This window comes from Haloferax marinum, from assembly GCF_009674625.1.
Lineage (GTDB): Archaea > Halobacteriota > Halobacteria > Halobacteriales > Haloferacaceae > Haloferax > Haloferax marinum.
In genome coordinates, this window is record NZ_WKJQ01000001.1 from 1,511,070 (window position 1) to 1,566,964 (window position 55,895).

The 55,895-nt window shown below is 62.3% G+C and carries 55 protein-coding genes, 2 tRNA genes and 1 pseudogene (2 of these 58 cut by a window edge); 25 read left to right on the forward strand and 33 right to left on the reverse strand.

The annotated features are described in order from the left end of the window. A protein-coding gene (locus tag GJR99_RS07740) for an NAD-dependent epimerase/dehydratase family protein (protein WP_151110872.1) crosses the window boundary here: on the forward strand, positions 1-478 show its 3' portion. 413 nt of this gene lie to the left of the window's left edge; 478 of the gene's 891 nt are visible here — the last part of the coding sequence; the start codon falls outside the window, past its left edge; it ends in the stop codon at positions 476-478. A gap of 124 nt (positions 479-602) precedes the next feature. Here the strand turns inward: GJR99_RS07740 and ribB are convergent, their stop codons facing one another. From ribB to GJR99_RS17955, 3 genes are all read right to left on the reverse strand, one after another. Then, entirely contained in the window at positions 603-1,286 is a 684-nt protein-coding gene (gene ribB, locus GJR99_RS07745; RefSeq protein ID WP_151110874.1) for a 3,4-dihydroxy-2-butanone-4-phosphate synthase, read from the reverse strand. Continuing rightward, positions 1,283-2,023, reverse strand: coding sequence for a DUF120 domain-containing protein (locus tag GJR99_RS07750; protein ID WP_191967089.1), 741 nt, complete (start codon positions 2,021-2,023; stop codon positions 1,283-1,285). The genes ribB and GJR99_RS07750 overlap by 4 nt, the downstream gene beginning before the upstream one ends. Before the next feature lie 325 nt (positions 2,024-2,348). Next, positions 2,349-2,504: a DUF7563 family protein gene (locus tag GJR99_RS17955; protein ID WP_449405215.1), complete on the reverse strand. Its 156-nt coding sequence runs from the start codon at positions 2,502-2,504 to the stop codon at positions 2,349-2,351. Between the two features lie 217 nt (positions 2,505-2,721). Here GJR99_RS17955 and argS point away from each other — a divergent pair, with 217 nt between their 5' ends. Then, on the forward strand, positions 2,722-4,485 hold the full coding sequence (gene argS / locus GJR99_RS07755) for an arginine--tRNA ligase (RefSeq protein WP_151110878.1): 1,764 nt from the start codon (positions 2,722-2,724) through the stop codon (positions 4,483-4,485). 24 nt (positions 4,486-4,509) lie between these two features. Here argS and GJR99_RS17420 read toward each other — a convergent pair whose 3' ends face one another. Both GJR99_RS17420 and minD read right to left on the reverse strand, forming a co-directional pair. Then, positions 4,510-4,647 (reverse strand): hypothetical protein, encoded by a 138-nt coding sequence (locus GJR99_RS17420; protein ID WP_191967090.1) that lies wholly within the window; start codon positions 4,645-4,647, stop codon positions 4,510-4,512. 39 nt (positions 4,648-4,686) lie between these two features. Further along, positions 4,687-6,492, reverse strand: a complete 1,806-nt coding sequence (gene minD / locus GJR99_RS07760) for a cell division ATPase MinD (protein ID WP_151110880.1) — start codon at positions 6,490-6,492, stop codon at positions 4,687-4,689. 167 nt (positions 6,493-6,659) lie between these two features. Here minD and prf1 point away from each other — a divergent pair, with 167 nt between their 5' ends. Beyond that, positions 6,660-7,904, forward strand: a complete 1,245-nt coding sequence (gene prf1, locus GJR99_RS07765) for a peptide chain release factor aRF-1 (RefSeq protein WP_151110882.1) — start codon at positions 6,660-6,662, stop codon at positions 7,902-7,904. 62 nt (positions 7,905-7,966) lie between these two features. Here the strand turns inward: prf1 and GJR99_RS07770 are convergent, their stop codons facing one another. The 12 genes from GJR99_RS07770 to ahaH all read right to left on the reverse strand — a co-directional run bounded on the left by GJR99_RS07770 (position 7,967) and on the right by ahaH (position 20,845). Further along, positions 7,967-9,145, reverse strand: coding sequence for an MFS transporter (locus GJR99_RS07770; protein ID WP_225317655.1), 1,179 nt, complete (start codon positions 9,143-9,145; stop codon positions 7,967-7,969). A gap of 216 nt (positions 9,146-9,361) precedes the next feature. Further along, positions 9,362-9,745, reverse strand: coding sequence for a DUF6276 family protein (locus GJR99_RS07775; RefSeq protein WP_151110886.1), 384 nt, complete (start codon positions 9,743-9,745; stop codon positions 9,362-9,364). Between the two features lie 75 nt (positions 9,746-9,820). Beyond that, on the reverse strand, positions 9,821-10,510 hold the full coding sequence (locus GJR99_RS07780) for a V-type ATP synthase subunit D (protein WP_151110888.1): 690 nt from the start codon (positions 10,508-10,510) through the stop codon (positions 9,821-9,823). A gap of 122 nt (positions 10,511-10,632) precedes the next feature. Beyond that, on the reverse strand, positions 10,633-12,624 hold the full coding sequence (locus GJR99_RS07785) for a bacterio-opsin activator domain-containing protein (protein ID WP_151110890.1): 1,992 nt from the start codon (positions 12,622-12,624) through the stop codon (positions 10,633-10,635). Positions 12,625-12,778: 154 nt separating this feature from the next. Continuing rightward, positions 12,779-14,182 carry an ATP synthase subunit B gene (locus tag GJR99_RS07790; RefSeq protein WP_151110892.1) on the reverse strand — a complete coding sequence of 468 codons (1,404 nt, stop codon included), beginning with the start codon at positions 14,180-14,182 and terminating at the stop codon, positions 12,779-12,781. A gap of 4 nt (positions 14,183-14,186) precedes the next feature. After that, complete coding sequence (locus tag GJR99_RS07795) at positions 14,187-15,947, reverse strand: ATP synthase subunit A (RefSeq protein ID WP_151110894.1); 1,761 nt, start codon at positions 15,945-15,947, stop codon at positions 14,187-14,189. A gap of 6 nt (positions 15,948-15,953) precedes the next feature. After that, entirely contained in the window at positions 15,954-16,274 is a 321-nt protein-coding gene (locus tag GJR99_RS07800) for a V-type ATP synthase subunit F (protein WP_151110895.1), read from the reverse strand. Then, positions 16,271-17,317 carry a V-type ATP synthase subunit C gene (locus GJR99_RS07805; RefSeq protein ID WP_151110897.1) on the reverse strand — a complete coding sequence of 349 codons (1,047 nt, stop codon included), beginning with the start codon at positions 17,315-17,317 and terminating at the stop codon, positions 16,271-16,273. The genes GJR99_RS07800 and GJR99_RS07805 overlap by 4 nt, the downstream gene beginning before the upstream one ends. Further along, a complete protein-coding gene (locus GJR99_RS07810; RefSeq protein WP_151110899.1) occupies positions 17,314-17,898 on the reverse strand; it encodes a V-type ATP synthase subunit E in 585 nt (194 codons plus the stop codon). Before GJR99_RS07810 ends, GJR99_RS07805 begins: the two co-directional genes overlap by 4 nt. Before the next feature lie 21 nt (positions 17,899-17,919). Further along, positions 17,920-18,177 carry a F0F1 ATP synthase subunit C gene (locus GJR99_RS07815; RefSeq protein ID WP_151110901.1) on the reverse strand — a complete coding sequence of 86 codons (258 nt, stop codon included), beginning with the start codon at positions 18,175-18,177 and terminating at the stop codon, positions 17,920-17,922. A gap of 177 nt (positions 18,178-18,354) precedes the next feature. Continuing rightward, positions 18,355-20,526 carry a V-type ATP synthase subunit I gene (locus GJR99_RS07820; RefSeq protein ID WP_151110903.1) on the reverse strand — a complete coding sequence of 724 codons (2,172 nt, stop codon included), beginning with the start codon at positions 20,524-20,526 and terminating at the stop codon, positions 18,355-18,357. Further along, positions 20,513-20,845 (reverse strand): ATP synthase archaeal subunit H, encoded by a 333-nt coding sequence (gene ahaH, locus GJR99_RS07825; RefSeq protein ID WP_151110905.1) that lies wholly within the window; start codon positions 20,843-20,845, stop codon positions 20,513-20,515. The genes GJR99_RS07820 and ahaH overlap by 14 nt, the downstream gene beginning before the upstream one ends. Positions 20,846-21,001: 156 nt before the next feature. Between ahaH and GJR99_RS07830 the strand changes: the two genes are divergently transcribed. Then, entirely contained in the window at positions 21,002-21,628 is a 627-nt protein-coding gene (locus tag GJR99_RS07830; protein ID WP_151110907.1) for a methyltransferase domain-containing protein, read from the forward strand. Between the two features lie 68 nt (positions 21,629-21,696). Here GJR99_RS07830 and GJR99_RS07835 read toward each other — a convergent pair whose 3' ends face one another. Both GJR99_RS07835 and GJR99_RS07840 read right to left on the reverse strand, forming a co-directional pair. After that, entirely contained in the window at positions 21,697-22,179 is a 483-nt protein-coding gene (locus GJR99_RS07835) for a type IV pilin (protein ID WP_151110909.1), read from the reverse strand. A gap of 111 nt (positions 22,180-22,290) precedes the next feature. Next, the gene (locus tag GJR99_RS07840) at positions 22,291-23,616 is read right to left on the reverse strand and encodes a DUF7094 domain-containing protein (protein WP_151110911.1); all 1,326 of its coding nucleotides are present in this window, start codon (positions 23,614-23,616) and stop codon (positions 22,291-22,293) included. Positions 23,617-23,744: 128 nt separating this feature from the next. Here GJR99_RS07840 and GJR99_RS07845 point away from each other — a divergent pair, with 128 nt between their 5' ends. The 3 genes from GJR99_RS07845 (at position 23,745) to GJR99_RS07855 (ending at position 26,711) form a co-directional block, all read left to right on the forward strand. Beyond that, complete coding sequence (locus tag GJR99_RS07845; RefSeq protein ID WP_151110913.1) at positions 23,745-24,899, forward strand: helix-turn-helix transcriptional regulator; 1,155 nt, start codon at positions 23,745-23,747, stop codon at positions 24,897-24,899. Between the two features lie 73 nt (positions 24,900-24,972). Continuing rightward, positions 24,973-25,767: an electron transfer flavoprotein subunit beta/FixA family protein gene (locus GJR99_RS07850; protein ID WP_151110915.1), complete on the forward strand. Its 795-nt coding sequence runs from the start codon at positions 24,973-24,975 to the stop codon at positions 25,765-25,767. Then, positions 25,764-26,711 (forward strand): electron transfer flavoprotein subunit alpha/FixB family protein, encoded by a 948-nt coding sequence (locus GJR99_RS07855; RefSeq protein WP_151110917.1) that lies wholly within the window; start codon positions 25,764-25,766, stop codon positions 26,709-26,711. The genes GJR99_RS07850 and GJR99_RS07855 overlap by 4 nt, the downstream gene beginning before the upstream one ends. A gap of 221 nt (positions 26,712-26,932) precedes the next feature. Here the strand turns inward: GJR99_RS07855 and GJR99_RS07860 are convergent, their stop codons facing one another. Then, entirely contained in the window at positions 26,933-27,517 is a 585-nt protein-coding gene (locus tag GJR99_RS07860) for a DUF4175 domain-containing protein (protein ID WP_151110919.1), read from the reverse strand. 356 nt (positions 27,518-27,873) lie between these two features. Between GJR99_RS07860 and GJR99_RS07865 the strand changes: the two genes are divergently transcribed. Further along, positions 27,874-28,716: a polyprenyl synthetase family protein gene (locus GJR99_RS07865; RefSeq protein WP_151110921.1), complete on the forward strand. Its 843-nt coding sequence runs from the start codon at positions 27,874-27,876 to the stop codon at positions 28,714-28,716. Here the strand turns inward: GJR99_RS07865 and GJR99_RS07870 are convergent. Together GJR99_RS07870 and GJR99_RS07875 are read right to left on the reverse strand one after the other, a co-directional pair. Further along, positions 28,713-29,855 (reverse strand): DUF373 family protein, encoded by a 1,143-nt coding sequence (locus GJR99_RS07870; protein ID WP_151110923.1) that lies wholly within the window; start codon positions 29,853-29,855, stop codon positions 28,713-28,715. The two genes, GJR99_RS07865 and GJR99_RS07870, sit on opposite strands and share 4 nt — an antisense overlap. Positions 29,856-29,955: 100 nt before the next feature. Further along, positions 29,956-31,869: a PAS domain S-box protein gene (locus GJR99_RS07875; protein WP_151110925.1), complete on the reverse strand. Its 1,914-nt coding sequence runs from the start codon at positions 31,867-31,869 to the stop codon at positions 29,956-29,958. 153 nt (positions 31,870-32,022) lie between these two features. On the opposite strand from GJR99_RS07875, the gene GJR99_RS07880 reads away from it, so the two are divergent. The 3 genes and pseudogenes from GJR99_RS07880 to GJR99_RS07885 all read left to right on the forward strand — a co-directional run bounded on the left by GJR99_RS07880 (position 32,023) and on the right by GJR99_RS07885 (position 35,182). After that, positions 32,023-33,018, forward strand: coding sequence for a radical SAM protein (locus GJR99_RS07880; RefSeq protein ID WP_151110927.1), 996 nt, complete (start codon positions 32,023-32,025; stop codon positions 33,016-33,018). A 242-nt stretch (positions 33,019-33,260) separates the two neighbouring features. After that, positions 33,261-33,805: pseudogene (locus tag GJR99_RS17605) on the forward strand (aldehyde ferredoxin oxidoreductase N-terminal domain-containing protein); the annotation flags it as partial. A gap of 18 nt (positions 33,806-33,823) precedes the next feature. After that, positions 33,824-35,182: an aldehyde ferredoxin oxidoreductase C-terminal domain-containing protein gene (locus GJR99_RS07885; RefSeq protein ID WP_255518311.1), complete on the forward strand. Its 1,359-nt coding sequence runs from the start codon at positions 33,824-33,826 to the stop codon at positions 35,180-35,182. Positions 35,183-35,236: 54 nt separating this feature from the next. On the opposite strand, the gene GJR99_RS07890 is transcribed toward GJR99_RS07885, so the two are convergent. Then, positions 35,237-35,905, reverse strand: coding sequence for a hypothetical protein (locus GJR99_RS07890; RefSeq protein WP_151110929.1), 669 nt, complete (start codon positions 35,903-35,905; stop codon positions 35,237-35,239). An 89-nt stretch (positions 35,906-35,994) separates the two neighbouring features. On the opposite strand from GJR99_RS07890, the gene GJR99_RS07895 reads away from it, so the two are divergent. The 3 genes from GJR99_RS07895 (at position 35,995) to GJR99_RS07905 (ending at position 37,866) form a co-directional block, all read left to right on the forward strand. Next, the gene (locus tag GJR99_RS07895; protein ID WP_151110931.1) at positions 35,995-36,462 is read left to right on the forward strand and encodes a TRAM domain-containing protein; all 468 of its coding nucleotides are present in this window, start codon (positions 35,995-35,997) and stop codon (positions 36,460-36,462) included. 76 nt (positions 36,463-36,538) lie between these two features. Beyond that, positions 36,539-37,033 carry a Tfx family DNA-binding protein gene (locus tag GJR99_RS07900; RefSeq protein ID WP_151110933.1) on the forward strand — a complete coding sequence of 165 codons (495 nt, stop codon included), beginning with the start codon at positions 36,539-36,541 and terminating at the stop codon, positions 37,031-37,033. A gap of 47 nt (positions 37,034-37,080) precedes the next feature. Further along, positions 37,081-37,866, forward strand: a complete 786-nt coding sequence (locus tag GJR99_RS07905; protein WP_151110935.1) for an SDR family oxidoreductase — start codon at positions 37,081-37,083, stop codon at positions 37,864-37,866. 37 nt (positions 37,867-37,903) lie between these two features. Here GJR99_RS07905 and GJR99_RS07910 read toward each other — a convergent pair whose 3' ends face one another. Together GJR99_RS07910 and GJR99_RS07915 are read right to left on the reverse strand one after the other, a co-directional pair. Beyond that, positions 37,904-38,908 (reverse strand): mannose-1-phosphate guanylyltransferase, encoded by a 1,005-nt coding sequence (locus tag GJR99_RS07910; RefSeq protein WP_151110937.1) that lies wholly within the window; start codon positions 38,906-38,908, stop codon positions 37,904-37,906. Between the two features lie 45 nt (positions 38,909-38,953). Beyond that, positions 38,954-39,238 (reverse strand): DUF7091 family protein, encoded by a 285-nt coding sequence (locus tag GJR99_RS07915; protein WP_151110939.1) that lies wholly within the window; start codon positions 39,236-39,238, stop codon positions 38,954-38,956. Between the two features lie 147 nt (positions 39,239-39,385). Between GJR99_RS07915 and GJR99_RS07920 the strand changes: the two genes are divergently transcribed. The 3 genes from GJR99_RS07920 (at position 39,386) to GJR99_RS07930 (ending at position 41,479) form a co-directional block, all read left to right on the forward strand. Beyond that, entirely contained in the window at positions 39,386-40,321 is a 936-nt protein-coding gene (locus GJR99_RS07920; RefSeq protein ID WP_151110941.1) for a replication factor A, read from the forward strand. Then, on the forward strand, positions 40,322-40,912 hold the full coding sequence (locus tag GJR99_RS07925) for an RPA family protein (RefSeq protein ID WP_151110943.1): 591 nt from the start codon (positions 40,322-40,324) through the stop codon (positions 40,910-40,912). A gap of 150 nt (positions 40,913-41,062) precedes the next feature. Then, positions 41,063-41,479 (forward strand): ribbon-helix-helix protein, CopG family, encoded by a 417-nt coding sequence (locus tag GJR99_RS07930; protein ID WP_151110945.1) that lies wholly within the window; start codon positions 41,063-41,065, stop codon positions 41,477-41,479. A gap of 47 nt (positions 41,480-41,526) precedes the next feature. Here the strand turns inward: GJR99_RS07930 and GJR99_RS07935 are convergent, their stop codons facing one another. Continuing rightward, entirely contained in the window at positions 41,527-41,988 is a 462-nt protein-coding gene (locus GJR99_RS07935) for a DUF5814 domain-containing protein (protein WP_151110946.1), read from the reverse strand. 96 nt (positions 41,989-42,084) lie between these two features. Between GJR99_RS07935 and GJR99_RS07940 the strand changes: the two genes are divergently transcribed. Continuing rightward, entirely contained in the window at positions 42,085-42,726 is a 642-nt protein-coding gene (locus GJR99_RS07940) for an NADPH-dependent F420 reductase (RefSeq protein WP_151110948.1), read from the forward strand. A gap of 83 nt (positions 42,727-42,809) precedes the next feature. Further along, positions 42,810-42,882 (forward strand) — tRNA-His (locus tag GJR99_RS07945). Positions 42,883-43,105: 223 nt separating this feature from the next. On the opposite strand, the gene GJR99_RS07950 is transcribed toward GJR99_RS07945, so the two are convergent. After that, a complete protein-coding gene (locus tag GJR99_RS07950) occupies positions 43,106-43,537 on the reverse strand; it encodes a hypothetical protein (RefSeq protein WP_151110950.1) in 432 nt (143 codons plus the stop codon). A 512-nt stretch (positions 43,538-44,049) separates the two neighbouring features. Between GJR99_RS07950 and GJR99_RS07955 the strand changes: the two genes are divergently transcribed. Beyond that, the gene (locus tag GJR99_RS07955; RefSeq protein WP_151110952.1) at positions 44,050-44,823 is read left to right on the forward strand and encodes a competence/damage-inducible protein A; all 774 of its coding nucleotides are present in this window, start codon (positions 44,050-44,052) and stop codon (positions 44,821-44,823) included. Here the strand turns inward: GJR99_RS07955 and GJR99_RS07960 are convergent. After that, positions 44,820-45,992: a CBS domain-containing protein gene (locus GJR99_RS07960; protein ID WP_151110954.1), complete on the reverse strand. Its 1,173-nt coding sequence runs from the start codon at positions 45,990-45,992 to the stop codon at positions 44,820-44,822. The genes GJR99_RS07955 and GJR99_RS07960 overlap by 4 nt on opposite strands. 86 nt (positions 45,993-46,078) lie before the next feature. On the opposite strand from GJR99_RS07960, the gene GJR99_RS07965 reads away from it, so the two are divergent. The 5 genes from GJR99_RS07965 to GJR99_RS07985 all read left to right on the forward strand — a co-directional run bounded on the left by GJR99_RS07965 (position 46,079) and on the right by GJR99_RS07985 (position 51,291). Continuing rightward, on the forward strand, positions 46,079-46,459 hold the full coding sequence (locus tag GJR99_RS07965) for a cupin domain-containing protein (RefSeq protein ID WP_151110956.1): 381 nt from the start codon (positions 46,079-46,081) through the stop codon (positions 46,457-46,459). A gap of 86 nt (positions 46,460-46,545) precedes the next feature. Further along, on the forward strand, positions 46,546-48,600 hold the full coding sequence (locus GJR99_RS07970; protein ID WP_151110958.1) for a DEAD/DEAH box helicase: 2,055 nt from the start codon (positions 46,546-46,548) through the stop codon (positions 48,598-48,600). Positions 48,601-48,718: 118 nt separating this feature from the next. Then, on the forward strand, positions 48,719-50,575 hold the full coding sequence (locus tag GJR99_RS07975; RefSeq protein WP_151110959.1) for an SLC13 family permease: 1,857 nt from the start codon (positions 48,719-48,721) through the stop codon (positions 50,573-50,575). Between the two features lie 49 nt (positions 50,576-50,624). Continuing rightward, positions 50,625-50,697 (forward strand) — tRNA-Pro (locus GJR99_RS07980). 390 nt (positions 50,698-51,087) lie between these two features. Beyond that, positions 51,088-51,291 (forward strand): HVO_0649 family zinc finger protein, encoded by a 204-nt coding sequence (locus tag GJR99_RS07985; protein ID WP_151110961.1) that lies wholly within the window; start codon positions 51,088-51,090, stop codon positions 51,289-51,291. 147 nt (positions 51,292-51,438) lie between these two features. Here GJR99_RS07985 and GJR99_RS07990 read toward each other — a convergent pair whose 3' ends face one another. From GJR99_RS07990 to GJR99_RS08010, 5 genes are all read right to left on the reverse strand, one after another. Beyond that, a complete protein-coding gene (locus GJR99_RS07990; RefSeq protein WP_151110963.1) occupies positions 51,439-51,780 on the reverse strand; it encodes a hypothetical protein in 342 nt (113 codons plus the stop codon). Between the two features lie 73 nt (positions 51,781-51,853). Further along, on the reverse strand, positions 51,854-52,441 hold the full coding sequence (locus GJR99_RS07995) for a TorD/DmsD family molecular chaperone (RefSeq protein WP_151110965.1): 588 nt from the start codon (positions 52,439-52,441) through the stop codon (positions 51,854-51,856). Beyond that, positions 52,438-53,745, reverse strand: coding sequence for an NrfD/PsrC family molybdoenzyme membrane anchor subunit (nrfD, locus tag GJR99_RS08000; RefSeq protein ID WP_151110967.1), 1,308 nt, complete (start codon positions 53,743-53,745; stop codon positions 52,438-52,440). Before nrfD ends, GJR99_RS07995 begins: the two co-directional genes overlap by 4 nt. After that, positions 53,745-54,578, reverse strand: coding sequence for a 4Fe-4S dicluster domain-containing protein (locus tag GJR99_RS08005; RefSeq protein ID WP_151110969.1), 834 nt, complete (start codon positions 54,576-54,578; stop codon positions 53,745-53,747). Before GJR99_RS08005 ends, nrfD begins: the two co-directional genes overlap by 1 nt. Before the next feature lie 2 nt (positions 54,579-54,580). Next, positions 54,581-55,895, reverse strand: partial view of a molybdopterin-dependent oxidoreductase gene (locus tag GJR99_RS08010; protein ID WP_151110971.1) — the 3' portion only. It continues 1,175 nt past the right edge of the window; 1,315 of the gene's 2,490 nt are visible here — the last part of the coding sequence; its start codon lies beyond the right edge, outside the window; the stop codon is at positions 54,581-54,583.

Genomic DNA, 55,895 nt, shown 5'->3' on the forward strand with positions numbered 1-55,895 from the left:
GGCGACGCCGTCGAATCCGTACGGTCTCGGAAAGTACATCGCCGAGGAGACGGCGACGGGGTTCGCGCGTCGAGAGGACGCACCGACGACTATCGCCAGTCTCCGGTTCCCGTGGATGCCGAGCAGAGACGAGGCACGGACGGCGTTCGTCGAGTCCGACCGAACACCCGCCGGACTCCGTGCGTCGGAGACGTTCCACACAGTCCGGAACACCCTGTTCGCGTATCTCGGTCGGGAAGACGCCGCACGACTGGTTCGGCGCGCCATCGAGGCCGAGTTCGAGGGACACGAGGTGTTCTGGGCGGCCGCGAGCGACACGTCTACGACCGTCGAATCGGCCACGATTGCACGCGAGGTGTATCCCGACGCAGAGGTTCGAGAGCAACTCACCGGTCACCAGTCGCTCGTCTCGACGGAGAAAGCACAGCGCCTCCTCGGATGGGAACCCGAATGGTCGTGGCGCGACGACCGCGTCTGAAAACGGAGGCTGAGACGAAGACGAAGACGAAGGAAGACGAAGACGAAGACGAAGACGAAGGAAGACGAAGACGAAGACGAAGACGAAGACGAAGGAAGACGAAGGAAGACGAAGACGAAAACAGTCAGCGAAGGACGTCGAGCAGTCGGTCGCCGTCGACGAACGCGAGGTCGTTGCGAGCTGCGTAGTCGCGGGCCGCCGACTTCGGCAGTGCCGCACCGGTTTCGTCGTCGAGCATCTCGCAGACGACGACTGCGGGAGCGACGTCCGCCTCGTCGGCGAGCGCGAGGCCGAGTTCGGTGTGGCCCTGTCGGTCGTCGAGGAGGTTCGGCGCACCGCGAAGCAGGTGGACGTGTCCGGGGGCACGGAACTCGCCGCCGAAGTCGTCGGCGTCGTACTCGCCCGCGCGAGTCAACTCGGCGACGGGGGCGAGTCGCGAGATGGTCATCGCTCGGTCACGGTCGGTGATGCCGGTGAACGACTCACGGTGGTTCACGGTAAAGGAAAACGACGACCGAGAGTCGTACTCGAGGTCGTGCGAACTCGCCGCCGGGTGGGTGAGGACTTCGTCCATGAACGGCAACGAGAGCGACTCGGCCACGTCGTCCGGAAGGGCGACACAGACGAGGCCACCGGCGTCGTTACGCATGCGAGCGACGTCGATGGGGGCGACCGACCCCGCGGGGTAGACGAGGTCGACTTCGCCTTCGCGGTCGTCGAAGTCGTGGATGAGGACCGGGTCACCCGCGCTGAACGCGTCGAGGACGCGTTCGACGCTGTCGTAGTCGCTCTCGGCAGAGCGACTCATTCGAAATCGGCCTCCTCGACGCGGACGGTGATTCTATCGCCATCGGCGAGGTCCAACACGTCGCGGAGTTTGTCCGGTGCGATAATCTCGAGTTGCGATTCGTCGTGGTGGGTCCGCTCGGGGACGATGATGTGGACCGGGTCGTACGTCTCACCGCTCGCCTCGATGACGGCGGCGTAGCACGTGGCCGGACCGAACGTCCGTTCGTCGTCTTCCCAACCATCGATTGGAACCGCGTCGAGCGAGGACATCCCCGCGCGGGCACGGACTGCGTCGTCGTCGAGCCGAACGTTCAGCGTTCCTGGGAACGGTTCGTAACCCAGACGCTCGGTGAACTGTTCCATGTAGCCCGGAAGCGAGATATAGTGCCGACCTTCGCCCATTCCACCGGTCACTTCGCCGTCGAGGACGACGACAGCAGGTGTCTCGAAGATGCGGCGATAGTCGGCGTACTCACGCCGCAAGGCGGACTCACCAGTGTCGGAGATGGTTATCCACTGGCCGTCGGAGACGACTTCGCGCTCGACGTAGTCGACCTCTTCGAGTCGCTGAAGGCGGCGGGACGCCGTCTGGTTGGAGACGCCCAGTCTGTCTGCCAGGCCCGAACAGGAGACTTTGACTGGGCCGGAGCGGCCGCCATCGAGGGCGACGAGTTTCAACGTGGCCAACTCGTCGTACCCGACCGCGGCGGCGACTACCGATTCTGACATATTTAGAGATTCGAACGCCCCGCCCATAAGCGTATCGTATATGTTATGCGTTCCAGAATTGAGATGGGTGTCGGGGGCGGTCAACCCCATACCGTATACGGATGGTATCGGGCCACTGTTGGTAAGTCCGTCGGTCAGTACAACGAATCGAGAACGGGCTCGGTCGCTCGGTCTCTCACGAATGGGAGAGAAGGAGAAGAAGATGGAGACGGGATGAGGGTATGTCGGAGGGAGATTGGCAGGGGGTACGTCCGAGGGAGATTGGCAGGGGGTACGTCCAAGGGGGATTGGCAGGGAGTACGTCCAAGGGGGCAGAGAGTTGGCGTCGGCGGGAGGCGTTATGTGGGGTGTCTCAGGATTCTGCGGCCCTCCGTTCGGCACTCACCTGTGAGATGCCCGCGTTCGCAGAACAGCTCGGACACGCGTAGACGTGTCCGCTCTCGTCGCCGAACACGCGGACGAAGTTCCTCGACACGAACGCTTCACAGTGATTGCATTTGTTCGTCATGGTTGTGGGGGTGGCAGGCCGTCCTGCCTCGATACGTGGAGATGATTGCTCGTGATATACCACTATTACCTAACTAGTAAGGTATCGCGTGGGCCTGCCGTCCGCCCGCCCGACACGCTCTCGACCGGGAGACGATTCGAACGACCGACACGACGGGGGTGGAGGCTGCTCGGACGGTTCGGAAAGGCCTTTAGCCGCCTGCCGAGAATCCGCGTACATGTTCAGACAGTTCCGTGAGGAGGTCGAGACGGCGCTCTCTGCGGCGCTCTCGTCGCTCGACCTCCCCACCGACGACCTCGGGGTCGAGGAACCGCCGGAGGACGTACCTGCGACACTCGCCTCCAGCGTCGCCTTCCGACTGGCCGGCGTCGTCGGCGCCGCACCGCCGAAGGTCGCTGCCGACATCGCAGCCGAACTCTCCGTCGAGGGCTACGACTACCTCGACGCAGTCGACACGCAAGGGCCGTACGTGAACTTCCACGTGACCGACGCCTACTACGACGACACAGTCGACGCTGCTGCCGACGACACCGACTACGGCCACCTCCCATCGACCGGCGACAGCGTCGTCGTCGAACACACGAGTGCGAACCCAACGGGACCGGTTCACGTCGGTCGCACCCGCAACCCCGTCATCGGTGACGCCGTCGCCAACCTGCTGGACTTCGCCGGCAACGACGTCGAACGCCACTACTACGTGAACGACGCCGGCCGCCAGATGGCCGTCTTCACGTGGGCCTACGAGACGTTCGACGAGGAAGACCTGGACGGCGAACCCGAGCGCGAACGTATCGAGTACGACCTCGTCCGGTACTACCGCAAGGGCAACGCCTACCTCGAAGACGCCGACCCCGACAAAGTCGAGGCCGCAGAAGCGAAGATTACCGAGATTCTGCAAGGCATCGAAGAAGGCGACGAAGAAACCTACGCCCGCGTCGAAGAAGTCGTCGACCAGGTGCTCGGCGGCATGCGCGAGTGTCTCGAACGCCTCCCCGCCGAGTTCGACGAGTTCGTCAAAGAGACGCGCTTCATGTTCGACGGGAGCACCCGTGACCTCGCAGACCGCCTCAAAGAGACCGAATACGCCGTCTACGAGGAAGACGCGTGGCAACTCGAACTCGACGACTACGGCTTCGAGAAGAACCTCGTCTTCCTGCGGTCGGACGACACCTCGCTGTACACGACGCGTGACCTCGCCCACCACGAGTGGAAGTTCGACAACTACGACCGCGCCGTGACCGTCCTCGGCGAGGACCACAAACTGCAGGCCGGCCAACTCCGTGCCGCCCTCGACATCCTCGGTAACGACGTGGACAAACTCGAGAACGTCATCTACTCGTGGGTCAACCTCCCCGGCGGCGAGACGATGTCCACCCGAAAGGGGACCGGCGTCATGCTCGACGACCTGCTCGACGAGGCCATCTCGCGTGCGCGCGAAGAAGTCGAAACGCGTCTCGAAGGCCGCGTCCGCGACGACGACTTAGACGAAGACGATATCGACCGCATCGCCCGACAGGTCGGTATCGGCGCGGTTCGCTACGACATCGTCTCGAAGCAACCGACGAAGACCATCACCTTCGAGTGGGACCAGGCGCTCAACTTCGAGGCCCAGTCCGCACCGTACATCCAGTACGTCCACGCTCGCTGTTGTGGTATCGTCGGCGAGGCGGCCAACGCCGGCCTCGACGCCACCGAAGTCGACCCATCCGTACTCACGACCGAGGCCGAACGCGACCTCGTTCGCACGATTGCGCGGTTCCCCGCCGTCATCGAAGCGGCGGCAGACGACCTCGAACCACACGCAATCGCCACGTACGCCCGCGAAATCGCGGAAGTGTTCAACACGTTCTACCGCGAGTGCCCGGTGCTCGACGCCGACGAAGACGTCGGCGCTGCGCGTCTCGCACTCGTCAAAGCCGCGCGTAACACCGTCGCGAACGCGCTCGCTATTGTCGGTGTCGAAGCGCCCGACTCGATGTGAACACGGGCTGAAACGGATTTTTTCTTAGAAGAACAGTGGCAGTCCAGCCATCGCGGAGATGAGCGACCCGCCGACTGCGAGGACGACGGCGGCGCCACTGCCGAGTGCGAGAAGGATGAACAACAGTACCCACCAGAAGGGGACGGACTCAGATTCTACCATACGGGGCTTTCAGCGGACCTGCCTAAAAGAATTTCCCGTTTAGCCGAGGAATCGACTGAGGAATCCTTTCTTCTGGTCGTCCTCGTCGTCGTCTTCGAGCGACTCGACTTCCTCGACGAGCGAGGTGGTGTAGACGCCCTCTTCGTCCTCACCGTCGCCAGCAGGTTCCCCTTCGTCCTCAGCGACGGCGTCCGGTTCAGCCTCGGCGACGAGTGGTTCGTCCGCTGCGTCCGCCGGGGCCTCCTCGACGACTGCCGACGCTTCACTGGAGGTAGTCGCCTCCTCGTCGTCGGTGTCGGTCTCGGGAGCACCCTTCGATTCCGCGGCCTCACCACTCGGGGCGTCGACGACTGCGTCGCCAGCCAACGGGTCTGGCCCCATCGACTCCGCGTCGTCGAGATTGGCAGTGACCGGGTCTTCGACACCGTCTGCCAGTTGGTCGGTGCCGTCTCTCGAAGCGTCACCGTCACTATCGGCGCCGCCCCCGAACGGGATTGCACCGTCTAACGATTCGTCCTCTGCTTCGAGTGTGTCGACAGTCTCCTCGTCGGGTGTGTCGACAGTCTCTGCTTCGAGTGTCGCCTCGGCCTCGGCTTCGAGTGTGGCTTCGACAGAGGAATCCGAAGGCGTGTTTTCGTCCACGTCGGCAGACTGCTCCGGTTCGGTCTCGGCGGCCCCGTGCGTGGAAGACTGTTCCACCTCGGGCGAGTGTTCCGAGGCCGACTCGGCGTCAGACGACTCATCTTCTGCCGGGGGAGCGGCCACCGGTTCGTCGGACGGTGGTTCGGGGGCGGCCGTCTGGTCCGGCGCGGAATTGGATTCTGAGTTTGGTTCGGAATCGGCTTCTGGGTTTGGTTCGGAGTCGGGTTCCAGGTCGGACTCAGACTCGGGTTTGGTTTCAGGTTCGGGTTCAGAGTCAGGTTCTGGCGACGTATCTTCGTCAGATTCGGCCGACGGCGCAGACTCCTCGTCCGTCTGGACGACGGTTACGTCGTCGTCGCTGTCGACGGTGGCCGAGGGTGCAGACGCCTGTTCGGTCACGTCTTCTGCCTCGTCCGACTCTTCCGCCTCGTTCGGCCCCTCTGTCTCGTTCGACTCCTCTGCCTCGTCCGCATCGTCTGTCTCACTTTCCGGGACCGGAACCGGTTCGCCGGTGAGTGCTTCTGCGAGTGCGCGATAGCCTGCGGCGGCGATGCTCTCGGGTGACCGAGCGACGACTGGAGTCTGCGTGCTGAGCGCCTCACGAATCGCAGCGTCTTCGGGAACGACGGCGATGACGCCCGCGTCGAGGAGCGAGGCGACCTCGTCCGCGTTCGGATTCGACTGGTTGACTCGAGTGAGGACGACGCCGACGACGTCCGCACCGATTCGCTCACCGAGTTGGCGCGTCTTCTCGGTGTCACCGAGGGCTTCGCGCTCCGTCGTCGAGACCAAGAGTACCTCGTCTGCGAGTTTCAGCGGGACGAACGTGTCGTCGCTGAGACCCGCGCCCGTATCGACGAGGACGATGTCGTGGGTCTCTTTGAGCGTCTCGATGACCGGGTGGAGTTCCTTCGCGTTCGCACTCGCGAACGCCTCCAACGCGGTCGAACCGGGAAGGACCGAGAGTCCACTTGGCCCGTCGTACGTGGCTGATTCGACCGTCGTCTCACCGGTGAGCACGTCGTGAAGCGTCTCCCCATCGGGGGCGACACCGAGAGCCCCAGCGAGATTCGGCATCCCAAGGTCACCGTCGACGACGACGACATCGTGGCCGGCCATAGAGAGGACCGTCCCGAGGTTGGCTGTCGTCGTCGTCTTTCCAACCCCGCCTTTTGCGCTGGCAACTGCGTACACCCGAGACATAAATTCCAACTGTCGAAAGCCACCCATGACAGCAACATAAATGTTCTCCGACGGCTCCCCCCGATTTTCACACCGAATCTCGGCCCGAGACGGTCCACGTGTGAGTGGGTATCGTGTAGCGTTCCCAGTCAAAGGTTACTTAGCCGCTGGATAGACTAGAGGTAGTGATGAGTAGCGACGCCGAGGAGGCGAGCGAAGACCGCCGAAAGTACGAATTCAAGAAGGTCATCGAGGACCTCAAGGAGTACGAAGGCTCAGGAACTCAGCTCGTCACCATCTACATTCCCGAAGACAAGCAGATATCTGACGTCGTAGAGCACGTCATCACAGAGCACAGCGAAGCGTCGAACATCAAGTCCAAGCAGACGCGGACGAACGTGCAGGACGCGCTGACGAGCATCAAAGACCGCCTCCGATACTACGATACGTTCCCGCCGGACCGCGGTATCGTCATGTTCTCCGGCGCGGTCAACTCCGGCGGTGGCCAGACGACGATGGTTACGAAGGTCTTAGAGAGTCCGCCGGACCCGATTCAGTCGTTCCGGTACCACTGTGACTCGAACTTCCTCACCAGCCCCCTCGAGGACATGCTCATGGACAAGGGCCTCTTCGGCCTCGTCGTCCTCGACCGACGCGAAGCCAACGTCGGGTGGCTGAAAGGCAAACGCGTCGAACCGGTCAAGAGCGCCTCGTCGCTCGTCCCCGGCAAGCAGCGGAAAGGTGGCCAGTCCGCCCAGCGTTTCGCTCGCCTCCGCCTCGAAGCCATCGACAACTTCTATCAGGAAGTCGCTGGCATGGCCAACGACCTGTTCGTCCCGAAGCGCCACGAGATGGACGGCGTCCTCGTCGGCGGTCCGTCGCCGACGAAAGACGAGTTCCTCGACGGTGACTACCTCCACCACGAACTCCAAGACATCGTCGTCGGCAAGTTCGACGTGGCCTACACCGACGAGTCCGGCCTCTACGACCTCGTCGACGCCGCACAGGACGTGCTGGCCGACCAGGAGGTAATGAAGGACAAAAAGCAGATGGAGGAGTTCTTCGAGAAACTCCACCGCGGCAACGAGTCCACCTACGGGTTCGAAGCGACTCGCAAGAACCTCGTCATGGGCTCTGTCGACCGTCTCCTCATCTCCGAGGACCTGCGAAAAGACGTCGCCATCTACGACTGCGACGGCCAAGAGGAGTTCGAACTCGTCGACCACCGTCACAACACCCCATCGCACGACTGCGATGGCGGCGGCGAGGCCGAACTCAAAGAGCGCGAGGACGTCATCGAGTATCTGATGGACCTCGCAGACCAGCGCGGTACCGAGACGAAGTTCATCAGCACCGACTTCGAGAAAGGCGAACAGCTCTACGACGCGTTCGGTGGCATCGCCGGCATCCTCCGGTACTCCACCGGCATCTAAGCGACTCCTCCTCCTCGGCGTCTCTCTTCGACCCGGTCAGCGACCGACACCCTACCGGTTCGTCACGGTCGGACGCGCGGGACGAAGTGACCGGTCTCCCGACGCACACCGACGAGAAGCGTCACCGCCGCGACGAGCGGTAAGGCCGCACAGGAGAGATAAATCGGCTCGAAGCCGACGACGTCTATCAACGGCAGGGTGACGATTGGGCCGAACCCACCCCCGACGTCACCGAACACGTTGCTCGTCCCGACGGCGCGGCCCATCTCGTCGTCGGGGACGAGGTCACCCAACAGTGCCATCAGCGGTCCGCTCGTCCCACCCTGTCCGACGCCGACGAACAGACAGGCGAGAGCCAACGACAGGTTCGAGTCCGCGAACGTCAGCAGAACGAATCCGAGCGACGTCGCTCCCAAAAAGAAGAGTAGCGTCGGGATACGGGACTGACGCCGGTCACTCACGGACCCGCCGACGTACATCGAGACTCCCGCAGCGACGACGGTGAGACCCATGAAGATACCCGACGACCCCTGAGCGTCGAATCCGAAGACACTGAGGTCGTTCTGCCCGAGAAACAACACGAGCGTCGCGAACAGCGCGCCGATGTAGACGAAGAGGACGGAGAAGTTGACCAACCCGACCGTGAGCGCGGGGAGGTCAGTGTTGACGTCCCACGGCTTGGCCGACGTGTTTCGCTCCGCTTCGACGTGCGTCTCGGGGACCGACCAGTATGCGATGGCGCTGGCGAAGAATGCGAAGACGGTGGCGACGCCGAACGCCGTCAGCGTCCCCGTGAGTTCACTCAGGACACCGCCGATGACCACGCCCGTCGGGAATCCGAAGAGGACGCCCCCTCTGATGAGTCCCATGTTCGCCCCACGGGAGCGGCCATCGCTCACGTCGGCAGCGATGGTGTACGCCGTCGCGAAGACGAGGGCGCTTCCGACACCCCACAACAAGCGCGCCAGCAAGAACCACGCCTCGGGGAGCGGCGCGACCATGGCGACGACGTAGCCGAACGTCGCCACACCCTGGACGAACATCCCGACGACGAACGGCGTTCGCGTCCCGATTCGGTCGACGAGGCTCCCTGCCGGTGCGTTCGCCAAGAGTCGAGAGAACCGGTTCGCACTCAGGATGATTCCGACGAGGACGGGCGAGATACCGAGAACGGCGCCGAGGTTCGGCAGAATCGGGAATATCACACCGCCACCGAATCCGATGAAGAACGTACTGACGATGACTGCGCCGACGACGAGGTCGCCGTCGTCGGCGAGACTCCGAACGCGACTGGCGACTCGGGCGGCGACCCCTCCAGACGACTGCTCGGATTCCTTCACTGCCGCACCCCGAACGGGACCCGGTCGACTCGACTCATCTCGTTCGCTGTTGTGCGAAATAGAGTAAAAGGGGTTCGAAGAGCACCCACGCGACACCGGGTGGTGGGGATACCGAACTTACAGGAACATCTCTAACTGCGAGTGTCGCCGCCCGACGTCGAAGTGCGGCTCGGGGGCCGACTGTTCGAGTCTGTCGAGGACGAGATGTACGTCTACACCCGCTCGTTCGGCGTACTCGGCGCTCTCGACGATAGCCTCGCGGTTGAGCGCCAGCGAGTCGAGGAATCCGAGCATCAGTGCGACGGCCGCGCCACCGTCACCGTCGGGGACGATGTCTGCCAACGGTCGCGTCTCTCCGTCTGTCAGACGGTCGTCACTCGGGTGGACGCGAAGGCAGTCGGCACACAACCCAATCGTCAGCGACCCTTCGGGAGCGAACTCTTCGAGAGCTTCGGGAACGGGGAACACAGCCTGTTCCCCGCCGCAATCAGGACACGGCATATCCGAGGCTACGCAGTCGAGTGGGGAAAATCGGTCGGTGAGGCGACCAAGAGAGCGTCTGTGAGAGAACTGCGATTAGTTCGCGGCGGCGGCTTCTTCGGCGGCGGCCTCTTCGGCGGCCTTCCGCTCTTGCTTTTCTTCTTCTTCCTTCTTCGCCTTGATCTTCTTCAGACGGAAGATCTCCTCGCGCTCTTGTTCTTCGAGTTTCTGCTCGATGTACTCCTTGTTCTCGTAGAGTTCCGGCAGAAGCTTGAATTCGAGTGCGTTGACACGGCGCTTCGTGGTCTCGATCTCCTCGAGCATCTTCTTCATCGCCGTCTCGACTTCCGCGGCGAGGATGATAGATTCGAGCAGTTCCTCGTAGGCGTCGGCGGCCTCGTCGATGCGGGCCGAGGAACCGAGAAGTCCGTAGCCACGCTGGTCGAGGCTCTTCTTCACGCGCGAGGACTCGATCTGCGGAACGACGACACCCATGATGTTCTTCGACTGCGTCGTAATCTCCGGGTACTCCTTCAGCGCGGCAGCAGCACCGCGAACTGCGACGTCACCCTCCATGGCGCGGGCCATGTTGATGGTGCGCTGGGCGCGGTCGTAGTCTGCGTTGAGGTTCGCCCGCACGTCCTGTGCCTGGTCGAGGATGTCCATGAACTCCATGATGAGGCCGTCTCGCTTCTGTTCGAGCGTGTCGTGGCCCCGCTCCGAGAGTTCGATGCGATCCTCGATCGCCATCAAGTTCTTGCGGGTCGGCTTGACGTCTTCGGCCATCTTTGGCGAGGATTGTTCTTCAGGGGTGTTAATCTTTTACTGTCTGGCCCGTCAGACCGGGCGAGATTCGTCAGTGTGACGGACGTATTCGCGCTGTCGACGGAAGTCGTGACAGACGCGAGTTACGTCGAGTCGTTATCGAAGAACTGTGTGACGAGTTTTCGCTCGGCGGCGCGGAGGTGCTGGTGGAACGTCGCCCGAGAGACGCCCATCGCGTCTGCGAGTTCGTCACCCGTGACGCCGTGGGGCCAGTCGAAGAAGCCACCGAGATACGCGAGTTGGAGGGCCGTGTGCTGTCTGTCCGTGAGGTCCGCGCCGACGCTGCTCGCGAACTCGCGGCGAGTCCGTGCTGGAGACGAGCGGTCTCTGACGGCCCGTAGTTCGACGCCGGTGGCGACAGTTCTGAGGTCGTCGAGCAGCGTTCGTCCGACCGCGCGGTCCGGAACGATTGCGGTGAACCGACTCCCGGTGCGTGTGGCTTCGAGGTCCGTCAACCGACCGCCAGCGTCCGCGACGAGATGGGTGAGCGAGCCACTTTCGAGGACGACTTCGTAGAGTCCGGCGTCGTCGCCGCGCGGGAGTTTCGAGACGGCCACCACGCCGTCTATCTCGGTGTCGACGTCGGTGAGTTGGGCCGGCGGCGTGACCGAGACGAAGAGACTGAGCGTGCCGTCGTCGTGAGGGACCGCACCTTCGTACGCCAATCGACAGTCGCCCGCCTCGGCGAGACTCACGAGCGGTTGGGCTGAGTCTGACACGTCGAACTCGAGTTCGAGAACGTCGTCAGAGAGGAGCGACCGGCGACTCTCGAAGGCATCGATAGCCGCCCCGACTGCTCGACCGAGCGTTCCGAAGACGACGGCAACCTCGTCGTCGAGTTCGGCCGCGTCGCCGTAGACGGTCAACACGCCGTAGAGCGTCTCCCGATGAATCAACGGAACGGCAATCGCAGAGCGACCGGGGGCGCTCGCGGCGTCGTGACTCGCTGTCTCGTCGGCGACGGTCGATTCCACAGTGAGCGTGTGTACCGCCCGTGCAGTCGGGTCGTCGGTGTCGTCGCGGTCGATCTCGAGTCCCTCGATGAACGCGGTGTGTTCGCCGGACCACTCGTTTGGGACGATGACCGAAGGAGAGAAGTCACAGTCGCCAATCCACGCGCTTTCGAACGGGGCGGTCGCTGCGACGCGGCGACAGACTGTCGCTTCGAGTTCGCGCCGCGTCTCTGCCCTGACGAGGGCGCTCGTCACGTCTTCGAGGAGTCCCTCGATGTGTTCGACGAGCGACTGTAGTCGCGCGCGCTCTTCGTCGACTCGTCTGGCGTACGTCTCGGCCGCCTCTTCGGCACGAACGCGCTCTGTGATGTCCGTCTGAAACCCGACGAAGTGGGTCACCTCGCCGTTCGGTCCCGTGAGCGGTGCGATGTCGACTCGGTTCCAGAACGTCTCGCCGTCCTCTCGGTAGTTCAGCAGTTCGACCGACGCCGACTCCTTGGCGTCGATTGCCTCACGGAGTTCTGCGACCTGTTCGGGGTCCGTCTTCGGCCCCTGCAAGTACCGACAGTTGCGACCTAACGCGGCGGCGGCCGAATACCCCGTCATCGACTCGAACGACTCGTTGACGTAGACGAGTGGTCGGTCGGGAAGCGTATAGTCGGCGATCGTGATGCCGACGGGCGCTTCGTCCAACGCCTGTTCTTTGAGGTCCTCGGTAATCTGTCCGGTCGCTTCGGTCCCGAAGCGACGCCACGCGACGGCGCTTTCGACGCGGTCGGGCAACCGCTCGAAGAGGTTCGACTCGACGAGTGGGACGACGTCGGTCGCACCGGCGTCCAGTCCGGCAGTCGACGAGAGGCCACTGTCGGGGTGGACGACCACGACGAGTGGAGCGTCCGTCTCCGCCCGCAACGACGAGATATCCTCGGTACGGTCGGTTTGGACGACGAGACAGTCGACCGAATCGGTGTCGAGTCGCCCTCGTGCGGCCTCGACAGACGAGACGGTCTCGACCGAAAGCGACGAGAGCGCGTCTTCGATTCGGTCTCGTTCCCGCTCACCGACGACTGCGAGCACGCGCGGGTGGGCGTGAGACGAAGAGGAAGCCGAAGTGCCGTTCATGTGAGTCCCTCGCACCCCCAACGTAAGGAAGTTGGCAGGCGCTCACCGCTCGGCGAAAGGGGGTGGTCAGTTCGCGGACGACGCGTGGTCGCGTCGCTCTCGGTGAAAAATAGAGAGAGAAATCGGGGCCGAAACTGGTGGACGAAAACCCGGATTAGGCTTCCGCTTCGACCGTCTCGGCGTCTTCCTGGTAGTACTCCTCGATGAGCTCTTCGTCGATACGGTTGAGCTCGGATTTCGGCAGCGTCGAGAGGAGTTCCCAGCCGATGTCGAGCGTGTCGGCAATCGACCGGTTGGAGTCGAAGCCCTGATTGACGAACTCGGCTTCGAAGCGCTCTGCGAAGTCGAGGTACTTGTTGTCACGCTCGGAGAGCGCCTCGCGACCGACGATGTTCACGAGGTCGCGAAGGTCTTCACCCTCTGCGTACGCCGCGTACATCTGGTCGGAGACGTCTGCGTGGTCCTCACGGGTGAGGCCCTCACCGATACCGTCGTCCATCAGACGGGACAGGGACGGCAGCGGGTTGATCGGCGGGCGGATACCCTGCGAGTTGAGGTCACGGTCGATGTAGATCTGACCCTCGGTAATGTAGCCGGTCAGGTCAGGAATCGGGTGCGTGTCGTCGTCGCCAGGCATCGTGAGGATGGGAATCTGGGTGACAGACCCTTCGCGTCCCTCGATACGACCCGCACGCTCGTAGAGCTGTGCAAGGTCAGTGTACATGTAACCGGGGTACCCACGGCGACCGGGGACCTCTTCACGAGCCGCACCGATCTCACGGAGCGCCTCACAGTAGTTGGTCATGTCGGTCAGGATGACGAGGACGTGGTAGCCCTTGTCGAACGCGAGGTACTCTGCGGTGGTGAGTGCGAGACGCGGCGTGACCGTCCGCTCGACTGCGGGGTCGTCCGCGAGGTTCGTGAAGACGACGGAGCGCTCGAGTGCACCCGTGCGCTCGAAGTCCTGCATGAACTCGTTCGCCTCTTCCTGCGTGATACCCATCGCGCCGAAGACCACAGCGAACTCGGACTCTTCGTCGCCTTCTTCCTCAGGCACGGTTGCCTGACGGGCGACCTGCAGTGCGAGGTTGTTGTGGGGAAGCCCCGACGCGGAGAAGATTGGGAGCTTCTGACCGCGAACGAGCGTGTTCATGCCGTCGATGGCGGACACACCCGTCTGGATGAACTCCTCGGGGTACTCGCGGGAGTACGGGTTGATTGCTGCGCCGACGATGTCACGTCGCTCGTCGGGGACGATCTCTGGGCCGCCGTCGATTGGCTGGCCAGAACCGTCGAGCACGCGGCCGAGGAGGTCCTCGGTCACGGGCATCTTGAGCGTCTCGCCAAGGAACTTGACGGACGCGTTCCTGTCGATACCGGTGGTGCCTTCGAACACCTGAATGGCGACGAGGCCCTCACTGGATTCGAGGACCTGTCCGCGCTTGGTTTCGCCTTGGGGCGTCTCGATTTCGACGATTTCGTCGTACCCGATCGGCTCGTCAACCTCGGCGAACACCAGCGGGCCGCTGATTTCGGTGATAGTCTGGTATTCCTTCATGGTCTCAGTACAGCTCGCGGAGTTGCTCGGTGATCTCTGCTTTCAGGTCCTCGATGTACGCATCCCAGTCTTCCTGGACGCCGATACGGTTCAGCTGCGGAGCCGCGTCGATGTCCTGGATTTCTTCGACGGGGACGCCGGCTTCGAGCGCCTTGAACGCCTCGTCGTTGAACGTGTGGATGGCCGTGAGGATACCGTACGTCTTCTCTGGCTCACAGAACGTGTCCGTCGGGTGGAACGCGTTCTGCTGGAGGTACGCCTCGCGGAGGTAGCGAGCGACTTCGAGCGTCAGCTGCTGGTCCGCTGGCAGGGCGTCCTTACCGACGAGCTGAACGATTTCGCGGAGTTCAGCTTCTTCGTCGAGCACGTCGACACCCCACTGACGCTCTTCTGGCCAGTCGTCCTTGACGTTCTCGACGAACCACGGGTCGAGCTGGTCCTGGTAGAGCGAGTAGGACTCGTTCCAGTTGATAGCCGGGAAGTGACGACGCTCAGCGAGGTCTGCGTCGAGTGCCCAGAACGTCTTCACGATACGCAGGGTGTTCTGCGTAACCGGCTCAGAGAAGTCACCGCCGGGCGGCGACACTGCGCCGATGACGGAGACCGAACCCTCGTCACCGTTGATGGTGGTGAAGTATCCGGCGCGCTCGTAGAACTCGGAGAGACGCGCGGCGAGGTACGCGGGGTACCCCTCTTCACCGGGCATCTCTTCGAGACGCGAGGAAATCTCGCGCATGGCCTCTGCCCACCGGGAGGTGGAGTCGGCCATCAGTGCGACGTCGTAGCCCATGTCGCGGTAGAACTCCGCGATGGTGATGCCGGTGTAGATGCAGGATTCACGGGCCGCCACAGGCATGTTGGACGTGTTCGCGATGAGGCACGTCCGGGCCATGAGCGGGTTGCCCGTCTTCGGGTCGTCGAGTTCCGGGAAGTCCTCGATAACCTCGGTCATCTCGTTACCGCGCTCACCACAGCCGACGTAGACGACGATGTCAGCGTCGGCCCACTTGGCGAGCTGGTGCTGCGTAACCGTCTTTCCGGACCCGAAGGGCCCCGGAATCGCGGCCGTCCCACCCTTCGCGATGGGGAACAGACCGTCGAGGATACGCTGCCCGGAGACGAGCGGTTCACGCGGCGTCTTCTTCTCCGTCGAAGGACGCGCACGGCGAACCGGCCACTCCTGGTGCATCGTAACTTCTTCGCCGTTGTCGAGTTCGACGACCGTCTCGGTGACAGAGAACTCGCCTGCTTCGGCGGCGACGACTTCGCCACCTTCGAAGGACGGCGGGACCATGACCTTGTGTTCGATGGTCACGGTTTCGGGAACGGTACCCACGACGTCACCGGGGGCGACTTCGTCGCCTTCGGAGACGCTGGGTTCGAACTCCCACTTCTTTTCCATGTCGATACCGGGTGCGTCAACACCACGGTCGAGGAACGGCGAGCCCATCTTGGACTCGAGCACGTCCAGCGGGCGCTGGACACCGTCGTAGATGGCGTCCAGCATCCCTGGACCCAGGTCGACGGTCAGCGGTTCGCCCGTGTTCTCGACGGGTTCACCGGGACCGACACCGGACGTTTCCTCGTACACCTGAATGGTCGTGATGTCGCCTTCGATTTCGATGACCTCGCCCATCAGACCTTCGTCGCCGACATAGACGACGTCGTTCATGCGGGCGTCGAGGTCACGGGCGGTCACGACCGGACCACTCACGCTTGCGATGAGACCGTCTTCGCGGACGGACTCTTGTGTTGCCTGACTCATGTTTGGTTATTCGTCCATCAGATCGATACCGATTGCTCTCTTGATCTGGTCGCGGAGGCCGCTCGCGCCGCCAGTGCCGCCGAGCGTAACGAGCGTTGGCTCGATACTCTTTTCGACCGACTGGCGAGCGTTACGCGAGAGGTAGTCGAGGTCCTCTTGGTGCATCACGATGATACCCACGTCCTCGTCCTCGAGCGTTCGCATAACGGCCTCGTCGAGTTCTTCGTCCTTTGCTTCGTCGGGGACGTTCTCGAACTTGCGGACACCCGCAAGTCGGAATCCCGTCGTGAAGTCCGGACTGCCGATAACTGCTATTTCCTGGCTCATTGGATGACCAGCTCCTCTTCTATCTCTTCGGGGGGAAGCCCTGCCTCACGGCCGCGGGCAATCGCCCGAATGTTGTCCACCTCGCGCTCCTTCGCGAGGATGTACGAGATGATTGGCGTGACCGACAGCGGGAACACGTAACCGAGTGTGTCCGCGTACTCCAAGAGCGCCGCGTCGAGGGCGCGCTCGAAGCCGATGAGGCTGTCTGCCTCTTCGAGGTCCGACAGTGCATTCGAGAGGCGGTCACCGTAGCGACTGTCGCGAATCTTCGAGACGAGTTCGTCCGGGTTCGTCGCCAGCGCGGCGAGTTCCGCCGCCCGGAACAGCGTGCCGCCCTCGATGAAGTAATCGGTCGGGTCGAGGTCGGCGCCACTGCGGGCGATGCGGAGCGCGTTGCGGGCGTTCCGGAAGTCGATCTCTGCTTCGAGGAATTCGCGGTACTGCTTCGTCTCTTCTCCGACGACCAGCCCGTCGAGCAGTTGCTCGTAGAAGGCACGGTCGACGGCGTTCTCCAGCGGAACGAGGACGCCAACGTCTTCGTAGTCGTCGTAGGCGGCCTCGAGACCGTCTGCGAAGATGGTCCCCGAGAGAAGCTCGACGACCTCCTCGATTTCGGCTGCGTCGAGCAGTCGAGAGATGAGGCGGTCGTCGAACTCGCCGGCACGGATGAGGTCGGTTTCGATCTCGTCCCGTGGCGTCTCGGAGTAGATACCGCGGATGATGGTCTTGACGTTCCACGCGTCGAACTTCCGGAGGTAGCGCGCAATGAGGTCGTAGAGGCGGCCGTCGGCCCAGTCGAGGATGTCGTTGAACTGCTTCGCCATGTTGTGGTTCAGCCCGTACTCGATGAGGTCGACGCCCGAGTAGCGGCTACCCAGAGCGTTGATCTCAGCTTCGTACTCCGACTCCTCCATGAATCGGGCGATTTCAGCCGGCCCCATACGGACCAGTTTGCGGTACTCTTCGTCTCCGAAGAGGGCGCTGCGTCGCGCTCTCACGCGAGCGATGACGTATTCCGGATTCGAGCCGCCAGCAGCACTCATTGGTCGTCAAACAGTCGCGCACTCACTTCCTTCAGGTTGTCCTCCCAGACCGTGTCGAGGACCGAGTCGAAGGTGTTGTTCACCCGAACACGCGAGTTCGTGCCTTCGACCACGACGCCACCGAGGCAGTCGCGTTCGCCAGACACTTCGTAACCGTCGTAGTCGGCAAGGATATCTTCGAGCAGGTCGGCGTCGTCAGCGCGGCCGTAGACGTGGACTTCGTCCTCGTCTTCGAACTCGACGGAGGCGGCGTCGAGGAGCGTGCGGGTGAGCTCCTCGCGGCGGTCGCCTTCTAGCGTTGCGAGTTCGTCTTCGACCTGGGCTCGAACGCGCTGGAGGACGTCGCGGCGTGCGCCGAGACGTGCCTGCTTCGCTTCGAGTTTCGCGCTGGAGAGTGCTTGTTCGCGCTCTCGTTCGACCTGGTTTTCGACGGACTCCTCACGCTCTTCGACGAGCGCTTCGGCTTCCGCTTCGGCCTCGGAACGAATCTCGTCGGCTCGTTCCTTGCCGGCCTCTTTGATTTCCTCCGCACGTGCGTTGGCTTCCTCTCGGATATCCTCAACGACGTTGTCCAAACTCATGATGGGAAAGGAAGGGGTGGTTTAGACCAGGAAGACGACGACGAGCGCGAGGATGACGAGGGTCTCGGGGAGAACCGTAAGGATCAGCCCGTTAACGAACAGGTCCTCGTCTTCAGCGATGGCGCCCATCGCAGCGGAACCGATGCCACGCTCTGCGTAGCCTGCGCCGAATGCGGCGAGACCAACGGCCAGTGCCGCGGCGGCCGATGGGGAGATTGCGGGGCCAGAAGCTGCTTCACTCTGCAGTGCAGTCATGAGGGGTTCAATTGCTTCAATCATTGTGTGTTCCTAAGTACCGGATTGTCGTCTCCGAACGTTCGTATGTGTAGCAAGGCATCTCATAAAGGTTCCCAAAACAATCCACAGAATCACGGGATTTGGACGGTCTATAGAGGGGCTTTCAACGAGTGCGGCCGCTCTGTGACCGACACCGAAGAAAAATTGCGACGAAGACAGTTAGTCTTCGGTCGTGAACTCCCGTTCGTAGCCGAACGGTTCGTACTCGCGGCCGCCACCCTCGAAGAACTTGCCGAAGAACTCGACGTATTCGAGACGCACGGCCTGCAGGCCGGCACTCGTCACACCGAGCGCGAGGACGAGTCCGTGTCCGAGGACGAGGACGAGGAGGCCACCGACCAGTCCTGCTGCACCGGAGTGCATCAGACCGGGGAACATGATGGCTTCAGCGCCGTACTCGGCGATGACGTGCTCGGGACCGTAGTTGAGCATGAAGTGGAACTCGCCGTGGTGGGAGTACGCCCCGAAGAACAGCAGGTTGACCGTGAAGGCCATGCCGGCCTTCGCGAGCAACACTGCGGCGATACGGGTGTACGACAGGACGTTCGAGAGGACGTTGATGAACTCGACGACCTCGATGGGCTCGGCCATCGCGAGGAAGGCGAGTCCGACGAAGAACGCTCCGAGTCCAGCCCAACCGACGATTGCCGGGAATCCGGTGAAGCCGAGCGGGATGACGCCGTCACTGGCGAAGGTCGTAAAGAGGAACTCCGGCGGGATGTCGCCGAGCGCGGGGCTCCAAATCCAGATCCACAGGCCGTTGAGCATCAGAATCCACGAACCGGCTTCGAGGACTGCCTCTTTCACACCGTGGAGTTGCGACTTGTCGTAGAAGTCGAAGATGTACCCCACGTTGAGGTGGAGGATACCGATGACGACGCTGACGGTGAGCCAACCGAGGGCCCACTCTGCGGTCGCCGGCGACAGACCCTTCTCGATAGGCGCGTGTTCGAGACCGACCACACCGACCCAGAAGTAGTCGGTGATGAGGTGCAGTCCGAAGATTTCGCCGTAGAGGATACCGAAGAGCGTCGTGAACACACCGGCCGCGATGGTGACGCCACCCATGCTCTTGAACGCGTTACTCTCGAAGTTCGAGTAGAGGAAGTATCCGATTGCGGTGTAGAGCAGTCCGTACCCGAAGTCACCGATCATGAACCCGAAGAACGCAGGGAACGTCAGGAACAGGATGATGGTCGGGTCGAGTTCGTAGTAGTTCGGGCGGTTGACTGCCTGGACGAGCACTTCGAACGGCTTGACTGCGCCGCTGTTGCTCTGAACGACTGGTGGTTCGTCGTTGCCCATCGTGACCATTCCACCGTCGGTCGCGGCGGCCGTGCCACCGGTCTCTGTGACCTCTTCGCTCGCGTGGTCGTGACCATCGTGGGAGAACTCGGCGCGTTCGAGTTCTTCGATGTCGACGCGCTCTCCGACGATGTCTTTCAGTTCGCTGGCGAACTCGTTGTACTGGCCCGTCGGAATCCACCCTTCGGCGACGAAGGCGTTCTCCGTCGTCGCAAAGGACAGTGGCGCCTCCGTCTTCTGAACGTCGATGGCGAGGCGCTCCTCGGCCGCGAGGAGGAACTCGCCTTCTTCGACTTTCAGGTCGTGGAGTTCAGATTCGACGGTGTTGAGTTTGGACTCGACTTCGCGCTTCTCTTGTTCGAGGTCACGGACGTGGTCTTCGGGACTGCCCTGGGCGTCCGGGATTTCGAACGTCGCGAAGTCCGACCCGACGAGTGCGTCGACGAGCGCCGTCTCCGACGCGTCCGCCGTGGGGCGAGCGAAGACTGCGTGGGTTCGCTCACCCGAGAACACCTCGTAGGTGTCGATATCTTCGGCGTCGACGACGGCGCGCTGAACCGGTTCGAGTTTCCCCTGACCGACGACGACCTGCAGCGAATCGTACCCCGACAGGAGGTCGAGGTCGATTCCGAGGTCGACGAACGGTTTCATCGCGTCGATTTCGTCGTCGAGAGCGTTCAGTTTGTTCTCAAGTTCGGACCGGCGGTCGTCCAGTTCGTTGACCTTCGCGCGAATCTCTTCGAGCGGTTCACCGAGCGCGTCGTCGGGGACGATACGCTGGCGACCGGCGTCAGAGTCGTCGACACCGAGGATGCTCTTGAGCGAGCGGACGGTGACGAGTTTGTCTGAGGCGCTCTCTGCGCCTTCGATTGGCGTTCCAGTCTCGAACCCGAACTCCTCCTGCCAGGAGCCGTCGTATTCGGTGACGTCGAGCAGGCGAAGCTCGTGGACTGCCTCGATGACCTCGGGCATGATGCCCTTGGAACCGGTCACCGAGACTTTGCTCATCTGCTCAGGTCTGAGCATCAACCGCCTCCTCGAACTTGCCGATGGCGAACTCGACCGCATCGTCGATGCGGTCTTCGGCATCGGCGATCAGTTCGTCACGGGCTTCTTCGCCCTCTTCGAGGATGCGCTCTCGCTCGGCCTCGATTTCCTTGCGTCCTTCCTGCAGACGCTGCGATTCGAGTTCGTTGGCCTCTTCTTCGGCCTCGGAGCGAATCTCGTCGGCCTCGCGGCGCGCCTCCGCGACGAGTTCCTCACGTTTGGCCTCGGCCTCTTCGACGATGTCGTCGGCCTCCTGCTCGGCCGTTTTGATTCGTTCGAGAACCTCTTGTCTCGGCATACTCGTATCACAGGAACGTTGCACAAGCGCTGTATAAGGTGTTTGCGGAAAGTTGGCGAGAGCGTCTCTAATTCCACCCCTTCACACGCGGAAAACACCACCAAAACGCGCGGCGAATCCGCACCGTTATCATCAGTGAGTCCTAATTCCGGCGCAATGGGAGTCCTCGAAAATAAAGCGCGGGCCCGCCTGTTCTACAAATACCTCTCGAAGGTGTACGACACGGTGAACCCGTTCATCTGGAACGAGGAGATGCGCGACGAGGCGCTCGAAATGCTCGACATCCAACAGGGCGACCGCGTCCTCGACGTCGGTTGTGGGACCGGTTTCGGGACCGAAGGACTGCTCCGCTACACCGACGACGTCCACGGTCTCGACCAGAGTATCCACCAGATGCAGAAGGCGTGGGAGAAGTTCGGCAAGAACGACGAGGTGCGGTTCTACCGCGGCGACGCCGAGCGACTGCCGTTCGCCGACGATTCGTTCGACGTCATCTGGTCGTCCGGGTCCATCGAATACTGGCCCAACCCCGTCACCGCCTTAGAAGAGTTCCGCCGCGTCGTCAAACCCGGCAACGAGGTACTCGTCGTCGGCCCCGACTATCCGAAGACCGGCGTCTTCCAGAAACTCGCCGACGCAATCATGCTGTTCTACGACGAGGAAGAGGCCGACCGGATGTTCGAAGACGCTGGATTCGTCGATATCGAACACCACATCCTCCAGCGTCAACCCGGAAGTCCGCGCGCTATCGTGACTATCGCACGCGCACCGGCAGACGAGTAAGACGACGAATTTCTCTCGGGTGAGACGACGAATTTCTCTCGGTCACGCTCCCGACCTCGCGGATATTCTCACGAGGCGACCGTCCGCAGGACTGCGAGCGGCGTCTCGCCATCGAAGACTCGGACGACGACTCGCGACCCAGCGACCGGTGTCGGGTCGTTCGTCGCGGCAATCTCGAAACTCGCCGTCTCACCGACCGTCCATCGCGGGTCTGCGGCCCTGTTGAACGGGCCGGTTGGACCTGGGTGAAACCCGCGCGCCGAGAAGAACGGAACTGACGGTTGTGACGCGAGCGGGTCACCATCGACGGTGACTCGGATTCGGAGTGAACGGACGTCGAGCGGTGCGCCTGCCTCGTGCGTGAGTGTAACTGTTTCACCAGAGACAGAAAGTGAGAGCACCGTCGGCCGAACCGGGTCGGGTGGCGACTCGGCGGCGTCGAGTGCGGCGACACCCACACCTGCGGCGAGGACGACGACGAGGCCGACGAGGAGGACACTCCCGACGAGGACTGTCGACCCACGAGTGGCACGGTTGAACGCGGCGGACATCGAGACGGAGTGGCCCCGCTATCCGATAAGAAGGTACGGGTGAGTCGTCACAGGAGAGAGTCGAAGTCGGTCGTACGGAGAGAACCGAGGTCGGTCGTACAGAGAGTCGAGCTAGGCCGTCGTGGCTGTCACGAGCGATTGCGTGGGACGAATATCGGTCGTAGAGGTGTTCTCTTCGGTCGTGTTCGTCGCCAACGTTGGCGTGGGCGTCGGGTCGGTGGTGAGGACGACTGCGGCGTTCCCTCTGATGACCGTAATCGTGTACGTACCCGACGGTGAGACGGTCCAAATCGTCCCGTCCGACCCGGTTCGGCCGAGGAGCGTACTCTCTTGGCTGGCCTCGACACCGATCGTGACGTTCGCGTCGATGGGGTTCCCGCTGGCAGATTCGTTCAGTTGAATTCGGAGTGGGCCACCGGGGTAGGTTCTGTCGACCGTCAGTTCGAGTCCGTCTTTGACTTCGGTCGTTGGAGTCCCGTTCGAGAGCGACTCGAGTGGGCGCGTCTGCGACTCTTTGAACACTTCGCGACTGCCGCTGTCGACGTACGCGTACAGTTGCCCTCTGTCGTAGTTGATGCGGACGAGGTAGCTATCGCCCGCACCCACGACGTCGGCACCGTTCTGCGTCGCACGACTCTGCCAGACACCGGGGTAGTTCTCTGCGACTTTGTCCAGCGCCTCGGTCGGTGTGACACCGCTTTCGTCTCGGTTCCGGAGGTCACCTCGGTAGACTTCTCGGATGTAGGTGTCGTCTGTGACGCTACTCAAGGCGACGCCGGTTTGACTGGTGCGAACCGAAAAGCGCGTCGGCGCGGCCTTCCCAGAGAGGACGTCTGCCGCGTGAGCGCGGACGGGGCCGGTGAACGTGTCGAGTTCTCGTTCGAGTGCGGCCAATCGACCGGAGTCCACAGAGAAGTCTGGCGTCTCGCGTGCGAGTTCGCGTAACGCGACGCGACGCTCTTCGAGGTCGCGTGCCTCGGCGTCGATGCGAGCGAGTTCGACGAGGACTTCACGAGTTGTGAGTTCGTCGGCGTTGTACTGGGTGATAACCGACTGTTGGGCGCTCTGGAGCGCAATCGCCCGCTGTTCGACGCGGTTCAACTCACCGAGTATCAGTTGGCTTCGCCGACTCACGTCGTCGACCGACTCGATTCGTTCGACAGACGCGCGGAGTTGAATCTGTCCGCCTGCTCTGAGAGCGGCGAAGTCGAGTGACGGACCAAGGTCGACGTACTCCGATTCCACCTTCGACCGGACCAACGCGCCCTCGTCGATGTCGAGGACCCGGATGGTCTCGTTCGATGGCGACGCCTCGACCTGTGCCGGCGCGGCGCCGGTGAGTGCGGTCGCTGCGCCCGCGGGAGCACCGGGGCTAGCCGCACCGAGAACCGGTGAAGCGACCAAGAGTACGACGACGAAGAGCGGGAGGGCCTTCATCGCGGTAAGGGTACACGATGCCAGTACTAAAATGGCCCTCTTGTGACCGAACGCCCCGACCGACGAGTTCACCACTGGCGTTCAGTCGATGGAAAGCGTTTTCATCGCCCGACGAAACGGATTCACGTATGCGGAGTGCCGTCCTCATCGTTGCTCTCCTCACTATCGTCGCCGGTGTCGCTGCACCGGCCACGGCGACTGGTTCGTCTGTGGCCGCTCTCGACGTCGACGAGACTACGACGGCGCTCGACACGCCTCACGCTGCCGCCCAGCAGTCTACACTCGAACGGTCGCCGAAGACAGACATCTTCATCGAACTCCACGGAGACCAGTCCGCAGAGTGGCGAATCGAGATGCGGTACAGTCTCGAAAACGCAAACGAGACGGCCGCGTTCGAGGAGTTCGCACAGGAGTACGAAGCGGGAACCACCGACGTCGGCCTCGACGCCGACCTCTTCGAGCGAGTCAGCGAGACGGCCGAAGCGCAGACGGGCCGGTCGATGGAGATTCAGAACGCCACCGCGACGGCGTTCGTCGAGAACGACACCGGCGTCGTCACGCTGACGTTCACGTGGACGAACTTCCTCGAACAGACCGACGAGGGGCTGCGTCTCGGTGATAGCTTCTCGGCAGGGTCGGATGCGACGTGGCTCTCGTCGCTCCGAGCGAATCAGAACCTCACGATTCAGACCCCACCGGGGTACGCCGTCAGCAGTACGAGTCTCCCACTCGAGAACAACGCGGTCGTCATCGAAGGGCCACGTACCTTCGAATCGACCGACCAGTTGACCGTGAGTTACGTCTCCACGGGTGGGCAACCCCCCGAGGTTCCGTGGGACCTCATCGTCGGTGGCATCGTCGCCGTCGCCGTCTTGGCAGCAGGAGTCACCGTCTACCTTCGCCGGCAGTCGAAAGAGAGCGGTGAGCCGACTACTCCGAGCAGTACCTCCGGGCCGGACCGAGGGACACGACCACCTGAGACCGAGTCTGAATCCGAATCCGAACCCGAGTCCGAGCGCCCCGACGACGAGCGCCCGCCCACCGACTCAGACGAGGAGGGAGTCGACATGGACCTCCTCTCCGACGAAGAGCGTGTCGAACTGCTCTTAGAACGGAGTGGTGGGCGCATGAAGCAGGCGAACATCGTCAAAGAGACCGGGTGGTCCGACGCGAAAGTCTCGCAACTCCTCTCGTCGATGGCCGACAACGGCCGCGTCGAGAAACTCCGACTCGGTCGGGAGAACCTCATTTCACTCCCGACCGAAGAGGAGAACGAAGAGTAATCGACCACGTGACAGGGACCTATCAATGATAGGTCGAAAACGTTTATTCGGACCCATTCAATAGTAAACGTTGATGAAAGTTCTTGTAACCGTCAAAGAAGTCGCCGAAGTGGAGGAGGACTTCGAACTCGACGGGCTACACGTCGCAGAACAGTTCCTCGAGTACGACCTCAACGAGTGGGACGAGTACGCAGTCGAAGAGGCCGTCCAAATCGCCGAGGAGAACGACGACGTCGAAGTCGTCAGCGTGACTATCGGCCCCGAGCGCGCCGACGAGACCATCCGCATGGCACTCGCGAAGGGTGTCGACCGTGCCATCCGCGTGTGGGACGACGCGCTCGAAGACGTCGACCTCCTCGACGTGGGTGCGAAGACGCGACTCCTCTCGGCAGTCGTCGAAGAAGAAGACCCGGACATCGTCCTCACGGGCGTACAGGCGAACGACGACAGTTTCGGTGCGACCGGTGTCTCGCTCGCGTCCGCCATCGACTTCGAGTGGGCCGCAGTCGTCAACGCACTCGACCTCGACGCCGACGGCGGCGTCGCGAACGTTCGCCGCGAACTCGAAGGTGGCGTCGAAGAACTCACCGAAGTCGACCTCCCGGCGGTCCTCTCCATCCAGACGGGTATCAACGAACCCCGATACGCCAGTCTGCGTGGCATCCGCCAGGCGCAGTCCAAGGAGATCAAGCCACTGTCGCTTTCGGACCTCGGTCTCGACGCCTCGGCAGTCGAATCGCAACTCGTCCTGACGGACATGTACGAACCACAGACGGAGTCCGACGCCGTCTACTTCGAAGGAGAGGCCGCAGACCAAGCCGCTGAACTTGCGACTGTCCTCCGTGACGCGGGGGTGGGTGCCCAATGAGCGACGTTCTCGCAGTCGCCGAACACCGCCGTGGCGAACTCCGTGACGTCTCGTTCGAACTCGTCACCGCCGGTGCCGAACTCGCTGGAGACGGCAACCTCCATCTCGCAATCATCGGCGGCGACGTCGATGCCTTCGCCGAGGAACTCTCGCTCGACGGTGTCGACACCATCCACACCGTCGCAGAGGGCGACGAATTCAACCACGACGTCTACGTGCAGGCAGTCGCTGCACTCTACGAAGAACTCGCGCCGACGTACGTCCTCATGGGCAACACGGTCAACGGCCTCGACTACGCGCCGGCCGTCGCAGAGTCTCTCGATATCCCGCTCGTGACCGACGCAATCGGCCTCGAAAACGACGGCGGTCTCGTGGTCACCCGCGAGATGTACGCCTCGAAGGTCGAATCCACCGTGGAAGTCGACGCCGACAACGCCGCAGTCACCATTCGCTCCGCCGAGTGGGAACCGACCGAAGCGGCCGGCGAACCCGCCATCGAAGCGTTCGACTTCGAACTCGACGAGTCCCGCGTCCGCTCGCGCGTGACTGGCTTCGAGGAAGTCGGCGGCGGCGACGTCGACATCACGGACGCGGACGTGCTCGTCTCCGTTGGCCGCGGTATCGAAGAAGAAGAGAACCTCGAACTCGTCCAGAACCTCGCGGACGCACTCGGTGCGACGCTCTCGTCGTCGCGCCCCATCGTCGACAACGGCTGGCTCCCGAAGGACCGGCAGGTCGGCCAGTCCGGGAAAGTCGTGACGCCGAAGTTCTACATCGCAGTCGGTATCTCCGGCGCAGTCCAGCACGTCGCCGGCATGAAAGGTGCCGAGAACATCGTCGCCATCAACACCGACCCCGACGCACCCATCTTCGACATCGCCGACTACGGTATCGTCGGTGACCTCTTCGACGTGGTTCCGGAACTCATCGAGCAGTTCGAATAGGCTTCCGCAGCAACCATATTTTTGGTCCACCGTGAGACGCTCAGCGTCTCACGAGCCTTCGTCCGCTCTCGCTCACGAAGACAGACTTTTGCGAGATGAGCGCCAGCGAACCTCGGAAAAGGTGGTCGTACGTGGTGCCGGAACTCGTCGAGCAGTTCGCCTAATCAGCCAATCCGTTTTGCGTTCAGATTCAGATTTTCTTCGCCCACACGTTCGTGGGCCTACTGCGGCACGCTACTGAGACGGTTACCCAGCAGATACAGCGGCCCGCCGAACAGTAATAACAGCAGTGACGCACCGCCGCTAACAAACGAATACGACACGAGATTAATTTCACCTCGGCCAGTGCTAACGAAGCCAAACAGGAAGACGGAGACGAAGACGACAACCAACTCACCGACGAGGAGAAGTCGTCGCTTCCGACTCGGCTGTACAGTCCCCAGAACGAATTGAAAGCTCACAACCACTGCGCCGAAGAGAAACCATTCTTGAAACTGAAGTCTGGTGAAGTCACCAGTTCGAAGCTCCCACGAGATGAGTACGGCTACGAAGGCAATCACGGCGGCGCTTAGACTCGTGAGAATCGCTCGTTTCCTCGTGAGTGGTCGTGGGTGGTCCCGGCGCCAGAGTTCACCGGTTACGAGAGCCACCAGGCTACCTACGAGTGCCCCAATAAGCAATAGCGAGAACTGGAGTATGCCGGCGATTCCCCACGCACTTGGGAGAAGTCCGATAGTGGTTGCAAACCCGTATCCGAAGAAGGAGAGCGCGAGAGTGAACATCACCCCGAGAAGAAGGTACGTCATTAGCTCGTCTCCTCGCGGAGTTGAAGGTGAAGTCGCTGAGTCCTGCATGGAGCGATGCGTAATATGAAATCTACGTGAGATAATAAGTACGTTCTCGTACATCGGTCTGTAGCACGCTTCGGCTCAGTCGAGGGAAGTGGCCACTCAGTACTCGCCCGTCAGAAGCGTTCCCACGACGGAGTTGCACGTTCTATTCGACACATCCTCGTCAACCACTCACCAATGGAAGATTTCGATGGCTCAGTGGGAGAATACCGTCGCCAGCTCACGGTCAGAATTCGACGGACACTGAGTCCTGGTCGCGCAGTTTCGACAAATCCGGTACGTACTTCCCTACCCAACCCTACGAACCGACAATGGAATACCTGGAGCGCCGGGTCACGATGGTGAACGACCGCCTCGAGGAGGTCGTCTCGGCGGTCGAGCCGTCGGAACTCGCCGGCCAACTCGACCACGTCGCTCTGGCGGGCGGCAAGCGCGTCCGCCCCGCCGTGACCATTCTCGCCTGCGAGGCTGTCGGCGGAACACCCGAAGACGCCGTCGATTTCGCCGTCGGCGTCGAACTCGTCCACAACGCCTCACTCGTCATCGACGACATCATCGACCGGTCAGACATTCGCCGTGGGACGCCCAGTGCGTGGGCCGAATACGGCTACGGACCCGCAATCATCGCGTCAGACGGCTTGCTCGGAGAGGCCTTCGCCCTCTTGTCACCGAGTGACCGCGCGACTCGAATCGTCGCCGAATCGATGGTCGAACTCGGGGAAGGAGAGGCGACCGAACTCGTCGCCATCCCCTCGAACGAGACCGAGTATATGGAACTCGCCCGGCGAAAGACGGGCGCACTCTTCCGCGCCGCCGCCGAGTTGGGTGCTGTCGCCGCCGGCGGAGACGCACACGTCGTCGAAGCGTTCGGTGACTACGCAGAGCGCGTCGGCGTCGCGTTCCAGATTCGCGACGACGTCCTCGACGCCACCGCCGACGCGGAGGAACTCGGAAAACCGACCGGCCAAGACGCCGAGATGGGCCGACCGTCGCTCGTGCAAGTGACCGACCTCACGCCCGAAGAGGCGAACCAACGCGCTCGGAAGCAAGCAGACGACGCGCTCAGCGCACTCGAATCGTCAGGTGTCGAAGACTCGGAATCGTTAGAGTATCTGCGCGACCTGGCGCAGTTCGTCGTCGTCCGCGAGAGTTAGACAGACTGATTTTCGGCCGGCTGTTCGCCGTCTGCTCCCGTCGGGAATCGGGATTCTGCCACCGCGAAGGTGAGCGTACTCAACACGCCGAGGAGCGTGCCAACCGTGAGTGCGACGGCGAGGCCGGGCAGGTCGAACGTCTGGACGCCAGCGACGCCGTCGGGGATGAAGAACCCGGACAGTGCGTAGAGCACGATTGCGATGGCGGTCACGTAGAACGGCGCGTTGAGATACCGCCACTTGAATCGGTCGTGGAGGTACTCGTCGGTCACCTGGCCGAGACTGCTCGTGATGCCGGCGGCGGCGAACCACTCGACCGCACCGTGGACGAGTGCCGCCAGGATGAGTCCTGCCGGTGGGTTGCCCGCGACGGCCTCCGAGACGGTCTGGACGAGGTCGACACCGCGAACGCCGCCGACGACGAGGAGTGCGGCCGCCGCGACGTAGGTGATGATGGTGACACGGCCGGTGTAGAGGACGTTGCGTGCGCGGTTCGCCGCTTCGTCGACGGCGGTTTCGAGACCGAGACCGCGGAACAGCGTGTAGAGACCGAGCAGTGCCGAGATGAGACCGAGGACGACGGCCCCAGGCACGTCGAAGAAACTCGCGATGGTGACGAATGGATAGATGAGGAGCAGGATACCCAGCGGGACGAGGATGGTCCCGCGCGTCTCGGGGTCTGCGAGCACCTGTTTCATCGTGTAGTACATCGATTCGAGGTTCTGTGCCTGCCTGACGACGACACGGCGGACGCCGTCGATAGGGACGCGAGAGCGGATGACTGGGAGGACAGATTCGTCCTGTGCGCCGTCGGAGATGACGATTGCGTGAATCGACTCACCGGTCGAGATGCTGGCGAGAACAGTGTCTATCTCCTCACCGATAGCCCGGTTTGCCTTCACGTCGCTGCCTTCGACGCCGGTGACGGCCGCGACTTCGACCTCTTCGTCTTCGTCTTCGAGCAGTTGGTCGTGGACGCGAATCCCCTGAAAGAGGACGTTCACGTCAGAGTCCTCTGGGTCGGCGGTAGCGAGTGCTACTGCTGCGTCCTCGACGTTCTGTCGGCCGACGACGGGCGTTTTGAGTCCCGTCTTTCGTCCAAGGTCGTCGTCGAGGTCGACACAGAGGACCAAGAGCATCGTTCGTCCCTATGCCGTGGGGATATATCTGTTTTCGGGGGCGCAGTCGGCGCGTCGGCGTCGGTCGGTCAGCACGCGACCACGGTGTGAAAACGCGCAGTCACGTCGTGTCGCCCTCGTTTCCGACGGTATCGAACAGAACTTCGAGTCGGGCACCGCCAGCGTCGCTTTCGGCGGTGCGAATCAACCAGCCGTGAGTGTGGACGATCTTTCGGACGATACTGAGTCCGAGGCCGTTTTCGCCGTCGTCTTTCGTGGAGACACCAGCGTCGAAGAGTCGGTCACGAATCGACCGGGGGAACCCCCGGCCGTCGTCTTCGACGAAGAACCCGCGACTCGATGGGAGTTCTCCGACGCGAATGACGAGCGTCGAATCGCTGGACTCGCCAGCGTGTCCAATCGCGGCATCGGGGTCAGTCCGATTGCCCGTAGACCCGTGTTCCACCGAGTTCCGAAAGAGGTTCTCGAACAGACGCTTCATCTGGCTTTGGTTCGCCTGCACGGTCGGCAAATCACTGATTTCGACGCGGGCGTGGGACGCGTCGGGTCCACACAGAACCCACGCAGACGACGCGGCCTCGACGAGGTCGACGGTGGACAGGTCGACGACTGCTCGGTCGTCGTAGGTCAGCGAGAGGACGTCCTCGACGACCTCAGCGATTCGACGTTGTGCACGCTCGACGTGGTCGAGATGTGAGTCGTCACCGGTCTCTCGTGCGAGGTCGAGTCGTCCCTGTGCGACCGCCAACGGTCCGCGGATGTCGTGTGAGAGGACGCGGGCAAACGCTTCGAGGCGGGCGTTCTGCTGGGTGAGCTTTTGTTCGCGCCTGATGCGCTCGGTGAGGTCTGACATCACGCCCAAGACGTTCGTGATATTCCCGTCTTCGTCGTACAGTGGAACCGCCTGCGTGGTGGCCCACCGGACGGTCTCATCCCCTTCGGGAACGAACCGGAACTCGAACTCGTATCGGTCGTCGACAGTTTCGTCCGCGACGTCCCGAAATATCTCCTCGACTGCCTGCTCGAGTGGCGCTCTGTCGTCGACGTGGACGAGGTCGAGAAACGACAGCGAGTCCTCGTAGAGCGTCGATTTCGGGCGGCCCCACATCTCTTTGAACGCGTCGTTGATGTAGACGATGTCGAACGCGTCCGGTTCGGAGAGGAAGACCATATCTGGAAGCGACGAGATGACCTGCCGAGTGATACGTTCGGAGCGTCTAATCTCGCGTTCCGACGCGATTCGAGCGGTGACGTCGGTGGCCGCGCCGACGTTGACTACCTGGTCGCCCAGCGTCACGCGACGACTGGTGATTTCGAGCGCGACCGGTCGCCCGTGTTCGTTGACGATATCGACGGTGTACGTCGTCGATTCGAGACTCCCGTACGTCTTCGGTGCGATGCGGTCTTCGACGATATGGCGGTCGTGTTCCGCGACGAACTCGACGATTGGGTGGCCGATTACGTCCGAAGCGTCGTACCCGAGGAGTTCCAAGAGGTAGTCGTTCGCGAACGCGATACGCCCGTTTCGGACGACGTACAGTCCGACGTGGGACTCTTCGACGATGGCTTCGTACCACAGACGCATCTGTTCGAGGGCGCTCGACTGTCGAGTCGCCGAGACGGCGTTCGTGATTCGGTGTGCCAGTATGTCGAACGTGTCCGACGACGCGTCTTTTCGAAGGTAGTCGGTCACACCGGCGGCAATGGCCTCGCTCGCGACTCCCTCAGACCCGTGGCGGGTGAACAGGACGAACGGAAGGTCCGGACGGGACTCTCGAACGGTGCGGAGAAAGTCGAGACCGGTGGTGTTCGTAAACGAGTACTCAGAGACGATACAGTCGACCCTCGACGTGTCCAGTCGGTCGAGCGCCTCGGAGGGAGTCGCGACCAACTCCGTCTCGATGTCTCCGTGGGCACTGAGAACCTCAGACGTCAACGCCGCGTATCCTGGTTCACTGTCCACGAGGAGGACAGAGACGGGAGCGTCTACTTCGAAGACGTTCCCGACGTTCATACAACAAATTCAGCCTGATTGATAATAACCGTGCCGTCGTATTCTCACGGCGTGCGCACACGTTGGGTCCGATTCGACCCCAGGTCGGTCGGCACCTCGTCACTCCAAGTCGGACGCCTTTTGACGATGCACCAAGTATACGCCTGTAATTGAATGATTTCGAAGGGTTGCGAACAGTGCGCCATGGGTGGGAAGATGGTGCTTTTCGTCTACGGATACTGTGACCAGCGCGATTGCTTCTACTGCCCACTGGGCGAGAATCGCAAGAACGTGACCGACGTGTACGCCAACGAGCGACTCGTCGAGTCCGACGAAGACGTCGTCAAGGAGGCAAAGCGCATGGACGCCCTCGGGTCGTCTATCACCGGTGGCGAACCCCAGGAAGCACTCGACAAGACCTGTCACTACATCTCGTTGCTCAAAGACGAGTTCGGTGAGGACCACCACATCCACCTCTACACCGGTATCACCGGCGGGCGCGAGAACATGCGTCGACTCGCAGAGGCAGGACTCGACGAGATTCGCTTCCACCCGCCACTCGAACTCTGGGGCGACATGCACGGCACCGAGTGGGAAGACATCCTCTACATCGCTCGTGAGGAGGGACTCACGCCGGCGTTCGAGATTCCGGGTATCCGTGCCGAACCCGAGTTCCTCGACTTCCTCGACGAAGGGGCCGCAGAGTTCTGTAACATCAACGAGTTCGAGATGTCCGACGGCAACTACCGACGAATGCAAGAGAAGGGCTACGAGCTCCAGGAAGGCCACATGTCGGCAGTCGATGGGTCGAAACAGGCCATCCTCGACGAGATGGGCGACCACGAACGCGTCTACTTCTGTACCTCTGTGTTCAAAGACGCTGCCCAGCACCGCAACCGTCTGAAGCGGATGGCCCAGAACCTCAGTCGCCCGTTCGACGAGATAACCGACGACGGAACCCTCGTCTACGGCAAGACCTACACACCGGCCGAGCGCTTCATCGAACTCGGCGTCCCCGACGAGTTCTACAGTATCAAATCGAACCACGTCGAAGTCGCGTGGTGGCTCCTCGAAGAGATGATAGAAGACGGCGACGTCGACGACGGCGAAATCGTCGAGCAGTATCCGACGTACGATGGGACCGTCGTCGAGCGGACGCCGCTTGCGTAGGCGAACAGAGAACTTTCTCTGTCGAAATCTGAGTGCTGAGACGAGTCTCTGTTGAAACGCTCAGTTGCTGAGACGACGCTCTTCGTGACCCGCCTGCGTGACGACACCGACTGGTGAAGACGTCACCTCGGTGGTGTCGATACTCTTCGAGGAGGGAACGTCAGCGCCTACATCGTCGCCGCCAGTCCCAAACGGCGGGTACGAACCGACGTTTCAAGCAGAGAGGCCGCGAAGCTACACCCATGACGGCCTGGAACAAGAAACTCGAAGTCGACCTCACCACCGGAGAGCATCGTGCGACCGAGCTATCGGACGAGTTCGTCCGCAAGTACCTCGGCGGGGCGGGGTTCACGTCCCGCGTCCTGTACGACGAGGTTGGTCCCGACGTGGACCCGCTGAGTCCGGAGAACGTGCTCGCGGTCGCCCCTGGGATTCTGGTCGGCCCCTCGGTGCCGACGGGTTCGAAGACGGCGTTCGGGTTCAAGTCGCCACTGACAGGAGGGTACGGCAAGTCGATGGTCGGCGCGAAACTCGGCGACCAGTTGCGCAACGCCGGCTACGACCTGCTCGTCGTTCGGGGGCCGCGGCCGAACCGTCGGTGCTCGTCATCGAGGACGACGACGTCCGCATCGAACCTGCCGACGACCTCTGGGGGATGGACACCTTCGAGGCCGGCAAAGCCATCAAGGAGCGCTACGAGGGGACGCGAACCGCCGTCATCGGGCCCGCCGGCGAGAACCGCTCGTCCATCTCGATGATAGAGTGCGAGGACCGCCAGGCCGGCCGTGGCGGCCCAGGTGCCGTCATGGGGTCGAAGAATCTCAAGGGCATCGCCGTCCGCGGCACCGGCAAGCCGCCCGTCGCCCGACCTGACGAACTCGAGGAACTGAACAGGAAGTGGCGACTGGAGACCACCGGCCGCGGCGACATCGAAATCACTGGAACGGGTGACGCCACCGTCGACGTCCAGTACGGGACCGGCGAGGCGTTCGACGCGAAGAACACCGAACTCGGCGTCTTCCCCACCCGCAACTGGCAGTCCGGCTACTTCGAGCGCGCCTACCAACGTCTCGAAGACCCCGACAACGACCGAGTCTCCCTCGACCCACGCTACTGGACCGAGGAGTACGTCGAGACCAAGCGACCGTGTCCCTACTGTACGAAGCCCTGTTCACAGTTCTTCGAGGCCGAGGACACACCGTACGGCGATATCGCCGTCGACGGCCCCGAGTACGAGACCCAGTACGCGCTGGGTGGCAACGTCGAAGTCGACGACATCGAGGCAGTCGCGAAAGCAAACGAAATCTGTGACCGCCTCGGTCTGGACGTCATCGACGCCGGCAACGCCATCGCCTGGGCGATGGAGGCCCACGAGAAGGGACTCATCGACGACGACACCGTCGACATCGACGCAGACTTCGAGTTCGGGAACGCGCAAGCCCTCCTCGAGACGCTAGAGTCCATCGCTCACGGCGAGGGTGCCCTCGGCGAGTTCCTGATGCACGGCCACGCCGCCGCCGCCAGACGTCTCGGCACGGGTGACGAGTTCGCCATCCACGTGAAGAACATGGCACCGGCCGGGTTCGAGGCTCGCGGTATCAAGGGCATGGCGCTCGCGTTCGGCGTCGCACCGCGCGGTGCCGACCACCTCACCTCGTGTCTGTACGCCCTCGAGATGGGCGGCAACTTCTGGGACTTCGAGAACTACGACCGCCTCCGTATGGACGGCAAGGCGCTGGCTCTCAAATCCATGGAGGACCTGATGATGGTGTACGACCAGACCGGCGTCTGCAAGTTCACCAGGGGCATCACACTCGAAGAAGGCGTCCGTGGCCTCGTCAACGCCGCCACTGGATTCGATTACAGCCGTTCGGAACTGCTCTCGGTGGGCGAGCGCGCTCACAATCTCGCCAGAGCGTTCAACGTCCGCGAAGGGTTCGACCGCGAGGACGACCTCATCCCCGAACGATTCACCGAACCGGTACCGAACGGGCCCAACGAGGGCGAGTTCATCGCTCTCGACGACTACGAGCGCGAACTCGACCGCTACTACGTCGCCCGTGGCTGGCGCACCGACGGCGTCCCGCTCCGTGGGACGCTCATGGACCTCGACCTCCCGGACGTCGCCGACGAAATCGGCGCCACCGGTGAGGTGACGGCCTGACAGTCTCTGTCTTACTCTTCCCCTGTCTTGCTCTTCTCTTGCTCCTGTCTTGCTTTATTTATCCCGCGCACGCGTGAGCGCGACGAACAGACTCGGCGCGAGTACGAGCGCCGCTGCCGCCGTGGTCGTCGGTCCGAGTGGGAGACGCATCGCGAGGCCGAACCACGCGACTGCGATGCCCAAAACCGCACCCGCGACGATACCGAGCCGTTGCTGTCGGTGCGTCGGTCGGAACCCACGGGCGTTGGCGTAGAGCGCCCCCGAGAGACCGACGACGAGTCCGAGGACTGCGCTGAGCGACCCCACGAGTGGGGCGAACGCGAGGAACACCGCACCGACAGCGGCGGCGGCCACGAGCGTCTGAGCAGGTGAGAGTGGGTTCACGTCGGCACCGAAGTGCGTCGCGTACGCGGCAGGTGGGAGAGCGACGAGCGTCGCTGCCAAGAGCGCCGGAACGAGACCGACTGACGGACGTTCGAGGAGTGCAGCAGCGAGTGTGACGACTCCGAGGGCGACACCGACGCCGAGGACGTATCTGGGTGGCAGTGCCGCTGACGGGTCGTCAGACCGGACGATACCGAACGCCGCGAAGGGGTAGCACGCGACGACGCCGAAGAGGAGCGGTCGGAACAGCGTCCCGGTGAGGACGGCAGCAGAGACAGTCGCAGAGAGTCCGAGAAAGACGCCGATGAGGAGAGCGAACTCGGGGACGCGTTCGGCCATGTCGCGGGGTTTGGCTCAGCGGAAGAAAGCGTTTCGGCGTGGAGGGCCTACCCGGAAGCGTTTAGAGTGCCCCTAGTGTAATTCCGCCCATGTCGGACTGTCCACTCGCGGACGAGTGCCCCAGTTTCTCGGAGCGAATCGCCGGGATGGGGTGTCAATACTACGGCGACCGTGGCGGTGCAGAGTGGTGTGACCACTACGAGCGGCCGATACGAGAACTGAAGCAGCAACCCGTCAAACCGGGGGAGGAAGTCGTCGTCACCGTCGAGGACATCCACGAGAGCGGTGCCGGTGTCGGTCGGACCGAAGACGGATTCATCGTCTTCATCGATGGCCTGCTCCCAGACGCGCGAGCAATCGTTCGAATCGACCAGGTCAAAGGAAGCCACGCTCGGGCGAAGAAAATCATCGAGCGCCTCCCATTCGAACCCGAAGACGAGGAGTCGGAGACCGAAACCAGCACAGGAGAGACGGAGCGCCCGTCGAAACGGTCCAAGCGCAAAGGCCCGAAGCGACCCGAAGCACTCGGAAGCCGAGACAACTTCTGGGGCGAGTGACGAACCCCCGTCGTCACGTTCCCGTGGACAGTCAGCCTGCTGTATCTTTTTTTCACCCCGGTGGCATAGGTCGAGTATGAGCGACGCCGGACACGACGACGAGGCGGTACCCGAGGTTGACGAACTGCTCGATACGGCGGGGTTCGACCCCGAGCGGAGCGTCCTCACCCGCCGACAAGCAGAGGTGCTGGCGCTCCGCGAGCAAGGTGTTCGACAGTCGACCATCGCAGACTATCTCGGCACCTCCCGAGCGAACGTCTCCAGTGTCGAAGCGAGCGCCCGTGCCAACGTCGAGAAAGCCCGCGAGACGGTCACCTTCGTGGACGCGCTCACGGCCCCCGTCCGTATCGAAGTTCCCATCGGGAGCGACCTCTACGACGTCCCGAAGCAGGTCTACGACGCCTGTGACGACGCGGGCGTGAAGGTGAATCAGACGGCCCCCGACCTGATGAAAATCGTCTCCGACGCCGCCGGAGAGGCAGTACAGGGTCGTGAAATCAAAGAACCACTCTTCGTCGGTGTCACTAGCGATGGACGCGTTCGCGTCCGTCGACACGCAGACCGTTCCTGACCGACCGGCCACGTACGTTTTTGCTCGCGGCCGTCGTCGCGTTTCGCATGGACCTCGGAATCGACGGAGACACGGCGATTGTGACGGCGAGTTCCGCCGGCCTCGGGCGTGCGAGCGCCGAGGCACTGGCCGACGAAGGCGCGAACGTCGTCATCTGTGGGCGTGACCCGGAGCGTCTCGCAGCGACGGAAGCAGCCCTGAGCGACCTCGATGGCGACGTGGTCGGCGTCGAGACGGACATCACGAGCAAGAAAGACCTAGAGACGCTCGTCGAGGCGACTGTCGACGAGTTCGGCGGCGTCGACCACGTCGTCACCTCCGCCGGTGGCGTGCCGCCAGGAGGGTTCGTCGACCTAACCGAGAAAGAGTGGTACGGCGCGTTCGACATGCTCGTGATGAGCGCCGTCTGGACCGTCAGAGCGGCCCGACCCCACCTGGAAGCGAGCGAGGCCGGAACCATCACCTGCATCACCTCGACGACGGTCCGGGAAGTCGTCGACGACCTCATCCTCTCGAACGCTGTTCGCCGCGGAGTCATCGGCCTCGTGAAGTCGCTCTCGCGCGAACTCGCACCGAGCGTTCGTGTGAACGCCGTCCTGCCGGGTGCACACGAGACGAGTCGTATCGAAGAACTGGTCGAAGCGGCGGTCGAACGCGGCGACCACGACACCTACGAAGAAGGCCTCGCCGCGTGGTCCGACGAGATTCCACTGAACCGCGTCGGTGACCCGCGCGAACTCGGCGACGTCGTCGCGTTCCTCGCAAGCGACCGCGCGAGTTTCGTCAACGGTGCGTGCGTCCCTGTCGATGGCGGGCGACTGCGGAGTGCCTGAAGAGCGTCTGAAGAACGAGAAAAACGGGACAGACCGGTTAGAACCGGTCTTCGTCTTTCAATCGCGCGACGACCTCGCGGACGCGCTGGGCCTCTGCTTTCGGCACGACGAGCACCTCGTCGTCCCACGAGACTACTGCGAGGTCAGAGACACCGACGAGCGAGACGTTCGCTCCGTCCGTGGCGACGACGTTGTCGCCGGCGTCGACGAACGTGGGGTCCCCGCCGAGCGAGACGTTGCCATCGCCGTCGGCGTCGAGGATGCGAGCGAGCGCGTCCCACGACCCTAAGTCGTCCCACTCGAAGTGGACGGGAACGACCACGGCGTCGGTTGCTCGCTCCATCACTGCGTAGTCGATGCTGACGGGGTCGACGGCCTCGAATCCGGCCTCTGAGTTACCATCGTCGAGCGCGTCCACCAGCGGTTCGAGCGGTGAGTCCCGTGCGGCCGAAAAGAGGGCGTCGGGCGTCCACGCGAACATCCCGGCGTTCCAGAGGTAGCCTTCGTCGACGTATCGCGTCGCCGACTCCTCGTCCGGTTTCTCGTGGAAGGCGACGAGGTCGCGGTAGTCGCCGTGTTCTGTGCCGGGTTCGATGTATCCATAGCCGGTATCGGGTCGAGCAGGGTCGACGCCGAAGGCGACGAGGGAGTCGGTGTCGGCGGCGACGCGAGCACCGCGGGCGATGGCCTCCGAAAAGCCGTCACCGACGTGGTGGTCGCTCGGGAGGACGACGACGATGGGGTCGTCGTATAGGTCTGTGATACGGTGGGTCGCGTAGACGAGTGCTGGACCGGTGTCTTTGGCCGCCGGTTCGACGACGACGTCGGCGTCGGGTGCGTGGTCGGCTATCTGGTCGGCGAACGCCGGGCGCGTCGAGACGACGACGTGGTCGGCAAAGTCGGCGCGGGAGACGGTCGCCGAGAGGAGTGACTGGGTACCGTCGAACGAGAGAAACTGCTTGGGTCGGGTGCTCCGACTCGCGGGGAAGAGACGCGTGCCGGTTCCACCGGCGAGGACGAGTGCGACGATTGGACGGTCCATACCACCGGGTCTCACTGCAGACTCAAAACTCACGCCGTCTCGGTGTCACCACGTCTCGACGATGCCCTCGCGGATGTCCTCGGCACACCCCTGACAGTCGGGGTGGTCCGGGTCGAAACACGCCGGACGGCCCTTCGCGTCGATGGCGACGGCGCGGCGTTCGGCGTGTCGCCGACAGACGATTTGTGCCCTGCCCTCGGCGTCTCGTGGAAGTGACTCGAACTCGTCCGACCGGGAGTGGCCGTCTCGATAGGCGCGTTTGACCTCCTCGTACCGCCGGCCAGCGGTGCGGGCGGCGCTTCGGATGATGCTTTCGAGGCGGTCGTCCATGCAAAGGGGTGTGTGCCCCGAGGCTATCAATTCCTCGCTCGGGAGGGTCTGTTCACTTTCACTCTGCCCTATGCAACTTTTTATATCAATACGGGTCCAACGTCGATATGCCTCCCAATGGAAACCAAGGTGGAGGCGAGGAAGACCATGACTGATTTGCGAACCCACGCAGCGGAGATAGCTGAACAGTTCTCGGACCATCTAGACGTGTCCACGGACGAGGTCGAAGAGCGACTCGAACGCCTCGTCAGCGAGTACCGCGTCCCAGTCGACGAAGCGCGCCGGAGCGTCGTCAACAGTTACCTCGACGACGCAGGTATCGAGCGCGACGAACTCGGCGGCGGCGCCGGCGGCAACGAACAGACCCTACTCAACGACATCGACCAGGACGAACAGTGGGTCGACGTGCGAGCGAAAGTCGTCGACCTCTGGGAACCCCGGAGCGACGCCATCGCACAGGTCGGCCTGCTCGGCGACGAATCCGGCCGGATGAAGTTCGTCTCCTTCACCACGTCCGAACTCCCCGAACTCGAAGAAGGGAAGTCGTACGCACTCGGGAACGTCGTCACCGACGAGTACCAGGGCAACTTCTCCGTGAAGCTCAACCGGACGACGAGCATCGCGGAACTCGACGAAGAGATCGAAGTCGGCGACGACTCGACTGCCGTCGAAGGCGCACTCGTGGACATCCAGTCCGGAAGCGGCCTCATCAAACGCTGTCCCGAGGAGGACTGCACGCGCGTCCTCCAGAACGGGCGGTGTTCCGAACACGGCAACGTCGAAGGCGAGTTCGACCTTCGCATCAAGGCCGTCTTGGACGACGGCGACGAGGTCCAAGAAGTCATCTTCAACCGGGAGATGACCGAGGAACTGACCGGCATCGAACTGGACGAAGCGAAGCAGATGGCCATGGACGCCCTCGACACCACCATCGTCGAAGAGGAGATGCGCGGTGACCTCGTCGGCTACTACTACCGCGTCACCGGCCCGACGTTCCGCCGGTACGTGCTCGCCAACGAAGTCGAGCGCCTGAGCGACCCGACAGATGCTGAAGAACTGCTCATCAAAGCGAGGTCGATGTAAATGAGTTCGAACGACATCCCAACCCGAGAGGTCGCCCGGCGCGTCTTCGCACAGGAGTTCAACGACGCCGGTTACACGTTCAAAGAGTCCGACGACGAGCGCGCGCCCGGCTACCTGCTGCTCCCGACGGGCGAGAGCGCGAACCGCGTCTTCCTCGTGGGAACCCTCACCGAGAAAGAAGACGTCGGCGAAGACAACGAGTACTGGCGTGGTCGCATCGTCGACCCGACGGGGACGTTCTTCGTCTACGCCGGCCAGTACCAACCCGAGGCCGCAAGCGCACTGCGTGACCTCGAAGCACCCGCGTACGTCGCCGTCGTCGGCAAACCGCGGACGTACGAGACGGACGACGGGAACATCAACGTCTCCGTCCGCCCCGAGTCCATCACCGAAGTCGACGCCGCGACGCGCGACCGCTGGGTGACCGAGACTGCCGACCGAACGCTCGAACGTATCGAGCAGTTCGACGACGAAGGCAACGAGTACGCGCGGATGGCCCGCGAACACTACGACCTCGACCCCGACGAGTACAAACGCGCCGCCATCGCGGCACTCGAAAGCCTCGAACAGGCCGACGAACTGAACGCGTAATCCGCCTCCACCGAGGCGACACACCCCGGCTCTCGTGCCGGAGTGACGAACGGTTTCCACCGTTTTACGCCCCGTGTTCCGCTTTTTCGACCCGCTGAGTCCCTCGTCTGACGAACCATTAAGTGTCCAGACTACAGAGCGAACAGTAACATGGGCAACAAGAATAAGACCATCTCGTTCCGCGTCAACGAAGACGCGTTCGAGACGCTTCGGGAGATCGCCGAAGAGCGGGACATCTCGCTGTCCGCCGTCTTCCGCGACTACGTGGACACGTTAGTTGCCCACGACGGTCAGGTGCAGGTCGTCCCGAAACACGAACTCGAGACACTCCGCGAAGGCGAGGACACGTCGTTCCCGCCGACTGTCGAGGTTCCGAAGAGCTTCATCCGCGAACACGAGCGCCTCGAACTGGAGGCCGACCACCTCCGCGAGCAACTCGAAGAGCACAAAAGCTACGTGAACTACCTCCGCGAACAACTCGAAAACGACCGCGACGACGTCGAAGAGGTCATCCAACTGGAGGACCTCGACACACCGGGCGAGGAACACTCGTTTCGACTTGGGTGACTAACGGCCCGTCCGAAACCCGTCGATTTCTCTCGTACCCCGCGTCGTTAGCGCGGGCCGACGAGGTCTTTCTTGGCTTGCCGTGCCTGTTGTTGCATCTCTCTGTCGCCTTCGACGTCCGCGAGTGCTTCGACCGACTCCAGCGTTCGGACCGAGTCGTCGAGGAACGACAGCACGTCGCCGGGGTAGGCGTACACCATGTACTCGTCGCTCATCACGTCCACGATGGCGTCGGGGCCGAGACCCTGTGCCCGAAGTTCGAGGAGGTAGTTGATGAACTTCCGTTCGGGGTAGCCGGTGTAGATGTCGTCTGAGTTCTCGCAGTCGAGGAAGTCCTCGGCGAAGTCGAGCAGTCGGTCACGGGTCGCGCCGTCGACCTTCGTCAGGCCTTCACCGGAGTAGAGGACTTCGAGTGTCGCCCCGCTGAAGACGCGCTTGGGGATGTTGGCGTCCAGTTGCGAGACGATTTGGCGGTGGTTTTTGAGATAGATTTTGTCCGTGATAGCCACGCGTAGACGTTCATTTGGCGTTGAGGAGCAAAAGATTCCCGCTCTCGTCGGGCGCTGGCACGTGGCTATATTTCTCCCGAGGCCGTAGGAGAGGAGATGGAAACGAGTCGTGTCGGTATTCTCGGGAGTGGAGACGTGGGGCAAGCACTCGGGCGGGGGTTCGCCCGCCACGGGTGGGACGTGATGCTCGGGACGCGAAGTCCCGACGAACTTCGAGCGTCGATAGGCGACCTTGCAAGCGTCGCTGTCGGCAGTTTCTCCGACGCAGCAGTACACGGCGACGTGGTCGTGCTCGCGGTTCTCGGTGACGCCGCAGAGACAGTCGTCGAGATGGCCGGCCCCGAGAACTTCGCGGAGAAACTCGTCTTCGACGCGACGAACCCGCTCGATTTCTCCTCCGGAGAGGTCCACCTCTCACTGGGTGGGACCGACTCACTCGGCGAGCGGATTCAGAACGCGCTCCCGGACGCGTCGGTGGTAAAGTGCTTCAACACCGTCTCGAACAGTCAGATGATAGACCCCGAGTTCGAGGAGGGGACGCCGCCGATGTTCATCTGCGGCAACGACGAGGAAGCCAAAGCACGGACAGAAGAGATTCTCGTGGAGTTGGGATGGCCCGGTGTGATGGACGTGGGCGACATCACAGCGGCTCGGTATCTGGAGGCGCTCGTGCCGCTTTGGGTGCGGGTCGGGTCGAATCTGGGGACGTGGAAGCACGCGTTCAAAGTGGTGCAGTAGGATGCAGGCTGTGAGGTACTGTCACTCCGGCCCCGTAGCGTAACGTATTTTAGTCGTAGCGGATTACAGATGGTTGCAGCGTGTCCGGGTTGGGGTAGTGGACTATCCTTCAGCCTTGTGGAGGCTGAGACGCGGGTTCAATTCTCGCACCTGGACCTCTTCTACAAATTTCGACCGGTGAGCGCCGCGTAGCGTGCGCAAACCCGTTCTCGAAATTTGATGTGAGGTGTGACTGCGAGATTGAACTCGGGAGCGACGCGAACGAAGTGAGCAGAGCGACCAAAGTTCAATTCTCGCACCTGGACCGTCTTCCGATTACAAACTACCAGATGGCCCAAGAGGCTGAGCGGGGATGTCCGGGGAGAAAGCAACAGTGAGGTTATTGCGATTCGAGCTTGGTGATTCGGTCTTCGAGAGATTCGAGCTGTGTGAAAATCTCGTCAAGAGAGACACGCGCCTCGCTGACTTTCTTACTCAATTCGTCCAACGTCACTGGGAGAGACAATTTCGATTTGTGGTTGTAGACGAACTCTCGACCACTGTCGGTTAGCAAATAGTGCTCGATTACGTCCCCTTCCAGCGTCATCTGACCATTCGTTGTTCTTGAGACGAAGTTGGCTCCACTTCGGCCCAGTTGCGTATCGATGCGTCTGAGAAGTTGCTCCTCAGACTCGGCACCGACTGGTTCTTGCATCTTTTTTGCAGTGGACGGCCCTTCAGTCAGCAGATACACCAACATTCGCTGAGACATTTCGTCAATTTCTGACTGAGATTCCCCAACTACTCCGGAGTCATAAATTATCGAAACCATACCACACGATATACACCATTTGATAAATTAGTTATTACCTTCAACTAATCGTCGGAACTCACACACGATACGTGGCCCAGAACGTTTCGACACCACCGAAGCAGACAGCGTGGCCGAAGCGACGTATTTCGTCAACGAGACGGTGATTCGGCAGACGTACTGGTAGCCGGCAGCGGGCAAGGGGCGTGATAAAAACCGAATCGCAGTCAGGCCGTGACTGCGGACCTCAGGATAGACGCTGAGGTCAGTTCTCTATCGTTCGTCTTCACCGCGTATTTCTGAACGAACCGTTCGGGTTCGTCTTCGTCCTCGGCTGCGGCCGAGGACTTACAGTGTACCCCGCCGCGCGGCAGACGATTGGTTAGGCATTTCTGATTCACCACCTCCATGGCATGGTAACATACCACATTATTGAGCATAGGCTTTGTGGGTCCGCGTACACCGGTCGCAGGAGTCGCCGAGAGGCTACCAAAACGAGTACGCCTTTCTCTCAGCAATGCGACCAGACAGCCATGAACGTCGCCATCCTCACCGTCGGCAACGAGCTCCTCGCGGGCGACATCGAGAACACGAACGCGACGTGGTTAGCCCGGCGACTCACCGAAGGTGGTGCGACAGTCGCACGAATCCAGACGGTCCCGGACGACCACGACGTCATCGCCGACGTCGTCGCGGAGTGGAGCGCCGCGTTCGACGCGGTCGTCGTAACCGGTGGGCTTGGAGGCACACCCGACGATATCACGATGGAGGCCGTCGCCGCCGGGTTGGACCGCGAGTTCGTCGTCGACGAAGCGGCGGCCGAACAGGTCGAGACGACCATCGCGGCGATTCTCGAACGCCGGCCAGACATCGACTTCGACCTCGACGTGGCGTGGTACGCCTCGATGCCAGCGGGTGCGGAAGTACTCCCGAACGACGACGGGTTAGCGCCTGGGTGTCGGGCGGGGAACGTCTACGTCCTGCCGGGAATTCCGGACGAGATGAAACCGATGTTCGACAGGATTTCCGAGCGGTTCGCCGGCGACAGAGTGTCGCGGGAGTTCTACGCCGACGCGCCGGAGGGTGCAGTGGCCCGTGAACTCGGTCTCGTCGCCGAGCGATTCGGCGTCGAAGTCGGTAGTTACCCGAATCGGGGTGGCCCGACGCGAATCAAACTCACCGGTGCCGACCCGGCCGTCCTCGACGACGCCGTCTCGTGGGTGTGGGAGCACGCGACGGCAGCTCTCTACGAGAGCGAGTCGGCGGTCGAACAGGCACGAAAAGAGACGGACGACGGGCGCAGTTAGCGAAGTTGCGGAAGGCCGCCTTCGTTGAGTGGCGTCGAATCGAGTGAGCCACGACTGCGGATGATGTTGAAGGCGGTCACGAGGTCAGACCGGGAGACGAGGCCGACGAATTCGCCCTGCTCGTCGACGACCGGGAGGCGGCCCACACTCCGTTCTTGCATGAGCGCAATGGCTTCCATCGCGTCCGCCGAGGGGTCGATCGTCGCGAGTTCGTCGCTCATGATATCTTCGACCCGGTAGGCGTCGCGTTCGACCTCTCTCACGCCACGGGCGTCGTCCAGGGTGACCATCCCGACGAGGTAGCCGTTCTGGAGGACTGGATAGCCGGTGTGTCGTTCGACGAACATCCGTTCGAGGAGTTCTGCGACGGTCGTTTCCACGTCGACGACGTCGAGATTCTCCCGAGTGGTCATGATGTCGTTGACGACGACGTCCTGGAAGGTCGCTTTGAGGACGGTTTGTTGGGCCTCGCCGGACGCACCCATGTAGATGAAGAACGCCAACGCGACCAGAAAGAGGTTGAAGAACAACCCGAAGATGCCGAGGAGGAAGGCGAACACCTTCCCGACTTCGGCGGCCATCTGCGTCGCCTTGGCGTGCGGTCGGGTCCGGGCGAGAAGCGCACGGAGGACTCGACCGCCGTCCATCGGGAATCCAGGGAGCATGTTGAACACGGCGAGCGAGATGTTCATCAGCGCGAGATAGCCGGTGACGAACTTCAAGGGTGCTTGCGACGCTGGAAGTGCGACGAACCCGGCGTAGGCGACGATTCCGATGGCGACAGAGACGAGTGGGCCAGCGACGGCGATGGTGAACTCCTGTTTCCAGTCTTCTGGAATCTCCTTGAAGCGGGCGACGCCACCAAAGAGCCACAGCGTAATGGACTCGATTTCGTAGCCGTAGCGCATGGCGACGAGTGAGTGGCCAAACTCGTGGAGGAGAACGCCACCGAACAAGCCAATCGCGGCCGCACTCCCGAGAATCCACTGCAGAGACCCGTCAGAGAGTGCGCTACCGTCTATCGACGCCCCAAAGAGGTTGTTGATGAGAACTGAGAGATTACCGATATCTGACCCGATGAGCCACGCGAAAAGCGGGAGAATGAGGAGGAACGTGAGGTCCAACCTAATCGGGATGCCGAAGGCGCTACCGATGCGGATTCCTCGCATACCAGTACTAGTCACGCGAGGGGCTTAAGTAGTCAGGCCAGTGCGAGGGGAGAAGGCTTACGCGGACCGGTGATGCACGGAGAGACATGAGCGATTCCCGACCGAAGCCAGTGGTAAAGCGCGGCGACGAAATCGACTACGAGGCAGTCGGTGCTGCCGACGGCATGTCGAAAGGCGTCCTCATCTCCGGTGACGACGGGGCACCCAACTTTGCGATTCGCCGGTTCGTCCTCGACGCGGGTGCCTCGGTTCCGAAACACACCAACGAAGTCGAACACGAACAGCACGTCCTCTCCGGCCGGTACGTCGTCGGCATCGACGGCGAGGAGTACGACGTCGAAGCGGGAGACTCGCTTTTCATCCCTGCGGGCGCCGTCCACTGGTACCGAAACGAGTCCGACGAAGAAGGCTCGTTCCTCTGTGCCGTCCCGAACGGTGACGACGCCATCGAACTCGTCGACGAGTAGCTCTCACGCGGAGGAGGCGAGACAGGGCACGACACACACGACCTGCAGGCGAATCCCTGAAATACCACGTCACCGTAGCAGGCACCGTGTCTAAACAGGTCACCCGCGTCGACACGCTCTTTCTCCACCAGGTGGACGACGACTATCTGGTCGTCGTCCAGCGGGATGGAAAGCGGGTGCTCCGCGGTAAACTCGAACTCAAAGAGACGAACGCGGGGCCCCGTCCGTTGCGATTCCTCGTCATCCGAAAGGGCGAAGAAACGCCACGAGACCCGAGCCAATTCGTCGAACTCGCACGGTCGGCCTCCCGAATTCGCATCTCACAACAGACCTCCACTCACGGCCGTGAGGAGCTCAAAGCGATGCTCGACGGCTACCAACTGGAGGCGCTCGTCGTGCGAACCTGCCGTCGCTGTTCGGCAAACGGTCGGTACGCACCCATCACCGACGAGACGGCCATCAAAGCCGAACACGAGTACGTCTGCCGCGACTGCGCCGTCAGCGAACTCGAACAGGAACTCTCCTTCGCCGGCGGCCTGACGAGAGCGGCCCAAGACCGCCTCGAAGAACTCCTCTACGAGACGCAGGACCTGACCCGAATCACGAACCTCTTGCAGGGCGAGTTAGACCCCGACCTGACGAAGTTCGACACCATCAGCGCGACGACCGAAGACGTGGATTTGGTCGACACCGCCGACCTCGATATCCATCCGAACCTGAAGTCGATGTTGACAGACCGGTTCGAGACGTTGCTCCCGGTCCAGAGTCTGGCCGTCCGAAACGGCGTCCTCGGCGGCGACGACCAACTGGTCGTCAGCGCCACCGCGACGGGGAAGACGCTCATCGGCGAACTCGCCGGTATCGACCGCATGCTGAAAGGGAAGGGAAAGATGCTCTTTCTCGTCCCCCTCGTCGCACTCGCCAACCAGAAACACGAGGACTTCGAGGAACGCTACGGCCACCTCGGGAAGGTCACCATCCGCGTCGGTGCGAGCCGAATCAACGACGACGGCAACCGGTTCGACCCGAACGCGGACGTCATCGTCGGCACCTACGAGGGTATCGACCACGCACTTCGGACGGGGAAGGACCTCGGTGACATCGGCACCGTCGTCATCGACGAGGTTCACACGCTGAAAGAAGAGGAACGAGGCCACCGCCTCGACGGCATGATTTCGCGGCTGAAATACTACTGCGAGAATCGCGCAAAGGGGCGCGACAATTACGACGGAGCGCAGTGGATTTACCTCTCGGCGACCGTCGGCAATCCGAAGTGGCTCGGTCAGAGCCTACAGGCGAAACTCATCGAGTACGAAGACCGACCGGTCCCAATCGAGCGACACGTCACCTTCGCCAACGGGCAGGAGAAACCCCGCATCGAGAATCGTCTCGTCAAACGGGCGTTCGACACGAAGTCCTCGAAAGGCTACCGTGGACAGACCATCATCTTCACCAACTCGCGACGGCGCTGTCACGAGATTTCCCGCAAGTTGGAGTACAACGCCGCCCCGTACCACGCCGGCCTCGACTACAAACGCCGGAAGCGCGTCGAACGGCAGTTCGCCAATCAAGACCTCGCGGCCGTCGTGACCACCGCCGCACTCGCCGCCGGTGTCGACTTCCCCGCGTCACAGGTCATCTTCGACACGCTGGCGATGGGTATCGAGTGGCTCTCTGTCCAGGAGTTCAGCCAGATGCTCGGCCGTGCCGGGCGACCGGACTACCACGACAGAGGGACCGTCTACCTACTCGTCGAACCCGACGCCGCCTACCACAACTCGATGGAGATGACCGAAGACGAAGTCGCGTTCAAACTCCTGAAAGGCGAGATGGAGGAGGTCAGAACGGTCTACGACGAGTCGTCGGCCGTCGAGGAGACGCTGGCGAACATCGTCGTCGCCGGCAAGAAAGCGAAGTCGCTCAACGACCGGATGCTCGGAGAGGTGCCGACGACCCACGCAGTCGGCAAACTGCTCGAATGGGACTTCATCGACGGCCTCGACCCGACGCCACTCGGGCTCGCCATCACGAGGCAGTTCCTCTCCCCGAAAGAAGCGTTCCGCATCCTCGACGGAATCCGAAACGGACTGTCGCCGTACGACATCGTCGCCGACCTCGAACTTGCCGAAGAAGGCCGGTAGCACGACGACGAAGGCCGGTAGCGCGAGGGTCACCGGCGTCGAGTGACCCCGAACAGTCGAGGAGAACAGACGTTCCGTATCCCTCACGCTTTTCGGGTGCCAGCGCGTCGGTGAGTCCGTGGTAGCGATAACGCCGTCAATCATCGTCGTCTTCGCCGTCATCCTCGTCGCATTACTGCTCTTTGCGACGGAACCGGTTCCGGTCGACGTGACGGCGATCGGCATCATGGTGACACTGATGCTGATTCAACCCGTCTCCGAAGCACTCGTCGGAGCGGGTCTGCTCGGCACGCCGATCGTCCTCTTCGAGTCGTATCCCGGCGACGCGCTCTCGGGGTTCGCCAACACGGCGACGCTGACAGTACTCGCGATGTTCATCCTGAGCGACGGCGTCCAGCGAACCGGCGTCATCCAGATACTCGGCGCGAAGATTTCCGCACTCACCGGCGACAGTGAGTTGAAGCAACTGAGCGCGACCGTCGGCCTCGTCGGCCCCATCTCCGGGTTCATCAACAACACCGCCGCCGTGGCGATTCTGTTACCGATGGTGACCGACCTCGCAGAACGTGGGCGAACGTCGCCGTCGAAACTCCTCTTGCCACTGTCGTACGCCTCGATGTTCGGCGGTATGTTGACGCTCATCGGAACCTCGACTAACATCCTCGCCAGCGACGTGTACTCGCGTATCACCGGCGAGGCGCCATTCTCGATGTTCGAGTTCACGACGCTCGGTGCCGTCGTCATGGTCGTCGGGACGGTCTACCTCATGACGGTCGGCCGCCGACTGACCCCGTCGCGCATCGAACCGCGACTCGACCTGACCGAGGAGTTCGAGATGGCGGAGTACCTGACCGAAGTGGTCGTGCGGAAGGATTCACCCCTCGTCGGCCAGCAGGTCCAAGAAGCACTCGTGGAGACGGAGTTCGACGTCGACCTGCTCCAGTTGATTCGCGGCGACAGCGTCTTCCTCGAACCGCTCGGGCCGAAGGAGATTCAAGCCGGCGACGTGTTCACCGTCAGAACCGACCGCAACACGCTGGTCGAACTGCTCGACGTCGAGGGACTGGACCTCGTCCCGGTCACCGTCACCGAAGACGAACTCGAAATCGCGAGCGAAGGCCAGAACCTCGTCGAAGTGGTCATCGCACCGGGGTCGTCGCTCGTCGGCGAGTCGCTCGCGACGGCGAGTTTCCGCCAGCGATACAGCGCGACCGTTCTCGCCCTCCGCCGTGGTGGAGAACTCATCCGCCGCCGGATGGACAACCTCCCACTCCGAGTCGGTGACACGTTGCTCGTGCAGGCGACGGTCGATAGTATCGAGCGCCTCGACACCAATCGGGACTTCATCGTCGCACAGGAGATCGAGCGCCACGACTACCGTGAATCGAAGATTCCAGTCGCCGTCGGTATCGTCGCGGGCGTCGTCGGGTTGGCAGCACTCGACTTCGTACCCATCGTCGTCTCGGCGTTGCTCGGGTCGCTGGCGATGGTCGCGACGAGGTGTCTCCGGCCGACCGAACTGTACGACGCCGTCCAGTGGGACGTCATCTTCCTCCTCGCCGGCGTCATCCCACTGGGTATCGCGATGGAGAACTCGGGGGCGGCCGAACTCCTCGCAGAGATGGTCGTGATGAGTGGCGAGGTTCTGCCGCTTCTCGCCGTCTTGGGCGTCTTCTACTTCGTGACCGCCCTGTTGACGAACGTCATCTCGAACAACGCGAGTGTCGTCCTCATGATTCCCGTCGCCATCGAAGCGGCGACGACGCTGGGGGCGTCGCCCTTCTCGTTCGTCCTCGCGGTCATGTTCGCGGCGTCGACGGCGTTCATGACTCCTGTTGGCTACCAGACGAACCTGTTCGTCTACGGTCCGGGCGGGTACAAGTTCACGGACTATATTCGCGTTGGCGGCCCGCTACAGTTAGTTCTCGGCATCGTGACTACGTTGGGCGTGGCGTATTTCTTCCCGCTCACCTGACGAATCAGAACGAAACCCTTTACATTGGGACGAAAAGAGATGTATATGCGGGACCGTGGGTTAGCCTGGTATACTTCGGGCCTTGGGTGCCCGTGACCCCGGTTCAAATCCGGGCGGTCCCATTTTGGCGCGAACTCAACCACCGAGCACCGCGTAGCGTGTGCGAGAGACACCGAGTTCGTGGTGTATGGACGAAAGACGGATTTGAACCCGACGAGACCGAACGAAGTGAGGTCTCGGCACGGTTCACACGAGCGAAGCGAGTGTGAGCAGGTGAGACGAGTCTCACCGGGTTCCAAATCCGACCGACCCACTTCTCCAAAGCGACGATGAGAGACGAGCGTCTTCCACCCTCGGTCGAATCTCCGTCTTCACGTCGAACGAAAAGAAGGGTCACATCCAGGCAGGGTGAGAGAAATCCGATTCGCATTTCGAGCATATACTTTTCGACAGATTTCGTCTCGGCAGAATCTGTAGAGCGTATTTTTTCCACGTAACGACGAGTACAGAGCATGGCGCAAGATACGAGTCGGTCGCCAATGGAACGGCTCAAATCCTACTACGACCACGAAGAACTCGTCTGTACCGAGTGTGGCTACGAAGACGAGTCGGGAGGTTGGAAAAGTGAGACGAACGGTCGTGAGGTTCACTACCACCACGAGTGCCCCAGTTGTGGGGCGGTCAGAGAACACTCACTGAAACTCGCTACAGAGTGACGACGGTGCGCCAGTCGAGACGTGTTTTTCTTCGCGAGTAGCCACGAGCACCAGTTGCAGTTACGTGACGAACGTGTGCGACAAGGCGGTGAGCACCGGGGTCGAAAAAAATTCGGCTGTGAGGAGACTCGCGTGGCAATCGTCCGACTACGACAGGAGGCCGCTGTCGGTCGGCGGCGTGAGCGAGATTGGTGTCGGTTCCCAGAGGCACGCGTCGAGTCCGTTCGTCAGCGTCCTGAGTTCGAGGAGGTGCCGTTGGTGTGCCTGTGAGTCGACGAACGTTAGCCAGTCCGCCAACGTCTCGAACTCGAGCAGAAGTCGAACGTCAGGACAGTCGACCGCCAGACTCTGCTCGCTGTGGAATCCACAGACAGTCTCGCTCGACATCCACGCAACCGTCGTCGTAGAGAGCCACGCCTCGTACTCCTCGCGGTAGTCGTCGCGGACGTCGTAGGTGACTTCGAACACGTATCGTTCGGTGTGAATCATGGCGAGGGAGTGGTACCGGAGGGAGTCGGTAGTCGAGACCTGACGGGAGACAGCGGCCGATGGACCGGGCGGCCTACTGTCGTATCACCTCACGAGTCGTCGCCGCCAGCGACGCGTAAAACGCCTCACGCGTCTCGTTTTCGACCAGCGTCAGGAACTCAGCAGCCCACACACGGAGATGTTCGTCGAGGAACTGCTCGAGTCGCTCGTCGAGCCCCTTCTCTGCGAGGTGGGCAGCGAACTCCAGTTCGGTCGCGATGTGGTCCGGGAGGTCCGTGTGGTCCGACGACGGAGCGACACCGAACTCCGCGTACCAGCGGCGGACGGCCATCGTCGCCGGACCGTTGACCGGACCGAACTCGTCGGGAGCGTCTGCGTCGCGGTAGACGCTCTCGTAGGGGGGACACGGTGGTCCCACCGGCCCGATGAACAGCCGAGTGTACTCGGCGCGGAGGTCGTGGTAGTCGACCGCACCGACGTCGCCGACCACAGACGATAGCGCTCCGGCAGTGGCCGTCTCGGCTACTCGTTCGGTCGGTTCCCGCCAGCACGTGGCGAGGACTGCGTAGGTCGTCGCGACGTCCGACTGAGTCGAGTCGTCTTCGGCAGTCGAAACTGACGACTGCTCGCCGTCTGTCTCGGGGGCTACCTTTCCAGTCATGGTTGGTCCTGGTTGCCACCGTCAGTTGCGTACGCCTGCCGTTCGTCGACTCGCTGAATCGGGACGTACTTCAGTCCGAGCGTGACGACGAGCGCACCGAACGCGACGATACCGAGCGTGATCGCCACCTCGACGAGGGTCGGCGTGTAGGACCCGGCCGTCGCCCAGATGTCGGTCGTGATGCCCGAGTACGACCCACCGAGCGAGATACCCGGTGCGGCGTCGATGTTGGCGACTTCGTAGCCGGTGAACACCAGTCGGATTCCCTCGAACATCGTCCCGAACACTGCCAGCACACTCGCGGTGAAGATGACCGGGACGCGCTCTCGCAGCGATGGAATCACCAGCAAGCCGAGCGGGATGGCACCGCCGACGATAGTCCACAGCCAGAAGTACGGCGTCTCACCGATGAGGAAGCTGTTGGTAATCGCCCAGAACCCGAAGTGTTCGGCCCACGCGTGCGGGAGGCGCTCTGCGGCGAGCAGGTACACCACGTGGAACGCGAGGAAGATACCGAGTATCTTGCCGAGACTCGTGAGTTCCTCGCGGTCGACTTCGTAGTTGGTAAAGCGGTCTGCGAGCACCGCCACGACGAGGAGCAACCCGAGACCGGAGACGAGCGCTTTCGCGATGAAGACCGGTGCGACGAGCGGGCTGAACCAGCTTCCGCGGCCGATTTGCGTCGCGAAGATCCACCCAGTCACCGAGTGGAGTGCGACTGCCGTCGGCAGTGCGAACGTGGCGGTCCAGAACATGAGCGTGCGGTCACGCTCACGACCGGACGCGCTGTCTTCGACGCCGAACGCCAGTGGCGACCCTCGGGCGGCCAAGTCGCGGCGCGTCAGGAGCCACAGATACCAGACGTTCAGCATGCCGTACAGCATGACGATACCGAAGTCCCACACCATCGGTGACCGGAAGTCAGGCGAGGTGAAGAACTGGTAGAGTCGCTCCGGGCGGCCGATGTCCGGCAGGATGAGGAGCCCTGCGACGGTGATACACGCGAGACTCACGAGGACACCGAGTCTGGCGAACCCTTCGTATCGGTGCGAGTGGAAGAACTTCGGTGCACTCGAGATGATGAGCCCACCCGCCGAGAGACCGACGAACAGGACGAACATCATGATGTACAGCCCCCACGAGAACACGTTGCGCATTCCCGTGGCGATGAGGCCCGTACTGAGCTGGTAGCCCCACGCGGCCACACCGATGACCATCAGGACGCCGAGCAGTCCGAGCCACAGTTTCCCCTTCGTGTTGAACGAGGGAATTGCAATCCGCGCGGTGTGTTCTTTGACCGTCATCAGTCGTCACCTCCCGCATCCACAGAGGGGACGTGTGGCACCGCACCGTCGTCGATCGAGTGGATACCGCCAGTCGACGACCCGGTGGCGCCTCCACCGCCGGCTTCGGCAGGCACGTCGTCGGTGCCGTCGGACCACACATCGACGTCGTCGAGTTCGCTCTCGAGTTTGTCCGACGTCTGTGGTCGACCCGGACTCATCTTGCCGCTGATGTAGTACGTCTTCGGCTTCGTGCCCCGGTCTTCGAGCAGTTGGTGCGTCTCGTACTGGTTGATGTACTTCGAGACGGTGCTGGCCTCGTCGTCGAGGTCACCGAAGATACGGGCGTCTGCCGGACAGTTCACCACACAGGCCGGGTCGAGTCCTTCGTCGACTCGGTGGCTACAGAACGTACACTTCTCGACGACACCCTGCGGACGAGCAGACACGTCGCCGGTCCCTTGTTCGGGCATGTGGTCGGGTTCGTCCCAGTTGAACACCCGTGCGTTGTACGGACACGCCGCCATACAGTAGCGACACCCGATACATTTGTCGTAGTCGATTTCGACGATACCGTCCTCTCGGGTGTAGGTCGCGTTGACTGGACAGACCTTCACACAGGGTGCGTTCTCACAGTGCTGACACGCAGTCGGTTGGTACTGCATGTCCAGCGACCCGCTTCCGCCGTCTTCGGGGTAGCCACCGCATGGGGTGTCGATCTTGTCGCCGCCCTCCGTGAGGACGCGGTTCCAGAACTGCCCCATCGGGACGTTGTTCTCCTGCTTACAGGAGATGGCGCAGGCGTGACAGCCAATACACCGCTCCTGGTCGATTACTAAGCCGTAGTTCGTCATTATCAGTCACCTCCTGTCCGCGGAGCCTCAGCAGCTGCTCCGCGTGGGTTGTTTCCTTCGTACATCTCGGCGTCGACGTCGGGTGCCGGTTCGACCTCGACGCGGACGTCGTAGAACGCCATCGTCTGGCCGACCTCGCTGACCTCGTTGTGGGTCAGGTCGTTGTGGTGGCCCCTGACGTAGTCACGAGACCACCACCCCTGGTCGGTGTTGACCAGACCGGGCTGGAACGCCTCGTTGTACTTCGCTTTGACGACCATCTCACCGCGTTCGTTGTAGACACGGACGTAGTCGCCGTCGCCGATACCGCGGGCCTTCGCGTCCCGCGGGTGGATGTCCAACTGCGGTTCTGGGTTGACTTCGCGCACCCAGTTCACCATCTCGTACTGCGAGTGGATGCGGAACCTGCTGTGTTTCTGCATGAACATCAGCGGGAACTGGTCTGCCTTCTCGTAGTCGTCGGCCGTCCGGTCTTCGACCGGGCGCGGCAGGTCGAACGAGACGCCCTTCTCACTCGGTGGGTCCTCGTTGTACAGTTCGAGACGACCAGTCTGCGTCGGGAACGCGTCGGTGTACTTGATGACCGAGACGCTCTGTTTCCGCTGGGTTCCCTGTTCGAAGATGGTCTCGAAGTCGATGTCGTCGTCTCTGCTGACGAGTTCGCGGAGCATCTCGCGCTTCGTCTCGGGGAACCGGTCACCGTAGCCGAGGCGCTCTGCGATGCCGCGAATCGCGTAGTAGTCGTCTTTCGACTCCCAGAGCGGTTCTTGGACCTTGTGCCGGTAGCCGAGGTGCGGGTGTGAACCCCATCCCGAGGCGATGTCCTCCTGTTCGAACCAGTGTGGCACGGGGAGGATGATGTCGGCGTGTTGGACCGTGTCTGTGTGGTGCATGTCCGCGACCACGTACATCTCGAGGCTCTCGATGGCCTTCTTGAACTTCTTGCGGTCGGGGAACTGGTTCCCCATCATGTTCGACTCGATGGAGTAGACGGCTCTGACCTTGTGCGGGTCGCCGTCTAACATCGAGGCGGGGTAGTCGGGGAAGTACATCTTCGGCCCAGGGTTCGACCCCTCGGGTGCAGCCCAGTCGCCGGCGCTGAGCACCGTCCCACCGGAGTGGTGGGCGTGGATGTTCCCGCTGCGGCCGTAGTCGCCCGTCAGCGCCATCAAGATGGCGTACGCCTGTCCGAAGATGTGGCCGTGGGTGTACCGGCCGAGTGCGTAACTCGGTGCGATGCCACCGGGGCCACGGGTCGCAAGCCAACGCGCCGCAGTCCGGATGTTCTGCGCTTTGACACCGGTCTTCTCTGCAATC

Excerpts from the sequence above, each read along its gene's own strand:
- GJR99_RS07860 (WP_151110919.1), bottom strand. The coding sequence starts at position 27,517 with ATGACGTACCTTCTTCTCGGGGTGATGTTCACTCTCGCGCTCTCCTTC.
- GJR99_RS07905 (WP_151110935.1), top strand. The coding sequence starts at position 37,081 with ATGGACCTCGGAATCGACGGAGACACGGCGATTGTGACGGCGAGTTCC.
- ahaH (WP_151110905.1), bottom strand. The coding sequence starts at position 20,845 with ATGCCGAGACAAGAGGTTCTCGAACGAATCAAAACGGCCGAGCAGGAG.
- GJR99_RS07795 (WP_151110894.1), bottom strand. The coding sequence starts at position 15,947 with ATGAGTCAGGCAACACAAGAGTCCGTCCGCGAAGACGGTCTCATCGCA.
- prf1 (WP_151110882.1), top strand. The coding sequence starts at position 6,660 with ATGAGTAGCGACGCCGAGGAGGCGAGCGAAGACCGCCGAAAGTACGAA.
- GJR99_RS07855 (WP_151110917.1), top strand. The coding sequence starts at position 25,764 with ATGAGCGACGTTCTCGCAGTCGCCGAACACCGCCGTGGCGAACTCCGT.
- GJR99_RS07985 (WP_151110961.1), top strand. The coding sequence starts at position 51,088 with ATGGCGCAAGATACGAGTCGGTCGCCAATGGAACGGCTCAAATCCTAC.
- ribB (WP_151110874.1), bottom strand. The coding sequence starts at position 1,286 with ATGAGTCGCTCTGCCGAGAGCGACTACGACAGCGTCGAACGCGTCCTC.
- GJR99_RS07775 (WP_151110886.1), bottom strand. The coding sequence starts at position 9,745 with ATGCCGTGTCCTGATTGCGGCGGGGAACAGGCTGTGTTCCCCGTTCCC.
- GJR99_RS07940 (WP_151110948.1), top strand. The coding sequence starts at position 42,085 with ATGGAAACGAGTCGTGTCGGTATTCTCGGGAGTGGAGACGTGGGGCAA.
- GJR99_RS07895 (WP_151110931.1), top strand. The coding sequence starts at position 35,995 with ATGTCGGACTGTCCACTCGCGGACGAGTGCCCCAGTTTCTCGGAGCGA.
- GJR99_RS07850 (WP_151110915.1), top strand. The coding sequence starts at position 24,973 with ATGAAAGTTCTTGTAACCGTCAAAGAAGTCGCCGAAGTGGAGGAGGAC.
- GJR99_RS07840 (WP_151110911.1), bottom strand. The coding sequence starts at position 23,616 with ATGAAGGCCCTCCCGCTCTTCGTCGTCGTACTCTTGGTCGCTTCACCG.
- GJR99_RS07885 (WP_255518311.1), top strand. The coding sequence starts at position 33,824 with ATGGGGTCGAAGAATCTCAAGGGCATCGCCGTCCGCGGCACCGGCAAG.
- GJR99_RS07920 (WP_151110941.1), top strand. The coding sequence starts at position 39,386 with ATGACTGATTTGCGAACCCACGCAGCGGAGATAGCTGAACAGTTCTCG.
- GJR99_RS07865 (WP_151110921.1), top strand. The coding sequence starts at position 27,874 with ATGGAATACCTGGAGCGCCGGGTCACGATGGTGAACGACCGCCTCGAG.
- GJR99_RS07785 (WP_151110890.1), bottom strand. The coding sequence starts at position 12,624 with ATGAACGGCACTTCGGCTTCCTCTTCGTCTCACGCCCACCCGCGCGTG.
- GJR99_RS07925 (WP_151110943.1), top strand. The coding sequence starts at position 40,322 with ATGAGTTCGAACGACATCCCAACCCGAGAGGTCGCCCGGCGCGTCTTC.
- nrfD (WP_151110967.1), bottom strand. The coding sequence starts at position 53,745 with ATGACGGTCAAAGAACACACCGCGCGGATTGCAATTCCCTCGTTCAAC.
- GJR99_RS07815 (WP_151110901.1), bottom strand. The coding sequence starts at position 18,177 with ATGATTGAAGCAATTGAACCCCTCATGACTGCACTGCAGAGTGAAGCA.
- minD (WP_151110880.1), bottom strand. The coding sequence starts at position 6,492 with ATGTCTCGGGTGTACGCAGTTGCCAGCGCAAAAGGCGGGGTTGGAAAG.
- GJR99_RS07965 (WP_151110956.1), top strand. The coding sequence starts at position 46,079 with ATGAGCGATTCCCGACCGAAGCCAGTGGTAAAGCGCGGCGACGAAATC.
- GJR99_RS07875 (WP_151110925.1), bottom strand. The coding sequence starts at position 31,869 with ATGAACGTCGGGAACGTCTTCGAAGTAGACGCTCCCGTCTCTGTCCTC.
- GJR99_RS07950 (WP_151110950.1), bottom strand. The coding sequence starts at position 43,537 with ATGGTTTCGATAATTTATGACTCCGGAGTAGTTGGGGAATCTCAGTCA.
- GJR99_RS08005 (WP_151110969.1), bottom strand. The coding sequence starts at position 54,578 with ATGACGAACTACGGCTTAGTAATCGACCAGGAGCGGTGTATTGGCTGT.
- GJR99_RS07900 (WP_151110933.1), top strand. The coding sequence starts at position 36,539 with ATGAGCGACGCCGGACACGACGACGAGGCGGTACCCGAGGTTGACGAA.
- GJR99_RS07880 (WP_151110927.1), top strand. The coding sequence starts at position 32,023 with ATGATTTCGAAGGGTTGCGAACAGTGCGCCATGGGTGGGAAGATGGTG.
- argS (WP_151110878.1), top strand. The coding sequence starts at position 2,722 with ATGTTCAGACAGTTCCGTGAGGAGGTCGAGACGGCGCTCTCTGCGGCG.
- GJR99_RS07915 (WP_151110939.1), bottom strand. The coding sequence starts at position 39,238 with ATGGACGACCGCCTCGAAAGCATCATCCGAAGCGCCGCCCGCACCGCT.
- GJR99_RS07955 (WP_151110952.1), top strand. The coding sequence starts at position 44,050 with ATGAACGTCGCCATCCTCACCGTCGGCAACGAGCTCCTCGCGGGCGAC.
- GJR99_RS07790 (WP_151110892.1), bottom strand. The coding sequence starts at position 14,182 with ATGAAGGAATACCAGACTATCACCGAAATCAGCGGCCCGCTGGTGTTC.
- GJR99_RS07930 (WP_151110945.1), top strand. The coding sequence starts at position 41,063 with ATGGGCAACAAGAATAAGACCATCTCGTTCCGCGTCAACGAAGACGCG.
- GJR99_RS07870 (WP_151110923.1), bottom strand. The coding sequence starts at position 29,855 with ATGCTCTTGGTCCTCTGTGTCGACCTCGACGACGACCTTGGACGAAAG.
- GJR99_RS07800 (WP_151110895.1), bottom strand. The coding sequence starts at position 16,274 with ATGAGCCAGGAAATAGCAGTTATCGGCAGTCCGGACTTCACGACGGGA.
- GJR99_RS07835 (WP_151110909.1), bottom strand. The coding sequence starts at position 22,179 with ATGTCCGCCGCGTTCAACCGTGCCACTCGTGGGTCGACAGTCCTCGTC.
- GJR99_RS07990 (WP_151110963.1), bottom strand. The coding sequence starts at position 51,780 with ATGATTCACACCGAACGATACGTGTTCGAAGTCACCTACGACGTCCGC.
- GJR99_RS07845 (WP_151110913.1), top strand. The coding sequence starts at position 23,745 with ATGCGGAGTGCCGTCCTCATCGTTGCTCTCCTCACTATCGTCGCCGGT.
- GJR99_RS17420 (WP_191967090.1), bottom strand. The coding sequence starts at position 4,647 with ATGGTAGAATCTGAGTCCGTCCCCTTCTGGTGGGTACTGTTGTTCATC.
- GJR99_RS07910 (WP_151110937.1), bottom strand. The coding sequence starts at position 38,908 with ATGGACCGTCCAATCGTCGCACTCGTCCTCGCCGGTGGAACCGGCACG.
- GJR99_RS07995 (WP_151110965.1), bottom strand. The coding sequence starts at position 52,441 with ATGACTGGAAAGGTAGCCCCCGAGACAGACGGCGAGCAGTCGTCAGTT.
- GJR99_RS07805 (WP_151110897.1), bottom strand. The coding sequence starts at position 17,317 with ATGAGTGCTGCTGGCGGCTCGAATCCGGAATACGTCATCGCTCGCGTG.
- GJR99_RS07890 (WP_151110929.1), bottom strand. The coding sequence starts at position 35,905 with ATGGCCGAACGCGTCCCCGAGTTCGCTCTCCTCATCGGCGTCTTTCTC.
- GJR99_RS07780 (WP_151110888.1), bottom strand. The coding sequence starts at position 10,510 with ATGGCCGAAGACGTCAAGCCGACCCGCAAGAACTTGATGGCGATCGAG.
- GJR99_RS07820 (WP_151110903.1), bottom strand. The coding sequence starts at position 20,526 with ATGCTCAGACCTGAGCAGATGAGCAAAGTCTCGGTGACCGGTTCCAAG.
- GJR99_RS07750 (WP_191967089.1), bottom strand. The coding sequence starts at position 2,023 with ATGGGCGGGGCGTTCGAATCTCTAAATATGTCAGAATCGGTAGTCGCC.
- GJR99_RS07810 (WP_151110899.1), bottom strand. The coding sequence starts at position 17,898 with ATGAGTTTGGACAACGTCGTTGAGGATATCCGAGAGGAAGCCAACGCA.
- GJR99_RS07830 (WP_151110907.1), top strand. The coding sequence starts at position 21,002 with ATGGGAGTCCTCGAAAATAAAGCGCGGGCCCGCCTGTTCTACAAATAC.
- GJR99_RS17955 (WP_449405215.1), bottom strand. The coding sequence starts at position 2,504 with ATGACGAACAAATGCAATCACTGTGAAGCGTTCGTGTCGAGGAACTTC.
- GJR99_RS07960 (WP_151110954.1), bottom strand. The coding sequence starts at position 45,992 with ATGCGAGGAATCCGCATCGGTAGCGCCTTCGGCATCCCGATTAGGTTG.